This is a genomic window from Dactylosporangium sp. NPDC005572, assembly GCF_040605515.1.
In the GTDB taxonomy this organism is placed as follows: Bacteria; Actinomycetota; Actinomycetes; order Mycobacteriales; family Micromonosporaceae; genus Dactylosporangium.
This window is the reverse complement of record NZ_JBEXCY010000009.1, coordinates 1-57208: the sequence shown is the minus strand read 5'-3', so window position 1 is coordinate 57208 and position 57208 is coordinate 1. Positions and strand designations below refer to the sequence as shown.

Sequence of the window (57208 nt, the reverse complement as noted above, 5' to 3'; positions counted from 1 at the left end):
CCGGATCGTCGAGGCCATCCAGCCCGACCAGCTCGCCACGCTGATCTACACGTCCGGCACCACCGGCCGGCCCAAGGGCGTCGAGCTGCTGCACGCCGGCTGGGTCTGGCAGGGGCGCACGCAGAACGACATCGGCCTGCTCAACCCGGAGGACCTGCAGTACCTCTGGCTCCCGCTCTCCCACTCGTTCGGCAAGACCCTGCTCTGCGGGATCGTGTACGTCGGCCTGCCCACGTACGTCGACGGCCGCGTCGACAAGCTGATCGACAACCTCGGCAAGATCCGCCCGACGCTGATGTGCTCGGCCCCGCGGGTCTTCGAGAAGGTCTACAACCGGGTCGTCACCGGCGCGCAGGCCGACGGCGGCGCGAAGTGGAAGATCTTCACCTGGGCGGTCGGCGTCGGCAAGAAGGCCTCGGCCGAGCGGCTGGCCGGCCGGCAGCCCGGCGGCCTGCTCAAGCTCCAGGCCGGCATCGCCGACAAGCTCGTGTTCAGCAAGCTGCGGGCCCGCCTCGGCGGCCGGATGCGCGCGATGGTCTCCGGCTCCGCCCCGCTGTCGAAGGAGATCGGCGAGTTCTTCTTCGCCGCCGGCCTGCCGATCCTGGAGGGCTACGGCCTGACCGAGACCTCGGCCGGCTCCTTCGTCAACCGCGAGGAGGCCCCGCGGATCGGCACGGTCGGCCAGGCGCTGGGCGACCTGCAGGCCAAGCTCGACACCGACGGCGAGGTCCTGCTCAAGGGCACGCCGATCATGCGGGGGTACCACAACCTGCCCGACGAGACGGCCGCCGCGTTCACCGACGACGGCTGGTTCCGGACCGGGGACATCGGCGAGTTCGACGACCAGGGGTACCTGCGCATCACCGACCGCAAGAAGGACCTCATCAAGACGTCGGGCGGCAAGTACGTCGCGCCGAGCTACATCGAGGGCCTGTTCAAGTCGGTCTGCCCCTACACCTCGCAGGCGGTCGTCGTCGGCCAGGCCCGCAACTACGTGACGATGCTGATCACCCTCGACCCCGACGCGATCAAGGGCTGGGCCGAGGGCACCCCGCTGGCCGGCAAGCCGTACGAGGAGATCGCCGCCTCCAAGGAGGCGCACGACCTCGTCGAGGGCTACGTCACCGAGCTCAACACCAAGCTCAACCGCTGGGAGACGGTGAAGAGGTTCAGCATCCTGGCCCGGGACCTGTCGATCGAGGACGGCGAGCTGACGCCGTCGCTCAAGGTCAAGCGCCGGGCCGTGGAGAAGTCGTTCGCCCAGGACATCGAGCGCATGTACGCCGGGTCACTCGCGGAGCTCTAATCACACCCCACAGTGTCGTGGCCCCCGGAAGCCGCCACTCCCGGGGGCCACGACGCTGAAACCCTGCTGGAATCAGGCCACCACGGCCGGCGCCGACCACGAGTGCCGGCGCGGCCGGTCCAGGTCGGCCCGCGCCGAGGCCAGCCGCCGCACCGCCTCGACCAGGGTGTCCTCGGGCAGCGCGTACGGCATCCGCAGGAACCGCTCCATCGTCCCGTCGGCCCCGAACCGCGGCCCCGGCGCGACCCGCACGCCGAGCTCCTCCGCCGCCCGGGCGAGCGCGCTGGACACCGGCGCGTCGAGCTCCACCCACAGCACGAGCCCGCCGCGCGGCAGCACGAACCGCCACTCGGGCAGCTCCGCGCGCATCGCCGCGGCGAGCGTGTCGCGCTGCACCAGCAGCTGCTTGCGGCGCGCGCTGACGATCGCGTCGCGGCGCTGCAGCAGCCGCGTCGCGACCAGCTGGTCGAGCACCGGCGAGGCCATGTCGACGCCGACCCGGGCCGCGGCGAGCCGGGCGATGAGCGGCGCCGCGCCCCGGACCCAGCCGATCCGCAGGCCACCCCAGTAGGCCTTGCTCATGCCGCCGATCGTGAGCACCCGCGCGGAGCGGTCGAATGCGGCGACCGACGGCGGCATCTCCACGTCGTCGAGGGCAAGGTCGTGGAACGACTCGTCGATGATCAGGTCGGTGCCGGCGGCGTGCGCGGCCGACGGGAGCCGCTCGCGCAGCGACGTCTCCATGAGGTGGCCGGTCGGGTTGTGGAAGTCGGGGATGAGGTACGCGACCCGCGCCTGCGCCGCCCGTACCGTCGACAGCACCAGATCCTCGTCCCACCCGTCGGGACCGATGGCGTAGGCGCTCACCCGGGCGCGACTGGCGGTGAAGGCGCTCAATGCGTTGGGATAGGTCGGCGTCTCCACCAGCGCGCGCTGGCCCGGCGCCACGAGCAGCCGCAGCAGCAGGTCGAGCGCCTGCTGCACGCCGCCGGTGACCATCACCTGGTCGGGCTCGGTGGGCAGGCCGCGCTCGGTGTAGCAGCGGGCGATCGCCTCCCGCAGCACGAGCAGCCCCATCGGCTGGTAGCCGGCGCCGCACGCGTAGGGCGCGAGGTCGGCGACCGCCTCGGTGGCCGCCTCGGTGAGCTCGACCGGCGCGGGCAGCGCGGCGCAGCCGAGGTCGATGAGGTCGGCGTCGTCGCTCGGCGTCCACAGCCCCGACGTGCCGACGCGGTGCCCGGCCGGCAGCGAGGTCCAGCTGCCGGCGCCGCGGCGGCTGCTGATGTGGCCGCTGTCGCGCAGCTCACGGTAGGCGGCGGTGACCGTGGTCCGGCTGATGCCGAGCGCGGCGGCCAGCTCCCGCTCGGCCGGCAGCCGCACCCCGAGGGCGAGCCGGCCGTCGATGAGCAGGCCACGCACGGCGGTGGCGAGCACCACGTACTCGGGCCGGCGGCCGGCTGGGCCGCGCACCCCGACCGCCACCTGCCAGGCGTTGAGCATGCGGGCAAGTTGGGCGCCACGGACGATCGCAGACAAGGCCAGTCCCCCTTAATTGGCTCTTTGTGGTCGGTCGATTGGCCTTAGGGTGGCATGCATGCGCGAGTCAGGCAAGACCAATCGCTTCGGCCGACGGTTCGTCCAGCTCCAGGTGGGCCTCGTCCTGTACGGGCTGAGCATGGCGCTGCTGATCCGCGCGCACCTCGGGCTGGACCCCTGGGACGTCTTCCACCAGGGCGTGTCCGAGCGCACGGGGCTGAGCTTCGGCACCGTCGTCATCATCACCGGCGCCGTCGTGCTCCTGCTGTGGATCCCGCTGCGCCAGCGGCCCGGCCTCGGCACCGTGAGCAACGTCATCGTCATCGGCCTGGCCGCCGACCTGGCGCTGCGGCTGGTGCCCGACGCCGACGCGTGGTGGCTGCGCGGCGCGCTGGTCGCGACCGGCATCCTGCTCAACGGCTTCGCCACGGCGCTGTACATCGGGGCCAGGATGGGCCCGGGGCCGCGCGACGGGCTGATGACCGGCCTGGCCCGGCGGTTCCCGCGGCTGTCGATCCGGCTGGCCCGCACCGCCGTCGAGGTGGCGGTGCTGGCCCTCGGCTGGCTGCTCGGCGGATCGGTCGGCGTCGCCACCGTGCTGTACGCGCTCGGCATCGGCCCGCTCACGCAGCTGTTCCTGCCGCGACTGACGGTGCCGGAGCCGGCTGTGCCGGAGCCGGCGGTCGCGTAGCGCCCAGCAGGACACCGCCCAGGATGGCCGCTCCGCCGAGGATGTCGTACCAGTGCAGCTCCTCCGACAGGAACAGCGCCGACGACAGGATGGCGAACACCGGCGCGAGGGCGGCGAACGGCGCCACGGTGCCGGCGCCGTAGCGGGCGATCAGCCGGCCCCAGACGCCGAAGCCGAACAGCGTGCTCAGGTAGGCGATGTACGCGATCGCGCCGAGCGCCACGAGGTCCAGCCCGCGCAGCGCGCCCCAGACGTAGGCCGGCCCGTCGACCGCGAGGGTCAGCAGCACGAGCGGCGGGGTGGCCACGGCGCTGACCCAGACCATGAAGTTCAGCATGTCGGTGGCGGCGGCCTTGCGGATCGCGACATTGGCCAGGCCCCACGCCGCGCCGGCCGCGACGACCAGCACGAACGCGCCGAGCGGGCGGTCGAGGCCGAGCTGGGTCGCGATGAGGACGATGCCGGCGCCGGAGAGCACCACGCCGCCGACGCGCCGCCGTCCCGGCCGGTCCTTCAGCAGTACCGTGGCGAAGACCAGCGTGAAGATGACCTGACTCTGCAGGACCAGGGCCGACAACCCGGCCGGCAGGCCCGCCGCCATACCGGCGAACAGCAGCGAGAACTTCACGACGCCGAGCGCCACGCCGGTCGCGATCACCCACCGCCACGGCGCCTTCGGCCGGCCGACGAGGAACACCGCGGGCAGGGCCGCGACGGCGAACCGCAGCGCGCAGAAGAGCAGCGGCGACATGCTGTCCAGGCCGACGTGGATCACCACGAAGTTCACGCCCCAGACGGCGGCGATCAGCGTGGCCAGGGCGAGGTCGCGAGGTCTCATGCGTCCGATGGTTGTGCCGCGGTACCGTGAAGCACCATCTCACGTTTCTGCATCGTTGCTTTAGTATCGCTTCATGCTTGACCTGACCCGGCTCCAGGCGCTGCGCGCGGTGGCCACGTTCGGCACGGTCACGGCCGCGGCCGGCGCCCTGCACTGCACGCCGTCGGCGATCTCCCAGCACCTGGCGAAGCTGGAGCGGGAGACCAAGGCCACACTCGTCGAGAAGGACGGCCGGACGCTGCGGCTCACCGAGGCCGGCCGGGTGCTGGTCGAGCACGCCGGCCGGGTGCTCGCCGCGGTCGAGGAGGCGGAGGCGGCGCTCGCCGCGCACCGCGAGACCGTGTCGGGCCGGCTGAGCATCGCGTCGTTCCCGACCGCGTGCCGGGGCCTGCTCCCCCACGCGCTGCGGGTGCTCGGCCGCGACCACCCCCGGCTGGAGCCGACCGTGCAGGAGGCGGACCGCGCGGCCTGCTTCGACGGGCTGCTGCGCGGGACGGTCGACGTGGCGCTCATCGACGAGTGGCTGGAGATCCCCGTGACGTACCCCGTGGGAGTGGCCAACGTCGAACTGGGCCTGGACGTCGGCGACCTCATCCTGCCGGCCGACCACCGGCTCGCCGCCGGCGACGGACCGGTGTCGCTCGAGGACGCCCGCGACGAGCGGTGGATCGGCTCCAAGCCCGGCACCGTCTGCCACGAGTGGCTGGAGCGGATGATGCCCGGGGTGCGGGCGACGATCCTCGTCAACGAGTTCGAGACGCAGTTGACGTTCGTCGCCGAGGGGCTGGGCGTCGCGTTCGTGCCGCGGCTGGCCCGCACCGCGCTGCCGGCCGGCGTGGTCGCCCGCCCGATCGCGCCGGAGGCGGCCCGGCGGGTGTCGGTCGCCTGGCGCGCGTCGGCCGGCGGGCGCCCGGCGATCGGCGCCACCGTGGCCGCGCTGCGCGACGCCTGGCAGCACCGGGCGATCTTCCCGGCCCCATTTGCGTGGAACGCCGGTCAGGACATCATTCACGTGGTATAGCCGCAGTTCAGGGCCGGTTACCAGCGGGTTTTCACTCAGCACATTCACTTGAGCGGACTTTCGCGCCGCCCCTTACATTCATTGACATGGCCCTCTTCGGACGCTCCCGGACAGCGGTAGGTGCTGGCGTCCTGGCGACGCTGCTCCTGGTGCTCATCTTCGGCAACCAGATCTTCACCGAGTGGGTGGACCGCCACTCGCGCGGTGACACGGTCTGGGGCTGGTTCCTGCGCGAACTGGTCTGGCCCCGCTGGTGGCTGACCCCACGTGACGGCTCGGGAGCGGCGGCCCGCGAACTGCTGGCCGACGATCTCAAAGCCATCCTGGTGATCCTGTTCACGGCCCTGATCCTGTCGGTCGCGGTGAAGTCCGTGACCGGTGGCGGCGGGGCGTTCATCCTCGGCTGGGCGTCCCTGATCTTCGGCGCCGCCCTGGCCGCGTTCGCGACCGAGTTCCTGACCTCCGAACCGACCCTGCTGCACGCCCTGCAGGCGACGTCGGCCGGCACCAGCTACGGCCTGTGGGTCGGCTGGATCGTCGGCATCGCCACCGCCTCCGGCAAGCGCGGCGGCTGACCCCCGTCCGAAGAGCAGCGAGGCCGCGTCACGGGGGACCGGCCTCGCTCCGACCCGGGGCCGCGGGTCAGCGGACCGGGTGGCCGGACTCGCGCAGCGCGGACTTGACGTCGCCGATCGCGAAGTCGCCGAAGTGGAAGACGCTCGCCGCGAGCACCGCGTCGGCGCCCGCCGCCACCGCCGGGGCGAAGTGCTCGACCCGGCCGGCGCCGCCGCTCGCGATCACCGGGACCGTGACCACCGCCCGGACGGCGCGGATGAGCTCCAGGTCGAAGCCGTCCCTGGTGCCGTCGGCGTCCATCGAGTTCAGCAGGATCTCCCCCGCCCCCAGGGTCGCGACCTGCTCGGCCCACTCGACGGCGTCGAGCTCGGCGCCGCGGCGGCCGCCGTGGGTGGTCACCTCGAAGCCGCTCGGCTGGGCGGGGTTGCGGCGCACGTCCAGGGACAGGGTCAGGACCTGGTTGCCGAAGCGCTCGGCGATCTCGGCGATCAACGCGGGGCGGGCGATCGCCGCCGTGTTCACGCCCACCTTGTCGGCGCCCGCGCGCAGCAGCGTGTCGACGTCGGCGACGGTGCGCACGCCGCCGCCGACCGTCAGCGGGATGAAGACGGTCTCGGCGGTACGGCGGACGACGTCGAGCATCGTCGCGCGCCCGTCGGAGGAGGCCGTGACGTCGAGGAACACCAGCTCGTCCGCGCCCGCGGCGTCGTAGGCGGCGCCCAGCTCGACCGGGTCGCCGGCGTCGCGGAGATTGACGAAGTTGACGCCCTTGACCACCCGGCCGGCGTCGACGTCGAGGCAGGGGATGACGCGGACAGCGACCGTCATGCCGACTCTTCCAGCACCTGGAGCGCCTCGGCGACGTCGAAGGCCCCGGTGTACAGCGCCTTGCCGACGATCACGCCCTCCACCCCGGCCGGCTCGAGCGCGGCGAGCTGGCGCAGGTCGTCGAGCTTCGACACACCGCCGCTGGCGATGACCGGCTTCTTGGTGCGGCCGGTGACCTCCAGCAGCAGGGTCAGGTTGGGGCCGGTGAGCGTGCCGTCGCGCATGACGTCGGTGACCACGTACCGCGCGCAGCCCGCCCGCTCCAGGCGGTCGAGCACCTCGAAGAGGTCGCCGCCCTCCTTGGTCCAGCCGCGGGCCGCCAGCTGGTGGCCGCGGACGTCGAGCCCGACCGCGACCTGCTCGCCGTACGTCGCGCAGACGTGGTCGCACCAGTCCGGGTTCTCCAGCGCGGCGGTGCCCAGGTTGACCCGGGTCGCGCCGGTCGACAGGGCGGCCCGCAGCGACGCGTCGTCGCGGATGCCCCCGGACAGCTCGACCTGCACGTCGAGCCGGCGGACCACGCCGGCCAGCAGCTCGGCGTTGGAGCCGCGGCCGAAGGCGGCGTCGAGGTCGACGAGGTGGATCCACTCGGCGCCCTGCCGCTGCCAGGCCAGGGCGGCCTCCAGCGGGTCGCCGTAGGTCGTTTCGCTGCCGGCGGCGCCCTGGACGAGACGGACCGCCTGGCCGTCGGCGACGTCGACGGCGGGCAGAAGCTGCAGTGCCATGGGTTCGGTTCCTTCGGTCAGAGCCGGCGGTCAAGGACGAGCACGGTGAGGGCCGGAGTGGCGACGATGATGAACGCGCTGAGACCGATCCTCGCCGCCACCGAGTCGATCAGCAGCCAGACGAGGGCCAGCGCCACCAGCACGAACATGGCGATGGCCGAGCGTTGGGCGCGCGACCGGCGCGCGAAGAGCTTACCGGTCCGGCCGACCCGGACCTTCGGCACCAGCCGCCGCACCGCGGCCCGGCGCTGCCGTTTGCGCTCGGCCCGGCGCATGCGCTCGGCCCGCTCCGCCTCCAGCACCGCCCGCCGCCGCGCCCGCTCCTTGCTCATGAGGACCTCACGACGGGCTCACCGGCGGGGCCCACCGGCGAGGTCACTTCACGACCCGGCGGGCCAGGCTGCGGGCGGCCCGGCCCGCCAGCCAGCGCTTGCCCGGCAGCAGCATCAGCAGGCGCAGGTGCCAGGGCAGGCGCCTGCGCAGCGACCGGCCGAGGCTCACAGGGTACCCAGCCAGTTGGCGAGCAGGGTCGCGCCCGCATCGCCGGACTTCTCCGGGTGGAACTGGGTTGCCCGCAGTACACCTGACTCGAAAGCGGCGACGAAGGGCTCACCGTGCGTCGTGGTCGCCACCCGCACCCCCGCGGCCGCCTGGGCCTCGTTCGGGGTCGCGGCATAGGAGTGCACGAAGAAGAACCGCGTGCCCGGCGGGATGCCGGCGCCCAGGACCGAGTCCGCCGGCCAGTCCACGGTGTTCCAGCCCATGTGCGGCACCACCGGCGCGTGGAGCACGGTCACCGCGCCCGGGGTCAGGCCGAGGCCCTTGGTGACCACGCCGTGCTCCTCGCCGGCCTCGAAGAGGATCTGCATGCCGACGCAGATGCCGAGCACCGGGGCGCCGGCCCGGACCCGCTCGGCGATCACCGGGCCGGCGCCGAGCTCGTCGATGCCGGCCATGCAGGCCGCGTACGCGCCGACGCCCGGCACGACCAGGCCGTCGGCCCGCGCCGCCTTGCCGAGGTCGGACGTGACCTCCACGTCGGCCCCCACGCGGGCGACCGCACGCTCGGCCGAGCGCAGGTTGCCCGAGCCGTAGTCGAGGATGACCACCGATTTGGCCATGAGCGCGTGTCAGTCCTTCCCGTACAGCCACAGAAGGCCGCCCACGGCGGCCAGCACGGCGAGGGCCAGCGTGATGCCGAAGCCCGTCTTGCTGCCCTGCTGCCGCAGGGAGAGGGCGCCGCCGAGCAGGAGCCCGGCCAGGGCCAGCAGCGCGATGCTCACAGGGCGCCCTTCGTGCTCGGCACGGCACCGGCGTTGCGCGGGTCGATCGCGCACGCCTGGCGCAGCGCCCGCGCGACCGCCTTGAACTGCGCCTCGACGATGTGGTGGGCGTCGGGCTGGGCGCCGTGCCGGCCGGCCCGCAGGATGCTCACGTGCAGCGTGACCCGCGCGCTGTGCCCGAAGGACTCCCAGATGTGCCGGGTCAGGCTGGTCGGGTAGTTCCCGCCGATGTGCGGGGCGATGTTCGCCGGCTCCTCGTGCACGACGTAGGGGCGGCCGGACAGGTCGACCACGGCCGAGGCGAGGACCTCGTCGAGCGGGACCTGGGCGTGCCCGTACCGCGTGACCCCCGCCTTGTCGCCCAGCGCCTCGGCGAACGCCGCGCCCAGCGCGAGCGCGGTGTCCTCGACGGTGTGGTGGGCGTCGATCTCCAGGTCGCCGACCGTGTGCACGCGCAGGTCGAACCCGCCGTGCTTGGCGATCTGGTTGAGCATGTGGTCGTAGAAGCCCACGCCGGTGGAGATCTCCCCCACCCCGGTGCCGTCGAGGTCGAGCTCGACGGAGACCTTGGTCTCCTTGGTGACGCGCTCGATCCGCGCGGTACGGCTCACAGCAGCTCCTCAAGTGCGGTCAGGAAGGCGGTCGTCTCCTCGGTCGTGCCGGCGGTCACCCGCAGCCAGCCCGGGACACCGACGTCGCGGATGAGCACGCCCCGGTCGAGCAGGGCCTGCCAGATCCCCTTCGCGTCGCCGCGCGGCGCGCCGAACAGCACGAAGTTGGCGTCGCTGTCGGCGACCGGGAGGCCCCAGCCGCGCAGCGTGCCCACGATCCGGTCGCGCTCGGCCTTGACGGCGTCCACCGTGGACAGCAGGGCCGCCGTGTGCGCGAGCGCGGCCCGGGCGGCGGCCTGGGTGAGGGCGCTCAGGTGGTACGGCAGCCGCACGAGCTGCACCGCGTCCACCACGGCGGGGTTCGCGGCCAGGTAGCCGACCCGGCCACCGGCGAGCGCGAACGCCTTGCTCATCGTGCGGGTGACCACCAACCGCGGGTGCTGCTCGATGAGGCTCAGCGCGAAGATCGTGCCCGGCCGGGCGAACTCCGCGTAGGCCTCGTCGACGATGACCATGCCGTCGGTGGCCTCGACGACCGCCTCGACGACGTCGAGGGGCAGCGCGGTGCCGGTCGGGTTGTTCGGCGAGCAGAGGAACACGACGTCGGGCCGGTGCTCGCGCACCTTCGCCACGGCGTGCTCGGCGGTCAGGCCGAAGTCCTCGCCGCGGCGCCCGTCGACCCAGGCGGTGCCGGTGCCGGCGGCGAGCAGCGGGTGCATCGAGTAGGACGGGGTGAAGCCGAGCGCGGTGCGCCCCGGGCCGGCGAACGTCTGGAGCAGCTGCTGCTGGATCTCGTTCGAACCGTTGGCCGCCCAGACGTGCTTCCAGGTCAGGCGGTGCCGCAGGTAGGCGGCGAGGTCGGTGCGCAGCGCCACCGCGTCCCGGTCGGGGTAGCGGTTGAGGTCGCGCAGCACCGCCGAGAGCGCCTTCTCCATCTCGGCGACGGCGGCCTCGGGCAGCGGGTGGGAGTTCTCGTTGGTGTTGAGCCGCACCGGTACCTCGAGCTGCGGCGCACCGTACGGCGACATCCCCCGCAGCTCGTCCCGCAGCGGCAGGTCGTCGAGCGACGTCACGAGCTGAACCTCACCTTCACCGCGGCGCCGTGCGCCGGCAGGTCCTCGGCGTCGGACAGGGCGACGACGTGGTCCGCGACCTCGCGGAGCGCGTCGTGCGAATACTCGATGAGCTGGACCCCGCGCAGGAACGTCTGGGTCGACAGGCCCGACGAGTGGCGGGCACAGCCGCCGGTCGGCAGCACGTGGTTGGAGCCGGCGCAGTAGTCGCCGAGGGAGACCGGCGACCAGGCGCCGACGAAGACCGCCCCGGCGTTGCGGACCCGCTCGGCGACGGCCCGCGGGTCGCGGGTCTGGATCTCCAGGTGCTCGGCGGCGTAGGCGTCGACCACCCGCAGGCCCTGCTCCAGGTCGTCGACGAGCACGATCGCCGACTGCACGCCGGTCAGCGCGTCGGTGACCCGCTGCAGGTGCTTGGTCGCGGCGACCTGCCGGACGATCTCGGCCTCGACCGCCTCGACCAGCCCGGTCGACGGCGTGACCAGCACGCTCGCCGCGAGCGGGTCGTGCTCGGCCTGGCTGATGAGGTCGGCGGCGACGTGCCGCGGGTCGGCGCTGTCGTCGGCCAGGATCGCGATCTCGGTCGGGCCGGCCTCGGCGTCGATGCCGACCGTGCCGCGCAGCAGCCGCTTGGCCGCGGTCACCCACACGTTGCCCGGCCCGGTGATCATGTCGACCGGCGCGCAGGCCGGCTCCTCGTCCGTGTAGCCGTAGCCGAACATGGCGATCGCCTGGGACCCGCCCACCGCGTAGACCTCGTCGACGCCGAGCAGCGCGCACGCGGCCAGGATGTTGACGTTGGGCAGGCCGGTGTCCTTCTGCGGCGGGCTGGTGACCGCGATCGACGCGACCCCCGCGGCCTGCGCCGGGACGACGTTCATCACCACGCTCGACGGGTACACCGCGAGGCCGCCCGGCACGTAGAGCCCGACCCGGCCGACGGGCAGCCAGCGCTGGGTGACCGTGCCACCCGCACCGAGGACGGTGGTCACGTCTTCGCGCTGCTGTTCCAGGTGTACCTTCCGGGCGCGCGCGATCGACTCCAGCAGCGCGGCCCGCACCGCCGGCTCGAGCCCCGCCTCGGCGGCGGCGATGGCCTCGGCGGGCACCCGCAGCTGCTTGAGGTCGACCCCGTCGAAGCGATGGGTGGCCTCCCGGATCGCGGCCGCGCCGTGCTCGTGCACCGCTTCGACGGTCGGACGCACCTGCTCGGTGGCGACGGAGACGTCGAGGGCGGCACGGGGCAGCAGACGGCGCGGGTCCTCGGTGGAGCCGCGCAGGTCGATCCGGTTCAACACCTGAGTGATTCTATTCGGTCCGGCCAGCGCGTTTCCCGGTCCGTCCCGCCTGTCGGTCTGTCGGGAGTCAGCGTGATTCTCGAGGTGTTTCCGAGGGTGATCTGCGCCACCGGTAGTTGAACTCCCCGGGCACCGGTGCGGGCCCGGGGAGCGCGCCGGCGTCGGTGCGGTCCATGCCGTCGAGGGTGAGTCCGAGGTACCGCCGGCGCAGCTGCGCCGTGCGGTCCCGGTCCGGCAGCCGGATGGCGGCGCAGGCCTCCAGCACCAGCCCGACGTCGGCCACGGTGAAGTCGCGCCGCAGCCGGCCGCTGCCGTGCGCCCGCTTCACCAGTCCCTCGACGAGGCCGTTGGAGGCGACGGCGTCGGCGTGCATCTCCTCGGTCGGGGAGAAGGTGCCGGCGAGGTGGACGGTCAGCGAGTGGACGTCGGCGTCCACGACGCCTTCGAGGAACGCGCGCAGCGCCACCCACCCGTCCTCGTGGGCGCGGCCGGCGTCCTCGGCCTCCTGGATGAACCGCTTGAGCCCGTCGTGGCACAGCGTCCGCAGCAGGTCCTCCTTCCCGGCGTACCGCCGGTAGAGCGCGCTGATGCCGACGCCCGCCCGGTCGGCGACCGCGGCGATGGGTGCCTTCGGGTCGTCGAGGAACACCTCGCGGGCCGCCTCGAGGATCACCGTGTCGTTGCGCCGGGCCTGGCCCTTGCGCCCCTGTTCTGCCATGGCCGCACTTTACCACTGGAACGGATCGTTCCGCTCTGCTAGGCTCAGCTTGTTGATGGAACGAAGCGTTCCGTTCTACTGGAGGTCGTCATGATCCGTCCGTTCAGCGTCGAGGTCCCGCAGGCCGAGCTCGACGAGCTGCGCCGCCGGCTGGAGCGCGCCCTGTGGCCCGCCGAGCTGCCCGGCGCCGGCGACGCCTACGGTGTGCCGGCGGCGCGGGTCCGGGAGCTCACGCGGTACTGGCTGGAGAACTTCGACTGGCGCGCGGTCGAGGCGCGGCTCAACGCCCACCCGCAGTTCCTCACCGAGATCGACGGCGCGACCGTGCACTTCATCCACGTGCGCTCGGCGAACCCGGACGCGACGCCGCTGATCCTGACCCACGGCTGGCCCGGCTCGGTGGTGGAGTACCTCGATGTCATCGAGCCGCTGTCGCGGGACTACCACCTGGTCATCCCGTCGCTGCCGGGCTACGGCTTCTCCGGCCCGACCCGCGCGCCGGGCTGGAACCGCTACCGCATCGCGCGGGCCTGGAACGAGCTGATGGCCCAGCTCGGGTACGAGCGGTTCGGCGCGGTCGGCAACGACGCCGGCTCGATGGTCGCCCCGGAACAGGGCCGGTACGCGCCGGAGCGGGTGATCGGCGTGCACGTCACCCAGCTGTTCTCGTTCCCGAGCGGCGACCCGGCCGAGTTCGCGAACCTCACCGAGACCGACCACCGGGCCCTCGCGAAGCTGCAGTGGTTCGCCGACAACCTCATGTCGTTCAACACGCTGCACAGCCAGCAGCCGCAGACGCTCGCCTACGCGCTGGCCGACTCCCCCACCGGCCTGCTCGCCTGGAACGCGCAGCTGCTCGGCGAGAGCCTCGACCCCGACTTCATCCTGGCCAACGTCGCCATCTACTGGTTCACGAACACGGCCGCGTCGGCGGTCCGCCTCTACTGGGAGGACGCGCACGCCTCCGAGCAGCCGTCGGGCCCGACGACAGTGCCGACCGCCCTGGCCATGTTCGCGGGCGACTTCGAGTCGATCCGCCCGTTCGCCTCGCGCGACCACGCCAACATCGTGAGCTGGCACGCTTACGGGGCCTACGCGGAGTCGCCGCTCGAGGGCCGCGACGCGGGCGGGCACTACGCCGCCCATGAGGCCACGGACGTGCTCGTCAACGACATCCGCGAATTCTTCGCCGGCCTGAAGTGAACGCGTCGTGCCGCGCTCCCGCTCCGCTCGGCTCCGCTCGGCTACGCTTCGCCCGTGGAGGCAGCGAACGAACCGGAGCGGGACGCGCGCACGCTCCTGCCGCTCTTTCCGCTCGGCACCGTCCTCTTCCCGGGCCTGGTGCTGCCCCTGCACGTGTTCGAGCCGCGGTACCGCACCCTCGTCCAGCACCTGACCGACCTGCCGGCGAGCCTGCCGCGGGAGTTCGGCGTGGTGGCGATCCGCCGCGGCTGGGAGGTCGGCCGGCAGAGCGAGGCGGCCGACGCCTCCATTACCGCCGGCGAGTCGCTGTCGCTCTACGAGGTCGGCTGCGCCGCCGAGGTCCGGCAGATCACCGAGCTTCCCGACGGCCGCTTCGACCTGATGACCGTGGGCCGCCGCCGCTTCCGGCTGCTGGGCCTGGCCCGCAATGACGCTCCGTACCTCACCGGCGAGATCGAGTGGCTGCCGGAGCCGAAGGGCGAGCCGGACCGGGAGGGCGAGCTCGCGGCCGGGGTGCTGGCGGCGTTCCAGCAGTACCTCCGCGCGGTCCGCCGCGGCGAGGGCGACGACGACGGCGAGCAGCTGCCCGACGACCCGACGGTGCTGTCCCACCTGGTCGCGGCGACGGCGTCGCTCACGCTGGAGGACCGCCAGTCGCTGCTCGCCGAGCCGGACACCACGAGCCGCCTGAAGGCCGAGCGCTCGCTGCTGCGCCGCGAGGCGGCGTTGCTGGGCCGGGTGCGGGCGGTGCCGGTGTCACTGGCCGACCTGGCCGTCCCCTCCAGCCCCAACTGACGGACTCCCGCTCTGCACGGGCCCCTGGACCGGGCTCTGCACCGGGCCCTGGACCGGCCCTTGGATCGGGCCTTGGCTTTGGGTCGGCCCCTGATGCGCCTGGCCGTCCGGGTGCGCGGCGACCGCCTGGTCCGAGGACTCCGGCTGGTCGAAGTACTCGGGCGGCATGTTGTCGTACCGGAGCGTGGGCGACACGTGGAACCCGGCAAGCCCGGTGTACACGGCCGCGGCGGCCAGGGCCTGGACGAGCATCGTGCCGCGCACCCAGGGGATGAACCCGAGCGCGAGACTGGACGTCCCGGTCCGCAGCTTGACGGGCCGGAAGATGTGCGTGTCCTTGGGAGCGTGCTCGACGAGGTCGAGGTAGTGCGCGTACCCGATCTTGTTCCCGAGCCAGGCCGCGAGCACGGAGGCCCCGGCCGACCCGACGACGAGCCCGGCGAGCATGATCGGCCCCCGCTGCCGCCGGAAGACCAGCCACGCCCCCACGGCCACGAGCGCCCCGACGACAACGGCGATCATGATGAACCAGCCATCGTCCGCCCAGTACCCCTCGGGCTCCGGCTCGATCGGATAGGGCCCGAAGTCGGTCTGGATAAGCTCGACCTCAGGCGCGAGCCAGGCCCAGAGCACCCCGACGGGCGCCCCGAGCACCGCCACCACGGCCGCAGCGACCAGCGCGAACACGATTTCGAGCCCGATCCCGGCCCGCGGACGCGCCGGGACCTCGTCAACGGGCGGCGGCCCGAAGGGCTCAATAGGGGCGATACTCACGAACCCATCCTGCCAGGAGCCACGCCCCCCGACGAACCACGCCCCACCCGCCCCGCCAAGCCCCAAGCAACACCCACCACACCCGCCACCTCACCCAACCGACCGTCGATACGTCCGGATAAATCCGAAAAATCGGCCACATAGCCGAACCAAATACGGAGCGCGGCAGCCAAGCCCATGATCATGGGAAGAATCTGGTCGCCATGACAGCCAGATCCTTCCCATGATCATGGAGGGGAGGGCCGGTCGGCCCGGTCGGACGCGAATCCGGCCCCCTGGACGGCCTCGACAAGGAGGGCTGGCCAGGCCAGGAGGGACAGATCCGCGGGAGGGCGGGGCTCTCGACGAACGACACCGCGGCAGGCAACGCGCCCTGGGGCCGCGGCCGGGTTTCGGTCGGACGACCGACCAGCCCGGGGCGGCACCCACGAGACTCGGTCAGTCGACCGACCAACCCCGAGGCCACAACCGGGACATTCGGTCAGTCGACCGACCAACCCCGAGGCCACAACCAGGACATTCGGTCAGTCGACCGACCAACCCCGAGGCCACAACCAGGAGATTCGGTCAGGCAACCGACCGACCCGAGGGTCGCCTCCGACAGTTTCGGTCAGGCGACCGACCAGCCTGAGACCGCAGCCCGGAGATTCGGTCAGGCAACCGACCGAGCCTGAGACCGCAGCCCGGAGATTCGGTCAGGCAACCGACCAACCCCGAGGCCACAACCAGGAGATTCGGTCAGGCGACCGACCGAGCCTGAGACCGCAGCCCGGAGATTCGGTCGGGCGACCGACCGAGTACAGCCGACGGGACGGACGCGGCCGGGCACGGCAGCGCCACCCGCGGCATAGCAGGCGCGCTACGGCGTCGGCGGCGAGGCCGACGGCGGGGCCAGCGGGGCGGGGGCGGCCGGCGGGGCGGACAGCGCGGCGGTCAGTGCCGGTAGGTCCGGGGCGCGCAGGTCCATCGCCATCAGGCGCGGGGACTCCTCGCGCCGGTCCACGCGGCCCTTCACCGCGACGATGGCGTCCTCGGCGACGTACTGGCCGATCTCCTCGTACGTGTTCGGGAAGAACATCACCTCGATCGAGCCGTCCAGGTCCTCCAGCGTCGCCGACGCCCACGGGCGGCCCTGGCGGGTCACCTTCCGCTGGACGCCCGACAGGATGCCTGCCAGGGCCACCACGGCGCCGTCGGGGACGGTGCCCTCCTCGGCGATCGACGCGATCGAGCGGTCCGCCGCGCGGCGCAGGGCCGGCTCCAGGCCGCGGAGAGGGTGGTCGGAGACGTACAGGCCGAGCATCTCGCGCTCGAACGCCAGGCGCTCCGGGCGGTCCCAGTCGCCGGGTGGGATCGGGGCCGCGGGGGCCTGGACGTCCTCCAGGGCGCCGAAGAGGTCGAACTGGCCGATCGCCTCGTTGCGCTTGGTGCCGAGGACGGCGTCGATGGCGTCGGCGTGGATCATGATCAGGCCGCGGCGGGGGTGGCCGAGGGAGTCGAAGGCGCCGGCCTTGATCAGGGACTCGATCGTCTTGCGGTTGCAGACCGACTGGTCGACCTTGCGCAGGAAGTCGTGGAAGTCGGCATACGGGCCCTGGGCGCGGCGGGCCTGGACGATCGACTCGACGACGTGGGCGCCGACGTTGCGGACCGCGCCCAGGCCGAAGCGGATGTCGGCGCCGACCGCGGCGAAGCGGCCCTGGGAGGAGTTGACGTCAGGCGGCAGGACGCGGATGCCCATGTGGCGGCACTCGGCGAGGTAAACGGCCATCCGGTCCTTGTCGCCGGCGACCGAGGTGAGCAGGGCGCTCATGTACTCCGCCGGGAAGTTGGCCTTGAGATAGGCCGTCCAGTAGGCGACCAGCCCGTAGGCCACGCTGTGCGCCTTGTTGAACGCGTAGTCGGAGAACGGGACCAGGATGTCCCACAGCGTGCGGACGGCGCCGGCGGAGTAGCCGCGGGCGCGCATGCCGGCCGAGAACGGCTCGAACTCGCGGTCGAGGATCTCCTTCTTCTTCTTGCCCATCGCGCGGCGCAGCAGGTCGGCGGCGCCGAGGGAGAAGCCGGCGACCCGCTGGGCGATCGCCATGACCTGCTCCTGGTAGACGATCAGGCCGTAGGTGTCGTCGAGGATGTCGGCGAGCGGCTCGGCGAGCTCCGGGTGGATCGGCACGACCGGGCGGCGGCCGTTCTTGCGGTCGGCATACTCGTTGTGGGCGTTGGCGCCCATCGGGCCCGGCCGGTAGAGCGCGCCGACGGCCGAGACGTCGGCGAAGCTGTCGGGCGCCATCGAGCGCAGCAGCGCCCGGACCGGCCCGCCGTCGAACTGGAAGACGCCGAGCGTGTCACCGCGGGACAGCAGCTCGTAGGTGGCCTTGTCGTCGAGCGACACGTCCTCGATGACCACCTCCACGCCCCGGTTGTGCCGGATGGCGTCGAGCGCGTCGTCGAGGATGGTCAGGTTGCGCAGGCCGAGGAAGTCCATCTTCAGCAGGCCGAGCGCCTCGCAGGCGCCCATGTCCCACTGGGTGATGATCGCTCCGTCCTGCTCGCGCTTCTGGATCGGCAGGACGTCGAGCAGCGGCTCCCGGGACAGGATCACCCCGGCGGCGTGCACGCCCCACTGCCGCTTGAGCCCCTCCAGGCCGCGCGCGGTGTCGACGACCTCGCGGACGTCGGGCTCGCTCTGGTAGAGCCGGCGCAGCTCGGCCGCCTCCGCGTGGCGCGGGTGGGCCGGGTCGAAGACGCCCGCGAGGGGCATGTCGCGGCCGAGGACGGGCGGCGGCATGACCTTGGTGATCCGGTCGCCGAGCGAGAACGGGTGGCCGAGCACGCGGGCCGCGTCCTTGATCGCCGCCTTCGCCTTGATCGTGCCGTAGGTGATGATCTGCGAGACGCGGTCCGCGCCGTACTTGTCGGTGGCGTAGCGGATCACCTCGCCGCGCCGGCGCTCGTCGAAGTCCATGTCGATGTCCGGCATCGAGATGCGCTCCGGGTTGAGGAACCGCTCGAACAGCAGCCCGTGCGCGAGCGGGTCGAGCTCGGTGATGCCGAGCGCCCAGGCGATGACGGCGCCGGCGGCCGACCCGCGCCCGGGCCCGACCCGGATGCCCTCCCGGCGGGCGTGGGCGACCAGGTCGGCCACCACCAGGAAGTACCCCGGGAAGCCCATCTGCCCGACCACGGACAGCTCGTAGTCGGCCTGCCGGGAGTGCCCGGCCGGCACCCCGCCCGGGAAGCGGCGGGCCAGGCCGCGGCCCACCTCGGCCCGCAGCCAGGAGTCCTCGGTCTCGCCGTCGGGCACCGGGAAGCGCGGCATGAGGTTGCGCGGGGCGAACACTGCCCCGTAGTCGCCGATCCGCTCGGCGATGCGCAGCGTCGCGTCGCAGGCGCCCGGGACCTCAGCGTCCCAGAGCCGGCGCATCTCCTCGGCCGGCTTGAGGTAGAAGTCCTTGGCGTCGAGCTTGAACCGCTTCGGGTCGGCCAGGGTGGTCGCCGACTGCACGCAGAGCAGCACCTCGTGCGCGTCGGCGTCGGCGTGGAACGTGTAGTGCAGGTCGTTGGTGGCGACCGGGGTCAGCCCGAGCCGCTTGCCGAGGCGCAGGAGGTCGTGCCGGACGCGGGCCTCGATCTCCAGGCCGTGGTCCATCAGCTCCAGGTAGAAGTTGTCCGGGCCGAAGAGGTCGCGCAGCTCGGCGGCGGCCGTGCAGGCCCGCTCGAAGTCGCCGATCCGCAGCCAGGTCTGCACCTCGCCGGAGGGGCACCCGGTCGTGGCGATCACTCCCCGGCCGTACTCCTGGAGCAGCTCGCGATCGGCCCGCGGCTTGTAGAAGAAGCCCTCCGTGCTGGCCCGCGACGCCAGCCGGAACAGGTTGCGCAGCCCGGTGGCGTCGGCCGCGAGCATGGTCAGGTGGGTGTAGGCCCCGCCGCCGGACACGTCGTTCTCCCCGCCGGACGCCCAGCGCACCCGCGTGCGGTCGCCCCGGTGCGTGCCGGGTGTCAGATAGGCCTCCAGGCCGAGGATCGGCTTCACGCCGGCGTCGAGAGCGCGGTGGTAGAAGTCGTAGGCCCCATACATGGTCCCGTGATCGGTCATGGCCAGCGCCGGCTGGCCGAGCCGCGCCGCCTCCGCGAACAGCGGCCCCAGCCGCGCCGCACCGTCCAGCATCGAATACTCAGTGTGTGCGTGCAGATGTACGAACGACTCCCCCACGACCGTGAACCTATCCCCGGGGTACGACAGTTTGCGACACTCCACGGATGATCGACCGTGACCGCCTGGCCCGCCTGCTGGACCGCGAGCGGACCGCCTTCGCCGAGAACAACCCGCGATCGCAAGCCGAGTACGGCAAGGCGGGGCACCTGTTCGGCCGCGTGCCGATGACCTGGATGAACAAGAAGGCGGCGGGCTTCCCGCTCTACCTGGCGACGGCCCGCGGCGCCACGGTCACTGACCTCGACGGGCACGAGTACGCCGACTTCTGCCTCGGCGACACCGCGGCGATGGCCGGCCACGCGCCCCCGCCGACGGCACGGGCGGTCCAGGAGCGGTTCGCCGACGGCGCCTGCGCGATGCTCCCGACGCCGGACGCGGCCTGGGTCGGCGCCGAGCTGACCCGCCGCTTCGGGGTCACCGAGTGGAGCTTCGCGCTCACCGCGACCGACGCCAACCGCTGGGTGATCCGGCTGCTGCGGGCGATCACCGGCCGCCCGAAGATCCTGTTCAACAGCTACTGCTACCACGGCTCGGTCGACGAGTCGCTCATCGTCCTGGACGCCGCGGGCAACAGCAGGAGCCGCGAGGGCAACGTCGGCGCGCCCGTCGACGTGACCGTGACCAGCCGGGTCGCCGAGTACAACGACCTGGAGGGCCTGGAGCGCGAGCTCGCCCACGGCGACGTCGCGGCGGTGGTCATGGAGCCGGCGCTGACGAACATCGGGATCGTGCTGCCCGAGCCGGGCTATCTCGAAGGCGTCCGCGAGCTGACCCGCCGGTACGACACCTATCTCGTCAACGACGAGACCCACACGTTCTCGGCCGGCCCCGGCGGCGCGACCAAGGCCTGGTCGCTCGAGCCGGACGTGGTGACCATCGGCAAGGCGATCGGGGGCGGCATTCCGGCGGCCGCGTATGGGCTCTCGACAACAATCTCCGACAGGATCAACGCGATGCAGGACCTGGATCTGGTCGACATGGGCGGCGTGGGCGGCACCCTGGCCGGCAACGCGTTGTCGATCGCCGCGACCCGGGCCACGCTGGAGCATGTCCTCACCGACGCGGCGTTCGAACGCATGACGGCCCTGGCCGAGCGCTTCGCCGCCGGCGTCCGAACGGTGATCACCACGCATGACCTGCCCTGGTCGGTGAGCCGGCTCGGCGCACGGGTGGAGTACCGCTTCGCCAGCCCGGCGCCCAGGAACGGCGGCGAGTCGAACCGGGCCGCGGACCCGGACCTGGAGGACTACCTGCACGTCTACCTGGCGAACCGGGGCATCCTGCTCACGCCGTTCCACAACATGGCGCTCATGTCCCCGGCCACGACCGAGGCACAGGTCGACCACCACGGGACGGTGTTCGCCGAGGCGGTCGCCGCAATAGCGACTACCTAGCGTAGGGGTCCATCATCACGGCCGCCGCCCGCAGCCAGGCGCGCTTGGTCGCGGGCCCCAGCATGGGGTACTCGATGTTGGAGCCGCTCTCCAGCGCCGGGTCGTAGGGGACGACGACCACGGCCCGGGTGCGGCTGCGGAAGTGCCCGGCCAGGTCGTCGATGAGCGGCGTCGGGTTGGGCGTCGGGCAGGACAGCAGGGTCACCGCGTTGGCGACCAGCTCCTCCATGCCCGCCTCGTCGAGCAGGTCGAGCATCCAGTCGGCGGTGAACGCGGCGTCCTCGCGCGGCACGCTGGTGACGACCAGCTGGTCGGCGGTCTGCAGCACGGTCTGCCAGTTGGGGCTCTCGACGTTGTTGCCGGTGTCGACGCAGATCACGTCGTGGGTGCGGCGCAGCAGCTCCAGGACCCGGCGCACGGTGTGCGGGTCGAGGCGCTGCGCGAAGCGCGGGTTCTCCTCGCCGGCCAGCACGTCGTAGGAGCCGTCGGAGGCGTGCCGCAGGTAGTCGTCGAGCATGTCGTAGAGGTCGTACCCCGCCGCGTTCTCGACCCGCACCAGGTCGGCGATCAGGTGCCGGATGGTGCGGGCGTGCCGGGCACTGCCGGCGCGCAGGCCCAGCGTGCCCCGCAGCTCGTTGTCGTCCCAGGCGATCACGCCCTTGCCCCGGACGGCGCCGATCGTGGCCGCGGTGAGCACCGTCGCGGTCGTCTTGTGCACCCCACCCTTGGGGTTCGCGAACGCGAGCACCTTCGGTGTCGGGATCTCCTGGCGGAGCACGTTCACCATCTGCTCGGTCGGGTCGGCGGGCCGCTGCTGGTACTCCAGTCGCGGGCCGGGCGCGTCGGGACGGCGCTGCGGGCCGGCGGACCGGGGCGGCGCTTCGAAGGGTCGCGTGCCGTTGGGATGCATTGGCTCGTCATCGTAGGGCCGCGACGGCGGGTACGGCGCTGTGGGGCGCTCGAACCTTCCGTCGTAATCCAGATCACTCGGCTGCGCCCGCCCGGACAGGGCCCGGTCGAGGAGCGACCGCCACCGGGGTGCCGGCTCGGCCGGCCCGTCCCACCTGGCATCGGCGCGCTCTGCCACCCCTGGCCCTCCTTACCGGCGTCCCTCACCCGTACCCCAGGCTACGGACCGAACACTCTTCGGACCACTGTTGCGCGCCCATCCCCTGCATCAACTGCACGACAGGCCGGAGGAACACCCGGTTACGACGGCCGTGGGGACGCGGCCGCACTTGCGGGGACTTCGATCATCGGCCCGGCGAGCGTAGTCTGCTCCGGCAACGGGGGCAGAAACACTGTGCGATCGAGTCGTTGCAGCTCGGTGATCGGATCGACAGCTCTGGTCTCCGGTCGTTCCTCGATCATCCGCAGTACCCCTGGCGCCGCGGAGACGACCGCCGCGTACACGCAGGAGCAGTGCTCCGCGTACGCCGTCGCCTCGTTGTCCGCCACGATCGCCCCGGTCGCGTAAATTTCGCGCAGCTCGTCGGGCTTGTCGTTCGCGGCGAGCAGGTCGCGGTAGTGCTGCGCCTCCTCGCGCTTGCGCACCGCGGTGGCGTCCATGGCCGCGACCACGTCGTCGGGCAGCCGGTACGCGCCGAGCCGGACCAGCTCGGTCTGCGTGTGCGGCAGCGGTACCCGGGCGAAGACGCTCGACAGGGAGGCGTCCGCGAGCACCGGGGCCAGCCGGTCCGGCGCGAGGTACGCGTTGAACGACACGAGCGCGTAGACGGCGGTGTCGCCGGCGAGCCCGGCGAGCTCGGCCCGGCTGCTGTCGAGGTACCCCGGGATCGACGCCCCCTCCGGCACGCCGACCCGCAGCACGTCACCGAGCGACGGGTCGCTGCCGCGGCTGCGGTTCGCGTCGTGCACGACGAGCAGCGTGGCCGTCACCGCGACCACCCCGACGACGGCGGTGAACACGCGCAGCCGCACCGCACCCCGCAACAGCCGGGCCAGGACGTTGCCGACCGGCGCGACGATGCGCCGGGCGAGCCGCGGTGCCAAGGTCGCGCGGCGTGCCGGATCCATGACGCTAGGCCCCGGCGAGGACGGCCAGAGCCTCGGCGAGATCGGGCGGGTACTCGCTCACGAACGACACGTACTCGCCGGTCCTCGGGTGCAGGAAGCCCAGCTCACGGGCGTGCAGCCACTGCCGCGACAGGTGCAGGCGGGCGGACAGGGTGGGGTCGGCACCGTACGTGAGGTCGCCCACGCACGGGTGACGCAGGGCCGAGAAGTGCACCCGGATCTGGTGCGTCCGCCCGGTCTCCAGCTTCACGTCGAGCAGGGTGGCCGCGGGGAACGCCTCGATCGTGTCGTAGTGCGTGATGCTCGGCCGGCCGCCGGACACGACCGCGAACTTGTAGTCGTGGCTCGGGTGCCGGTCGATCGGCGCGTCGATCGTGCCGCGCAGCGGGTCCGGGTGGCCCTGGACGACGGCGTGGTACCGCTTCTCGACCTCACGCGCCTTGAACGCCCGCTTCAGCGTGCTGTAGGCGGACTCGCTCTTGGCGACGACCATGAGCCCGGTCGTGCCCACGTCGAGGCGGTGCACGACGCCCTGCCGCTCGGCGGCGCCGCTGGTCGCCACCGTGTGCCCCATCGCGGCCAGCCCGCCGATCACGGTCGGGCCGGTCCAGCCGGGGCTCGGGTGCGCGGCGACGCCGACCGGCTTGTCGACCACGACGATGTCGTCGTCGCTGTACACGACGGCGAGGCCGGCCACCGGCACGGCCTCGACCGACGGCGCGCTCGGCGGGGCCGGGAGCGTGACCTCCAGCCAGGCGCCGGCGGTGACCTTGTCGGACTTCGGCCGCACCTCGCCGTCGACGGCGACGTCGCCCGCCTCGACGAGCGCGGCCGCGACCGTGCGGCTGAACCCGAAGAGCCGGGTCAGCGCCTGGTCGAGCCGCGTGCCGTCGAGCCCGTCGGGGACGGGGAGCGAGCGGACCTCACGCATGCTCGTCCTGCTCGTCCTTCTTGGCGCGGGTGCCGTCGCGCCGCCGGCCCGTGAACTCCAGCAGGACGGCGAGCGCCACGCCCACCGTCAGCGCCGAGTCCGCCACGTTGAACACCGGGAAGTGCCCGCCGTGGTCGTCGAGGAAGCTGAACATGTCGACGACGTGGCCGTGCAGCGGCTTGGGCGCCCGGAAGATCCGGTCGACCAGGTTGCCCAGCGCCCCGCCGAGGATCAGCCCGAGGGCGACCGTCCACGCCATCGACGCCGTGCTGCGCACCATCCAGATCAGCGCGGCGACCACGACCGTCGCGATGATCGGGAAGATCCACGTGTAGTCGCTCAGCATGCTGAACGCGGCGCCGCTGTTCCGCGTGTAGATCACGTAGATCAGGCCGCCGAGCAGTTTCACCGGCTCGCCGCCCGCGATCGTGGACGTCGTCCACTGCTTCACGGCGATGTCGATCGCAATCACCACGACCGCGACCAGGCCGAACAGGCTCCAGACGCGGGCGGTCCCGCCGCGGGGGGTGGTCGTGGTGAGGTCGTCCTGGGTGGTCAGCGCCGCTCCTCCAACTGCTTGCAGGTGACGCAGAGCGTAGCGGACGGGAACGCGGCGAGCCGCTCGACGGGGATGGCGTTGCCGCACTTCTCACACCAGCCGTAGCCGCCCTCGTCGAGCCGCTCCAGGGCCCGCTCGACCTGGTTGATCCGCTCCAGGATGTTGTTGGCGAGGGTGATCTCCTGCTCGCGCTCGAACGTCTTGGTGCCGGTGTCGGCCTGGTCGTCGCCGGCCGAGTCGGTCAGCCGGTGCTGCTGGAGCTCGGCGATGTCGACCAGGGTCTGGTCGTGCTCGGCCTTGAGCTCGTCGCGGCGCTCGATGAGCGCGACCCGGATCTTCTCGGTCTCGGCTGCGGTGCGCGTGCCACGGGAGGCCTTCGCCCCAGCGGTCTTGGCCGCGGTGGTCTTCGGTTCTGCGGTCTTGGCCATTGTGGCTCCCTCGGCCGCAGCTGCGGCGATCGGCGTGGTGTGCTGAGTGGTGCCGGCGGTGCCGCGCCCCGCGGCGGCCGCCTTCGACGCCCGCGCTGTCCGGCCGGCCGGCGCCGCCTTCCGCACCGGAGCGGACTCCGGCGCCGTCTTGTCAGTGATGGTGCGACCCGCGCCGCCGCCGCGCGGGGCGGTCCTGGTGGCGGCCTTGGTCGCGGTCTTCGCGGTCTTCGCGGTCTTCGCGGTCGGCTTGCTCGCCGCCGTCCGCTTCGCCGGTGCGGCGTTCGCCGCTTTTGTCGCCTTTGTCGCCTTAGTCGAACTTGCCGCTGCGCGCGAGTTCGCCTGCTTCGCCGCGGCCGCCTCCGTCGCGCTGCCCGCGGCTTGCCGACCAGCCGCTTGCTGTGCTCTTGTCACAGTGTTCACTCGCGTCACACCGGTGGCCGCGCCTCGCCCGGCACCGCTTGCTGCCCGGCCTGTCGGCACGGCATCAGCCCGCTCGGCCATGGCTCCCCCAGATGCAAAATGGGCGCGCGACGCGCCGTCGCGCACTCCAGTGGCTGGCAAGGATACGGAATGTACACGCGTCCGACAAACATGCCACACGCATTCCGACCAATTGGATCAGTTATTGGCGCCGATCCTCGCCGTGTTCGGCAAACCAACGGGCGAGTCTTCCGCGCCTGCTCACGGCCCGCAGCCGTCGCTCCGCCACGTCGCGCACCTGCTCGGTCGTCACGATCAGGAGGCTGTCACGGGTCTTCAGGCGGGTCTCGGGCACCGGGACGAACGCGCCGCCGTCGCGCAGCACGAGCGTCACGACCGCACCGACAGGCAATCGTAACTCGTCCACGTGCACGCCGTTGAGCTTCGAGCCCGGCGGGACCTCGACCTGGAGCAGGTCGGCGCCCATCCGCTCCAGCGGCGCGGCCTCGACCTGGAGGTCCGTCGGCTCGGCCGGCGCGGTCACGCCCAGCCGTTTCGCCACGGGCGGCAGCGTGACGCCCTGCGCCGCCGTGTAGACGACCACCAGGACGAAGACCACGTTGAAGATCTCCTGGGCGTGCGGCACGCCGGCCGACAGCGGGATGGTCGCCAGGACGACGGGGACCGCCCCGCGCAGCCCCGCCCAGGCGAGGAACGCCTGGTCGCGCCACCCGAACCCGTTGGACCCCAGGTTGAACGGCAGGACGCTCAGGTGTACCGACAGGGGCCTTGCCAGCAGGATCAGCACGAGGCCGACGACGAGCGCCGGCAGCACCGCGCTGCCCAGCTCGGCGGGCGAGGCCAGCAGACCGAGCAGCACGAACAGGCCGATCTGGGCGAGCCAGGCCAGCCCGTCGGCGAAGCCGAGCATGGCCCGCCGGTGGGGCAGGTGGGCGTTGCCGAGCACGACGCCGGTGACGTACACGGCGAGGAAGCCGGAGGCGTGCACGACCGAGCCCGCGGCGAAGGCGAGCACGGTCAGGCCGATCGCGGCGAGCGGGTAGAGACCGGCCGACGGCAGCGCGGCCCGGCGCAGCGCCCAGGCGCCGCCGAAGCCGGCGAGCAGGCCGATGGCGCCGCCGGCGACCAGCTCGAAGGCGACCAGGCCGAGCTGCTCGTACCACGGGCCGTGGCTGCCCGCGGGCATCGACAGCAGCACGACCAGGATCACGACCGGGGCGTCGTTGATGCCGGACTCGGCCTCCAGCAGCGCGGCCAGGCGCGGGCGGACCGGCACCCGGCGCAGCGTCGAGAAGACCGCAGCGGCGTCGGTCGACGACAGCACCGCGCCGTAGAGCAGCGCCTCCTGCCAGGGGACACCGAGCGCGTAGTGGACGACCGCCCCGATGACGGCGACGCTCACCCCGACGCCGAACGTGGACAGCACGACGGCCGGGCCGAGCACCGGGCGCAGCGTCGACCAGCGGGCGGTCAGGCCGCCCTCGGCGATGATCACGACCAGGGCGCAGATGCCGAGCGTGCGGGTCAGCTCGGCGTTCTCGAACTGGATGCCGAAGCCGGCCTCGCCGATGACCACCCCGAGCAGCAGGTACACCAGGAGGCTGGGCAGGCCGAGGCGGACCGAGAGGCGCACCGCGCCGACACACACCAGCAGCACGGCCGCACCGATGAGCAGTGCGACGTTGAAGTCGTGGGTCAACGGCCGGACCCCAGCAGCGCGGCGACCCGTTCGTCGAGGCCGGCGGGCGGATCGTCGAGCTCGACGAGCTTGTCGCGGCTGGCCGCGCCGGCCTTCAGCCGCAGCGCGGAGGGCCGGACCCGGATCGCGTCGGCCAGCGCCCGCAGCGCGGCCTCGGTGGCCTGCCCGTCAACCGGGCGCGCGCCCACCGCGACGATCAGCGCCGGGCCGTAGGGGCCCGGGTAGCTGCCGCCGACCGCGGTGCGGGACGCACCGGGCCGGACGCGGATCGCGATGGTGACCACACTTCATTGTGAGGCTTCACCCGATCGAGGGCGATCGTCCACCCGGCCACCTCACTCCGGGCGGAGCATCAGCGGCGGCCCAGGAGGACGTCGTTGGGGGCGCAGACGCTGCACGGCGTGAAGCCCAGCTCGACCGCCTCGTGCGCCGGCAGCGGCTCGTGCTCGCGGCCGAGCAGGTGCGAGCAACCCTGGACGTGGTACCGCGGCCGCCCGTCGATGACGAACACGTCGGCCTCCAGCGTGGCGACCCGGGCGACGTCCGCCGCCGACGACGCCTGCACCGGCGGCTCGTCGTCCGGGTCCTCGTCGTCGTAGTCGTCCTCATCGTCGGAGCCGGCGGCGTCGTGGCCCGCGGCGTCGTACCCGCCGCGGTCGGTGTCGCCGTACTGCGGGATGTCCGCCGGCACGTCCGGCTCGTCGCGGACCGGCGCCGTCATGGCCGCCTCGTCGATGCGCGAGTGCGGGTGCAGGTCGGCGGGCGGCTGCAGGGGAGCGCCGCTGTACGTGCCGCCCACCCGCGCCCCGGCGCCCACCGGCTGGCGTTCCTCGCCGCGGGCTCGGCGCCGGCCGGCGAAGTCGAGGTCGTCGGACGGGTCCGGGGCGATCCGCGACTCCATCGGGTCGTACCGCTCCGACGGCAGCCGGCCGGTCCGCACGGTGCGCGCCGACCGGGCGGCGGCGGCCTGGCGGCCTCCGACGATGAGCGCCACCGCGGCGAGCAGGCTCGCCCCGATGGATGCGACCAGCATGGCGTCGGAGCCCTGCAGCAGCCCCAGCACGAGCAGGCCGACGGCCACCACGATCAGCAGCACACTTCCGACGATCACGGCCCTGTCCCTCCGCATGACGATCCCGGCGCGAGTTTCCCGGGCGAGTGTCTCAGCCGGTACAACGACCGAGCCCCCCGGGAAGCGACCGGCGCCCCAGCCGAAATCGACTGGGGCGCCGTGTGTCGCATTGACCGGCGTGTCAGGCCGATGCTCTGTGCTGGGCGTGCTGGTGGTGCCGCCTGAGGTCGGGCGCGGTGCTACTCGGGAACACGGGGATCCTGCCGGTCGCCCTCACGAGCGCTCGGCGATCACCGCCCCGGCTCAGCGACCGGCGCCCTCGTAGCCACCACCCGCGAGGCCGGCCGTCGCGAGGCCGCCGCCCGCGCCCGCGGCCCGCGGAGCGTCGCCGGCGCGCTGCGTCATCTCGGCCTCGAGGCTCTGCTCGCGGCCGGTGAGGTCGCGCAGCTGGCTCTCCAGGTACGCCTTGAGGCGCGTGCGGTACTCCCGCTCGAACTGCTTGAGCTCCTCGATGTGCTTCTGCAGCGCGGTGCGCTTCGCGTCGAGGCCGCCCATGGCCTCCTGGTGACGCTGACGGGCGTCGCGCTCGAGGGCGTCGGCCTTCGCGCGGGCGTCGCGGGTGACCTCCTCGGCCTTGGTGCGGGCCTCGGAGAGCAGCTTGTCGGCCTCGCGGCGCGCGTCGGACACGTGGTCGTCGGCGGTGCGCTGGGCCATCATGAGCACCCGCAGTGCCTGCTGCTCGCCGTCACCGGACGCACCGGCGGCGCCGCCGCCACCCTGCGTGCGGATCTGGTCGAGCTCCTGCTGCATGCTGCGGGCGGCCTGCTCGGCCGACGCCTTCTCCCGCTGGACGCGCTCGAACTGCGTCTTGAGGTCGGCGAGCTCGCCGGCGAGGCGCGGGTCGCCACCGGGACCGGCGGGCGCGCGGCCACCGCCGCCGCCACCGCCGCGCTCCAGCTGGGCGCGCAGCTCGTTGTTCTCTTCGATCAGCCGGGCGAGCTCGCGCTCCACCTCGTCGAGGAAGGCGTCGACCTCTTCCTCGTCGTAGCCCCGTTTGCCGATCGGGGGCTTCTTGAAGGCGACGTTGTGGACGTCGGCCGGGGTCAGCGGCATCGAAACTCCTCAGGTCAGTTGCGGCCGCGTGGCCGCCGAGCGGCGCTGGTCACGAGAACACCTCGATCAGGCGGCTTACCACGACGTTCATCAGCACGAACAGGATAACCAGCAGCACAAGCGAAGACAGGTCCACGGCCACGGTACCAATACGCAGCGGACGTATCACCCGCCTCAACGCTTTGAGCGGCGGATCGGTGACGCTCCACACCACTTCAAGCGTCGCCGCGGCTCCCCGGCCCGGTTGCCAGCGCCGGCCGAACTGCATCACGTAGCCCATCACGAAGCGTGCGAGGAGCGCTACCAGGAACAGGTAGAGCAGCAGATGCACGATCTGCAAGGTGATGGACACCACGGCCGTTGAGTCCTCGCATCAGCTCTGGTTGAAGAACCCGCCCTCGGCGATCTTAGCTTTGTCCTCTGCGGTGACCTGGACATTTGCCGGAGAGAGCAGGAAGACCCGGTTGGTCACCCGCTCGAAGTTACCACGCAGGCCGAATACGAGTCCGGCGGCGAAGTCGACCAAACGTTTGGCGTCCGCCTCGTCCATTTCGGTGAGGTTCATGATCACCGGCACACCGTCGCGGAAGTGCTCACCGATCGTGCGCGCCTCGTTGTACGTCGTCGGGTGCAGGGTCGTGATCGCGTAACGGCGGTCGTCACTCTCTTCTTCGACCGGCTGACGCTCACGGACGGTGGTCTGGGGGGCGAGTGCGAGATTGTCGCGTGTCGGGTAGCTGACGGTCGAGGTGGGTCGCGTGATCGAGCGCACGGTGCTGGTCCGGCTGGCGGTGCTCGCCTCCAGCCGCTCGGCCGCCGTCAGCCGCTCCGAGACCGTGCGCACCCGCGGCGCCGGCACCTCGTCGACCTCGTCCTCGTCGTCGGCGAAGTCGTCGCCGTAGCTCCGGTAGTGACGATCGTCGTAGCCGCGCTCGTCCTCATCCTCGACGAGGCCGAGCCAGACGCCCGCCCTGCGCAGAGCACCCATTCGCGCTCCTCCGTCCACCGCCATGCGGCACTTCCCCCCGTTGTCGGTGCCACCGATCACGTTGTGCGACACCGACCCGCCGGCGCAGAACCACACCCGTGTAGTTTTTCCGTTCCCGCGGCCAGGCTACCCCAGCGGGGTTCGATTTCCGAGCAATGCGCTACCGACACGGACATGTGTCGAGCCGTGCAGAATCGCGGATTCCAGGTCGTTGCTCATACCGGCGGAAATCCAGCCCGCGCCGGGAAAGCGCTGCCGAATCCGGCCGGCGATCGCGGCGAGCCGCGCGAATGCGTCATCGGCTTCCCAGCCGAGCGGCGCGACGGCCATCACGCCGCGCAGCCGCAGCGCCGGGCTCGCCGCGATCGCCGCCGCGACCTGTTCCACCATTCCGGTGACGGCGCCGCCGCGCTGCTCGTCGTCGTCGAGGCTCACCTGGACGAGGGCGTCGAGCGGCTCGGGCCGCTCGGCCTTCACGGCCGCGTCGACCAGCGCGTCGACCAGCCGCAGGCTGTCCACCGAGTGCACCGCCGAGGCGTACCGCACCACCGAGCGGGCCTTGTTGCGCTGGAGCTGGCCGACGAAGTGCCAGCGCAGGGCCGGGTCGGCGACCGCCTCGGCCTTCGGCGCGGCCTCCTGGTCGCGGTTCTCCCCCACGTCGTGGACGCCGAGGGCGACCAGCCGGGTGACGTCCTGCGCCGGGTACGTCTTCGTCACCGCGACGAGGGTCACCTCGTCGGGTGAACGTCCGGCGGCCGCGCAGGCTGCGGCGATGCGCTCCCGGACCTGGGCGAGGTTCCGGCCGATCTCCGCCGACCGAGCGTCCACACTGCCTCCATTTCCTTCAGGCGACGTCCCACACGGCCACCGCGCCGGGTCGCCCAGCGAAATGATCTCGGGTGGGCCAACATGATGTTGACCCACCCGAAGTGAAGCAGAAACCTCTCAGGCGCCGTTCTTCAGGAAGTCCGGCACGTCGACGTCGTCGAACAGCACCCGCCGGGGCGGCGGCGGGGCCTGGCGCTCGGTGGACACCTGCTCCTTCGGCGGCGGGTTGTGCGGCACGGCCCGCCGCGGCGCCTCGACCGGCCGGTACGCCGGGGAGCCGCCGTCGAAGCCGGCCGCGATCACCGTGACGCGCACCTCGTCGCCGAGCGCGTCGTCGATCACGGCGCCGAAGATGATGTTCGCGTCCGGGTGGGCGGCGTCGGTGACCAGCTGGGCCGCGTCGTTGATCTCGAACAGGCCCAGGTCGGAGCCGCCCGCGATGGAGAGCAGGACGCCGCGGGCGCCGTCCATGCTCTGCTCCAGCAGCGGGCTGGAGATCGCCGACTCGGCGGCCTCGACCGCGCGGTTGTCGCCGCGGGCGCTGCCGATGCCCATGAGGGCGCTCCCGGCGCCGCTCATGACGCTCTTGACGTCGGCGAAGTCGAGGTTGATGAGACCGGGCGTGGTGATCAGGTCGGTGATGCCCTGCACGCCGGAGAGCAGCACCTGGTCGGCCTGGCGGAACGCGTCCATCATGCTGATGCCCCGGTCGCCGAGCGCGAGGAGGCGGTCGTTCGGGATCACGATGAGCGTGTCGCACTGGTTGCGCAGCTCCTCGATGCCCGCCTCGGCCTGCACCTGGCGGCGCTTGCCCTCGAACGAGAACGGCCGGGTGACCACGCCGATGGTCAGCGCGCCGAGCTTCCGCGCGATGTTCGCCACCACGGGCGCGCCCCCGGTGCCGGTGCCGCCACCCTCGCCGCAGGTGACGAAGACCATGTCGGCGCCCTTGAGCACCTCTTCGATCTCGTCCCGGTGGTCTTCGGCCGCGTTCTTGCCGACGTCCGGATTCGCACCCGCACCGAGCCCGCGCGTCAGTTCGCGGCCGACGTCGAGCTTGACGTCGGCGTCGCTCATCAGCAGGGCCTGTGCATCGGTGTTGATCGCGATGAACTCGACGCCCTTGAGGCCAACCTCGATCATGCGATTCACGGCGTTGACGCCGCCGCCGCCGATGCCGACGACCTTGATGACCGCGAGATAGTTGTGCGGATGAGTCATCGGACCACCTTTCCTTTCGAGGTTGGCGAGCGCCGATCCTTCCCGGAGCCGTCGAACCGGTGAAACCAAGCCCGAGTGCCCGACCCCGCGACGGGCGGCGTCCGCCAAATGCGAACGCACCGGATGGGGGTCCCGCAAACCCTCACCCTTTACTAGAGGCTTATAGTTATGTCAACTAATGCCTTATCGCAAGGTAAAGGCCCGACTGTCGTGATCCAAGGACCGCCACCCGGCGTGTCGGCTATTCGCCCACGACGCCGTCGGCCAATTCCCTGACGGCGTCCAGGTGCCCGTTGTGACGGGCGGTCTCCTCGATCATGTGCAGCAGCACCCAGCGGACCGACACGGGGTTGCCGCGGCGCCGCCCGGCGCACATCGCGTCGGGGTCGAGACCGGCGGCGATCCGCCGGGAGACGTCGCACTGGGCGCGGTACCGGGCCAGCACGTCGCCGAGCGAGTCCCCCGGCCGGCGGCGCCATTCGAGGTCCGGGTCCTCGTCGGTCCAGTGCAGCGGCACGTCCAGCCCCGCCACCACCCGCTCGAACCAGTACGACTCGACCGACGTGAGATGGGACACGAGCCCCGCCGCGCTGGTCAGCGGCGACGCCGGCAGCGGTGCCCGCCAGGCCTCCTCCTCGCCGAGCCCGGCGCACTTCACGTGCACGGTCTCGCGGTGCCAGTCCAGCCAGGCCGACACCAGGGTCCGCTCGTCGCCGACGAACGGCAGCTCCGGGCGGCTCACCGCTCCACCACCACGCCGGGCGCGCTCACGTCGAGCGTGCGGCCCGGCGCGACCTGCGTGAACTCCAGCACGCGCACCTTCGCCTCGTTCTCTGTCGCGTCGCCCCACACGACGGTGCGACGGTCGGTCAGCTCCAGCCGGATCCGGGTCGGCGACTCGGCGACCAGCGCGGTCATCACCGCCCGCAGGAACGGCGGCAGCGCGGCCAGCACGGTCAGCGCCGCCGTCGTGGTGTCGTCACCCGGCTCGGGGTCGGCCAGCCGCAGCACCGGCAGGCCGACCGGGGCCGCCTCGACCGGCAGGTAGCCGACACCCTCGGCGTCGAGCAGCACGAAACCGCCGACCTTGACCACCGCGGCCACCGCCGAGCGCTCCTCGATCCGCAGCCGGAGCGTGCGCGGGAAGTCCGCCGACGCGGCGACCGTGCGGACCGGCTTGAGCTGGCGCACCCGGCGCTCGACGGCCCGCAGGTCCACCCGGGCCAGCGGCGTGCCGTGGGGCACCCCCGCCGCCTGCCGGACCGCGTCGGCGCTCAATGTCGCCACCCCGGCGACCTCGATCCGCTCGACGCCCAGCACCGGCGTGGCGAGGACGACCACGGCCGCCACCCCGAGCAGGGCGGCGACCGCCAGCGCGACCAGCCAGGGCAGTGCCGCGCGGAGGCGGCGCTGCCGGGCCCGCTTCGCGAACCGCCGCACGGACTGCGGCGCGCCGCGAGGGGCCAGCACCAGCCGCCAGCCGCGCGTCTGGGTCAATGGTCAGTCGCCTTCGCCTCGGGAGTGGTGGCGGCCGACGTAGTCGGTGCCGCCGGCCGTCTTGAGCGCCGCGAGCAGTTCGTCGCCCATGAGCGAGATCGGCGGGGCGCCCATCGTGACGACCACGTCGCCGTCGTGGACCCGGCGGACGACCTCGCCCGGCACGTCCTCCCAGGACGGCACGAACACCTTGCGCTCGTCGGGCAGGCCGACGGCGGCGGTGAGCGCCACCCCGCCCTCCCCCGGCTCGCGCAGCTCGCCCGGGCCGAAGACCTCCATCACGATCGCCTCGTCGGCGAGCGCGAGCGCCTCGGCGATCTCGGTCTGGAAGTCGCGGGTGCGGTACATCCGGTACGGCTGGAAGACCACCACGAGCCGGCCGCCCGCGGCCACCTCGCGCAGCGTGTGCATGGCCGCCGCCATCGGGACCGGGTGGTACGCGTACTCGTCGTAGACCTTGACGCCGGCCTCGGCGCCCTTGAGCTCGAACCGGCGGCGCACGCCCGGGAACGCGGCGAGCGCCTCGATCGCGGTCTCCGCCGGGATGCCCAGCCGCAGCGCGACGAGCAGAGCGCCGGCCGAGTTCAGCCCGAGGTGCGCGCCGGGCACCGGCAGGAACACCTCGCCCAGCGGGACGCCGTCGTGGTGGGCCACGTACCGCACGCCGCCCGCCGACGACCGCACCTCGCTGATGCGCAGGTCGGCGTCGGGCGCGGTGCCGTACGTGATCACGTCGGAGCCGTTGGCCCGGGCCCGCACCGCCATCCGCATCGCCCCGGCGTCGTCCGCGCAGGTCACCACGAACCCGCCCGGTTCCACCCGGCCGCAGAACTCGACGAACGCGTCCTCCAGGCCCTGGAGGTCGCCGTAGGTGTTGAGGTGGTCGGCGTCGATGTTCGTGACGACCGCGACGTGCGGCTCGTACAGCAGGAAGGAGCGGTCGCTCTCGTCCGCCTCGGCGACGAACAGGTCGCCGCTGCCGTGGTGGGCGCTGGAGCCGGCCGCCGAGATCTCCCCGCCGATGACGAACGACGGGTCGGCTCCGCCGTGCTGGAGGATCAGCGTGATCATCGACGTGGTCGTGGTCTTGCCGTGCGTGCCGGCCACGGCGATGCCCCGCCGGCCCACCATCGTCGCGGCCAGGGCCTCCGAGCGGTGCAGCAGCCGCAGCCCGCGCTCGCGGGCCGTCGCCAGCTCGATGTGGTCCTTCGGGATGGCCGTGGAGTAGATCACGGTGTCGACGCCGTCGAGGTTCGAGGCCTCGTGGGTGCGGTAGATGGTGCCGCCGAGCGCCTTGAGCGCGGCGAGCTGCGGCCACTCCTTCAGCTCGCTGCCCGACAGCGGGATGCCCCGCGTGAGCAGCAGCCGGGCCAGGCCGCTCATCCCGACCCCGCCGACGCCGACGAGGTGCACCTTGCCGAGATCCTCGGCGGTGAGCTTCTCGGTCATGCGTCCTCCGCTTCGCTCCGGCCGCATGCCTTCATGCTGAGCCACTGATGACCGGCCCCTCCGCTGCGCACCGGACCGGTCATGCGTCCTCCGCTTCGCTCCGGCCGCATGCCTTCATGCTGCGCCCCCGATGACCGGCCCCTCCGCTGCGCACCGGACCGGTCATGCCGCGACCACCTTCATGAGGTACTGCCGCAACGCCTCGTCGCCGTCGCGGCGGCCGTATCCGGCGGCGGCGCGGCTCATCGCGGCGAGCCGGGCGCCGTCGCGCACCAGCGGTACAACTGTCCGGGTGACCCACTCGGGCGACAGGTCGCCGTCCTCGACGATGAGGCCCCCACCGGCCTCGACCACCGGCAGCGCGTTGCGGCGCTGCTCGCCGTTGCCCCAGGGCAGCGGGACGTAGATCGCGGGCATCCCGACGGCCGCGGTCTCGGCGCAGGTCATCGCGCCGCCCCGGCAGAGCGCCAGGTCGCCGGCGGCGTAGCCCAGCTCCATCTCGGAGAGGAACTTGATCTTCACGTAGGGCGCCGGCAGGCCGGTCGGCACCTCGACGTCGTCGTTGCGCGCCCCGATGATGTGCAGCACCTGCACGCCGGACCCGGTGATCTGCCGCGCCGCCCCGGACACCGCCAGGTTGATCGAGCGGGCGCCGGCCGACGCCCCGAACACGAACAGCGTCGGCAGGTTCGGGTCCAGCCCGAAGCGGGCGCGGGCCTCGGCCCGCAGCGCCGCGCGGTCGAGCCGGGCAATGCTCTGCCGCAGCGGTACCCCCACGACCTCCTTGTCGGCGACCGCGGGCATCTGCTGGGCCTGGTGCGGGAAGCCGAGCACGAGGTGGTCGGTGAACCGCATGCCCATCTTGTTGGCCACCCCGACCGGCACGTTGACCTCGTGGATGATCAGCGGCGTCTTGCGCCGCCAGGCGGCCAGGTAGGCCGGGACCGAGACGTAGCCGCCGAAGCCCACGACCGCGTCGGCGTCGACCTCGTCGAGGATCGCGCGGGTCGCCTTGGCGGCCTTGTACATCCGGTCCGGGGTGCGGACCAGGTTCATGTTCACCGAGCGGGGCAGTTGGTAGGCCGGTACGTGGCGCAGGTCGTACCCGCGCTGGGGGATGATCTCCGCCTCCATGCCCCGGGGCGATCCGATGCAGGTGATGCGCAGACCGGGGTCGTGCCTGCGCAGGCAGTCGGCGAAGGCGAGCAGCGGGTAGATGTGCCCGCCGGTGCCTCCGCCGGCCAGCACCACCGAACGCAGCGCTGCCATCAGGTGCTCCTTCCGCGGGACGGCCCCGACAGCGTCGCGGGCCGGCCCGTCGCGCGTGTCGAGGGGGCCTCGCCGTCGCTGTCCTCGCGGGTGCGCGGCAGCGGCGGCAACGGCGCCCAGAGTAGTCGCACCCATTTCCGCGGCGGACGGGCGTGCATGGCTCGGGCGCAGTCCGGCTCGGCCCGGGCGGACGACGTGAGGATCCCGGCCGCGCCGAGCGCCACGACGAGCGCGCTCCCGCCGTCGGAGATGAACGGCAGGGGCAGCCCGGTGATCGGCATGAGCCCCACGACCCCGCCGATGTTGATCAGCGCCTGCCCGACGAACCAGATCGTGATCGCCGCCGCCACCAGCCGGCGGAACGGGTCCTCGACCCGCCGCGCGATGCGCAGCCCGGTGTAGGTCAGCATGCCGAACAGCAGCAGCACCACCATGCACCCGACGACGCCGAGCTCCTCCGCGACGATCGCGAAGATGAAGTCGTTGTGGGCGTTCGGCAGCCGCCCCCACTTGAGGTGGCCCTCGCCGAGTCCCACCCCGAACCACCCGCCGTTGGCGACCGCCCAGAGCCCGCGGAGGTACTGGTAGCGCCCGTTCTCCGCGTCGGGGTCGATGCCCGGATCGAAGAACACCTTGATCCGGTCCAGGCGGTAGTCCTTGCCCGCGGGGAACAGGATGAGCGCCACGATGCCGGCCAGCGCGAGCCCGCCCAGCCAGGCGAACACCGGCAGCCGCGCCCCGGCCGCCCACAGCAGGCCGGTGAACAGCACCAGCATGCAGATCATGGACCCGAGGTCGTTGTACCCCACGAGGATCAGCAGCCCCACGGTCACCGGGAACAACGGCGTGAGCAGCTGCCGCCAGCTCAGGATGCTGCGCCCCTTGCGCACGAGCAGGTCGGCGCCCCAGATCACGAGCGCGAACTTGGCCAGCTCGGCGGGCTGCAGCTGGAGCCCGCCCACGTGCAACCAGAGGTCGTCGACCCAGATCGGCCCGAGGTGGATGGCCTTCACGTCCCCGCCCACGGGCGTGCGGCGCGCGGCCAGCCAGCCCATGAGGTCGACGAACCCCATCAGGACGAAGGCACTGATCATCAGTGGTACCGCCACCGCGCGGAACGTCCGCACCGGCAGCCGCTGGCAGACCCAGAAGGCGATGAGCCCGACGACGGCGGAGAGCACCTGCTTGGCGATGGAGGTGAAGGGGCTGCCCGTGGTCGCGTAGTTGTCGATGCTGGTGACGGAGAAGACCATGACCAGCCCGATGAAGACGAGCAGGCCGACGCTGGACAGCAGCAGGTAGTACGACGCCAGGGGGCGGTCGAGCAGCCCCCGCAGCGTGTCGAGCCACGCGGTGGGCCAGGAGCTCCCGCCGGCCGCCGCCTCCTGCTGCTCCCCCTCACCGCGCATGGGCACCATCATCGCCCGCGCCCCGGGCTCGACCCCCGACCCGGCCCGGCCCCGGCGTGTCGCCGCCGGCGCTCACACCCACCGATACCCGACATACCAGAAAAGTCGCCCAGGAAGCCGGCGCGGCCGCGCCGCTCATGATCCATGGAGGGTTCTGGTCGTCATGACAGCCAGAACGCTCCATGGATCATGGGAGCGGCAGGAGCGTCAGCCGGAGCCGCTCATCACGCGCAGGAAGTCGGCCGCGAACAGGCCCAGCGAGGCGGCCATGCCGAGACCCGCGATGATCCAGAAGCGGACCACGATGTTGACCTCGCTCCAGCCCGCCAGCTCGAAGTGGTGCTGGAGGGGGACCATGCGGAAGATGCGCTTGCCGGTCGTGCGGTACGAGCCGATCTGCATGATCCAGGTGATCACGATGATGAAGAACAGCAGGCCCATGAGCGGCAGCAGCAGGATCGTCTTCGTGGCCACCGCCAGGCCGGCGATGAGCGAGCCCAGCGCCATCGAGCCGGTGTCGCCCATGAAGATGCGGGCGGGCGACGTGTTCCACCACAGGAAGCCGACCAGGGCGCCCACCGCGGCGCCGGCGATGAGGGCCATCTCCAGCGGGTCGCGCACGTCGTAGCAGTAGTTGGCGGTGTACGAGGTGTCGGCGCACCAGTGGCGGTACTGCCAGAAGGCGATCGCCATGTAGCTGCCGATCACCAGGATCGAGGTGCCCGTCGCCAGGCCGTCGAGGCCGTCGGTCAGGTTGACCGCGTTCGACATCGACATGACCACGAAGACGAAGAAGACGACGGCGCCGATCTTCGTGATGTTCAGCCAGTCGACGTCGTGGACCCAGGACAGCTTGGGGCTGGCGACCGTCGTCACGACGGCCCGGCCGGTCTCGTTCGCCGGCACGTAGAGGGCGATCGCGCCGAAGATCGCGCCGATGAGCGCCTGGCCGATGAGCTTGCCGCGCTTGTTGAGGCCGTCGCTGTTGCGCTTGGCGACCTTCAGGTAGTCGTCGAGGAAGCCCAGCAGGCCGGTGAACACGAACAGGCCCAGCAGCACGACGGCGGTGGCGGTCGGGCCGCTCGGGCGCAGCTGCTTGTCCGGCAGGGTGGTCAGGGCGATGTGCCCGCCGGTGTAGGCGACGAGCGTGGCGAAGATGAACACCACGCCGCCCATCGTGGGCGTGCCCTTCTTGCCCAGGTGGGTCTGCGGACCCTCGGAGCGGATGGGCTGGTCCGCCTTGAGGCGGGTGAAGTACCTGATGGCGATCGGCGTGCCGAACAGCGAGATCAGGAACGCCACGAAGGCCGCGACGAAGACGGCCCTCACTTGTCGGACGCCTCAGCACGCAGGGCGTCAGCGACGTCCCAGGTCCGGTACCGCGATCCCTTGACGAGGACCACGTCGCGCGGAAGCAGCGACCCGCGCAGCAGCGCGGCGGCGGCCTCCTGATCGGTCACGAGCACCGAGTCTCCTCCCCAACTCGCCACGGCGGCCGCGCCGTCCAGGATCGGCGCGGCTTGCTCGCTGACGGCCACCAGACGGTCGACGCCGAGTTCCGCGGCGAGGCGACCGACCTCCTCGTGGCCGGCTCGCTCGTACTCGCCGAGCTCCGCCATGAAGCCGAGCACCGCGATCTTGCGCCGATCCCCGGCCACGACGACGAGCGCCCGGAGGGCCGCCGCCATGGACGCCGGATTGGCGTTGTACGAGTCGTCGATGACCGTGACATCGTCGGCACGGTCGAAGACATCCATCCTTCGGGTCGACAAGCCCGCTGGATCTCCGAGGGCGGCGGCGATCTCGCCGGGCGCCACCCCCGCGTGCGTCGCCACGGCGGCGGCGAGGAGCGCGTTGCCGACCTGGTGCCGCCCCGCGGCGGCGAGCCGCACCGGCACCGGCGAGGCGCCGGGAACGTGCAGCGTGAACCCGAACCGCCCGCGGTCGAGCGCCACCACGTCGCTGCCCGAGATGTCCGAACCAGGCGACTCCCCGGCCAGCAGAACGGGCGCCGACGTCCGCGCGGCCATCGCCCGCACCCGGTCGTCGTCGGAGTTCAGCACGGCGAGTCCGGAAGGCGACAGTGCCTCCACGAGCTCCCCCTTGGCGAGCGCGATCCCGTCGACCGACCCGAACTCCGCGATGTGCGCGACACCCACGTTGACGACGACGCTGACGTCGGGGGGCGCGATCTCGCAGAGGTACCGGAGATGTCCGACGCCGCGGGAACCCATCTCCAGGACCAGGAAACGGGTCTCGGCCGACACCTTGAGGGCCGTGTAGGGCGTGCCGAGCTCGTTGTTCTCCGAGCCGGTCGTCGCCACCGTCGGCCCGCGCACGTCGAGCAGCTTCGCGATGAGGTCCTTCGTGCTGGTCTTGCCGGACGAGCCGGTGACCGCCACGACGGTCAGCGACGGCAGCCGCCGCAGCACCTCGCGCGCCAGCAGCCCCAGCGCGTGACGCGAGTCCTCGACCACGATCGTGGGCACGCCGGGGACGGGCCGGCTGCCGAGCACGCCCACCGCGCCGTCCGCGACGGCCTTGGCCGCGAAGTCGTGCGCGTCGACCTTGTCCCCGACGAAGGCGACGAAGAGCCCGCCCGGCTGGATCTTGCGGCTGTCGTACTCCACGGGGCCGTCGACGACGGGCTCCGAGGCACCGTGCAGCGCGCCGCCGACGACGGCGGCGATCTCGCCGAGCGGCATCGGGATCACGCGCCGGCCGCCTTTCGCAGGGCCGCGGCGAGCTCGACCCGGTCGTCGAACGGCAGCACCTCGCCGTTGACCTCCTGGCCCCGCTCGTGCCCCTTGCCGAGCAGCGCCACCACGTCGCCGGGCTTGGCCTCCTCGACCGCGCGGGCGATCGCGGCCCGCCGGCCGTCGACCTCGACCACGTCGGCTTCGCCGTCGGCGGTGCCGGCGAGCACCTCGGCGCGGATGCGCGCCGGGTCCTCGGTGCGCGGGTTGTCGTCGGTGACGATGACGAGGTCGGCGCCGTGCGCGGCGGCGCGGCCCATGAGCGGGCGCTTGGCCCGGTCGCGGTCGCCGCCGGCGCCGACGACGCAGATGACCCGCCCGCCGCGGGCGGCGGCGAGGGTGCGCAGCGCGGTGAGCACCTCGACCATCGCGTCCGGCTTGTGCGCGTAGTCGACCACGCCAAGCACGTCGCCCGGCGCGTCGACCTGCTCCATGCGGCCCGGCGAGCCGGGCGCGGCCGCGACGGCCGCCGCAGCGACGCCCAGGTCGACCCCGACGGCGACGAGCGAGGCGATGGCGAGCAGCGCGTTGGCGACGTTGTGCCGGCCGGGCAGGCGGACGCCGGAGGCCGCCGAGCGGTCGCCGTGGCGGACCGTGAACGTCTGGCCGTAGCCGTCGACGGCGATGTCCTCGGCGCGGAAGTCGGCGGCCGGGTCGCCCGCCGCCGAGTACGTCCACGAGGCCGGCTTGCGCAGCCGCATGACGTTGGCGTCGTCGATGTTGAGGATCTCGGTCGCGGCGCGGCCGTCGAACAGCCGGGCCTTCGCCGCGAAGTAGGCGTCGACGTCGGGGTGGAAGTCCAGATGGTCGAGGCCGAAGTTGGTGTAGCCGGCGGTCGCGAACCGCACCCCGCCGACCCGGCCGAGCTCCAGCGCGTGGCTGGAGACCTCCATGACGACCGACTGCACGCCGTGCTCCAGCGCGGCGGCGAACAGCGCGTGCAGGTCGGTCGCCTCCGGCGTGGTGCGGGCGCTCTCGACGACGAGGTCACCGAGCCGGGTCTCGACCGTGCCGATGAGCCCGGTGACGTGACCGGCGGCGCGCAGGCCGGCCTCGATGAGGTAGGCGGTCGAGGTCTTGCCCGCGGTGCCGGTGATGCCGAGGACGGTCAGCCGGCGGCTGGGTTCGCCGTACACCTTCGCGGCGATCTCGCCGAGCGCCGCCCGCGGGTCGTCGGCCACGATGACCGGGAGGTCGCCGGCGTGCTCCGCTCCGGCGCGGTCGGTGAGCACCGCGACCGCGCCGCGGGCCGCCGCGTCCGCGATGAACTGGGCGCCGTGCACCCGCGCGCCGGGCAGGGCCGCGTAAAGGTCACCCGGGTGAACTGCCGAGCTACTATGCGTCACCCCGGTGACGGCAACGTCGCCCGCGCCCCCCAGCTCGGCGATGAGCACGGGGCGGACACTCCTCGGACGGGGATAGCCGGGCACGGGGTCAGACCCTACCCGCCCCACTGCGGGGCGCCAGACCCGGTGTCACGGGTAGATCGTCAGCGTCGGGGCCGTCGTGCCGGTGGGCACGACACCGAAGTTGCTGAGCGTGAGCGCCATCATCTCCTTGAACGCGGGCGCGGCCACGGAGCCGCCGGCGCCCTTCGGCACGTGGGCCGTGACGGCCACGACGTACCGCGGCGCCTCGGCCGGGGCCATGCCGATGAACGTCACCACGTCGCCCGGCGCGTAGCCGCCCTTGTCGGGGACCTGCGAGGTGCCGGTCTTGCCGGCGATGCGGTACCCCGGGATCGACGCCTGCCGGCCGGTGGCCTCGTCGAGCGTCGTCACGCCCTCCAGCATGGTCCGCAGCTCCTGGGCGTGCTGCGGGTCGAGCACCCGGCGGGTCTGCTGGGCCGCGGGCCTCGTCGCCTTGCCGTCGGGCGCGATGATCTTGCGGACGAGCGTCGGCTGCACCCACAGCCCGTCGTTGGCGATCGTGGCGTAGACCGCGGCCATCTGCATCGCGGTGGTGGCGACGCCGTTGCCGATCGGGATCGAGCCCGGGCTGGAGCCGGTCCACTTGTCCGGCGGCAGCAGCTGGCCGGCCGACTCGTTCGGCAGGCCGACGCCGGTGCGCGCGCCGAGACCGAACTTCTGCTGGTACTCGTACAGCTTGTCCTTGCCGAGCTGGTCGGCGACGGCGATCGTGCCGACGTTCGACGACAGCGCCAGGATGCCCGGGATGGTCATCCGGGTGCCGTCCTTCTGCGGCGGGTGGTCCTTGTAGACCGTGTCGCCCTTCTTCACGCTCGAGTTGACGGTGACCGTCGACGTGGGCGTGATGATGCCCTCCTGCAGCGCCGCCGCCATGACGATCGCCTTGTGCACCGAGCCCGGGTCGAACACGGTCGCCGTGCACTGGTCCTTGAGCTGCTCCGGCGGCGACTTGCCGGGGTCGCCCGCGGCGAACGACGGATAGCTGGCCATCGCCATGACCTCGCTCGTGCGCGCGTCGAGCACGATGGCGCTGGCGAAGTACGCGCCCAGCGGCTCCATCCGCTCGAACAGCGTGTTCTGCACGGAGTACTGGAGGTCGGCCTCCAGGGTCAGCTCGACCGAGCTGCCGGGCCGGGCCGGGCGCAGCTCGTCGTAGCCCTGCGGCAGCGGCTTGTCGAGGTCGCCCTCGCCGTGCTCGTAGATGTGCAGTCCGTCGACGCCGCGCAGCTGCGCGTCGTACGCCTGTTCGATGCCCAGCTGCCCGGACAGGTCGCTCTTGCGCGTGAAGCCGATGACGTTGGACGCCAGGTCGTAGCCCGGGATCTGGCGCCGCTCGTCGCGGGCGACCCGCAGCGCGCCGATGTTCATGGCGGCGATCCGGTCACCGTCGGCGACGTCGATCTGGTGCGCGAGGTACTCGAAGCGCGCGTTGGTCTTGCCGTCCTCCCGCTTGTGCGGCGTCAGCTTGCGGACCAGCTCGGAGCGGGTCACGCCGTACTTGTCGAGCACGGCGAAGAGCTTGTCGGCGAGGCCCTCCGGGTCCTTGACCACCATCGGGTCGACCGTCACGAAGCGGGTCTCGACGGAGTGCACGAGGATCTTGCCGTTGCGGTCGAGGATCGCGCCGCGCGAGGCGGGCAGGATCTCCTTGATGAGGCGGTCCTCGAGCCCCGCGGCGGCGTATGCGCGCGCGTCGGTGAGCTGGAGCTGGACCAGGCGGACGCCGATCGCGGCGAACATCAGCAGCGCGAGCACGGTGGCCAGGCGCAGCCGGCGGCGCGGCTCGGCGAGCCTGGGCTGCTTCGGGCGCCGGGGCGGCCGCGGGACCTTGACCCGGCTCAGCTTCCGTACCGGCCGCGTGCCGCGGGTGCCGCCGCGCGCCTGGGCCGCCTTGGCCGTCCGGCGCGGAGTCGGCTTCGCCGGCGTCGCGCCGCGCGCGCCGGTGGATCGCCCGGCGGTCCGCCCGGACCGGGCCGCGCCGTTGACCGCGGTGTCGCGCTCGGCGCTCTTGCGCTGGGCGTCACGGGCGGGCGCCTTCTGCGGTGCCGCCGCCGTGCGTTCGGGGGCGGCCTTGGGCTCGGTCGCCCGGGCCGCGGCCGCCCGGCGCTGCGGGTCGGTGCGGCGGGGCTGCTCCCGCGGCTGGTCGGCCCGGCCGCCCTGGAGCACCTCCAGGGCCGGCCGGAACGGGTCGCCGCGGTGCTGGCTGCCGGCCTCGACGGAGGCGTCACGGACGGACCGCCCCCGCGGCGTGTACCGGCGTGCCTCGGACATCGTGCCGCGCGACGGCTCGGCCCCGTCGGCAGTGCCGGCGCGGGGACGGGCGGCCCCGCCGGCACCCCCCGTGCCGGCGCGGCCGCCCGTCCGTTGCCGGCCGGCGTCACTCCCGCGGCCGGTGGCGTCGCGTCGGTCGGCGCCCCCGCGCCGCTCGGTCCCGCCCCGCCGTTCAGGAGTGTCGCCAGCCATCGTCCTGACTTTCCTCGGTGTTCGTCACGGCCCTTACTTGCCGGGACCCGGCATTTCGAGCTTCGTGCCGTCCGGCAGCAGCAGGAAGGCCGGGGTGCGCGACGGCACCAGGCCCAGCTGCTTCGCCCGCGACGCCAGGGTCACCGGCGACTCCTTGTCCGCCAGGTCGCTGCGCAGTCGCTGCTCGTCGCGGTCGAGACCGCTCTGCTTGGTCTTCAGCGCGTCGAGCTTGAAGGCGTTCTCGGCGATCCTCGTGTTGAGGACCAGGATCCCGATGACGCCGGCGAGCACCAGCACCAGCACGAGCGCCACGAACGGCGCCCGCGGCGCGCTGACCGGTGCCGGCGGCGCCACGCGAAGCCGGGGCGGCCCCTGCTGCTTGCCGGGCGTGCTGCCCGGCGTCGTGGTCTCGCGCTGTGGCTGGAGTGCCGTCGCGCCGTCGATCAGGTGGTCCGGCTCGTCGTGCTCAGCACCCGCTTTTACGTCGCGGCCTGCCGGCTCTGGACCCGATCCAGCTCGCTCCGTGGTCCGGCCCCCCGACCGCGGTGCGGCCTGCTGGTTGCCGCGCTGCCGGTTGGCCGGCAGTGTCGTCACGTTCATCACACCTCCCCCAATGTGCCTGTCCTCTTGGGACGGTCCTTGCGTTCCACGGCGCGGAGTCGAACGGACGCCGCCCGCGGGTTGGCCGCGACTTCGGCCGCGTCGGGGAGCTCGGCCCCCCGGGTGAGCGCCCGCAGCGTCGGTTCGCTGCCGGGCGGCTCGAACGGCAGCTCGACCGGCGCGGTCGAGCGGGTCCGCTCGGCGATCGCCTGTTTGACCAGGCGGTCCTCGAGCGAGTGGTACGACAGCACCACCAGGCGCCCGCCCGGCCGCAGCGCGTCGAGCGCCGCCGGGATCGCCCGCTCGAGGACGGCCAGCTCGCCGTTGACCTCGATGCGGAGCGCCTGGAACGTGCGCTTGGCCGGGTGGCCGCCGGTCCGCCGCGCGGGTGCGGGGATGGCCTCGCGGACCAGTTCGGCAAGGCGGGCCGAACCGGTGAGCGGGGCCTTGGCCCGTTCCCGGACAATGAACTGAGCGATACGGGAGGCGAACTTCTCCTCGCCGTACACCCGGAGCACCCGAGCGAGGTCACCGTGGCTGTAGGTGTTGAGCACCTCCGCCGCGGTGATGCCGCGGGTCTGGTCCATGCGCATGTCGAGCGGTGCGTCCTGGGCGTAGGCGAACCCGCGGGCGGCGTCGTCGAGCTGGAGCGACGAGACGCCCAGGTCGAACAGGCCACCGTCGATCTGCTCGCCGGCCAGGACCTCGGGCAGCTCGTCGTAGACGGCGTGCACGAGACGGATCCGGTCGGCGAACGGCGCCAGCCGCTGTCCCGCAAGGCCCAGTGCCTGCGGGTCACGGTCCAGGCCGAGCAGCCGCACCCCCGGATACGCCCGCAGCACGGCCTCGGCGTGACCACCGAGTCCGAGCGTGGCGTCGAGGTACAGCGCGCCCGGCCGGGCCAGCGCTGGGGCCAGCAGCTCGAGACAGCGCTCGAGCAGCACGGGAACATGGATGTCCCGCTCCCCCATCGTCGACCCCCTACCGCGGCGGGTTCGCGGCCCGCCGTCGTGCTGATCTTGCTTCCCCAACCCGCCGGTTTCTCAATCACCCGGTCGTTGGGTGCGGTAGTGCACGAGCGCCGTACCGCCAGCTCTCCATCCGCCCACCCCGCCCTGGCGCCGGGGAAGTGGCGTCAGGACCATGGAGCGGCTGGAGAGCTCGCGGTACGGCGGGCTCGTCTGGGTGTCTGCAGATGGACCTCACAGCCCGCCCGGCAGCACCCCCTCCTCGATGCCGGCGAAGTCCTCTTCGCTGTCGGCGAGGTAGGTGTCCCATGCCTGTTTGTCCCAGATCTCCACCCGGGTGCTCGCACCGATCACGACAAGCTCGCGGTCCAGCCCGGCATACTCGCGGAGATGCTGCGGGATGGTGACCCGACCCTGCCGGTCGGGAACCTCGTCGTGCGCGCTGGCGAAGAACACCCGGCTGTAGGCCCGGGCCGCTTTGTTGGTCATCGGCGTGGCACGAAGCTGTTCGGCGATCCGGGCGAACTCGGTGCCGGGGAACACGTAGAGGCAGCGCTCCTGTCCCTTGGTGATCACGACACCTCCCGCCAGCTCGTCCCGAAACTTGGCCGGCAGGATCAACCGGCCCTTTTCGTCCAGGCGAGGAGTGTGGGTGCCGAGAAACATGCGGCATCCACCCCTTCCCACCGCGAACGGTCCCCCCGGGGCCGGCCGAGCCCCCCGGCTCCGCCATCGCGCTCCACTGTACTCCACTTCCCTCCACCGTCAACGGAAAACCACGGGAGGTGACATCGGTGTGCGTGAAGAATCCCCACGTCAAACGGGGTGGCGCCGGGTGGAGGACGCCGAGGGTGACCGATCGGCCGACGGGTGAATTCGCAGGTGTAGCCGGATTCCAAACCCCCACAAACCGCCCAGGAGGGCGCTTCGCAGGCCCGATCACCGCACCGCCCCAGCCCAGGGTGGAGCAAAGTGGAGGACTCCACGGAGCAAGAAGGCGCGTAGCGCAACGGCACATGGAGGTGCCAAGACCACAGGCGAAGCCAGCACCAGTGCGCCGCGCAGCGGCGCATGGGGGGCGTGGGGTGGGAACCCCCCACGAACCCGCGGGCGAAGCCCGTGGAGCTGGTAACAGTCCGTCACGCAACGGCGCCTGGGGGTGCCGAGACCCCGGGCGAAGCCAAAAGCAGTGCGTCGCGCAGCGGCGCATGGGGGGTGTGGGGTGGGAACCCCCCACGAAACCGCGGGCGAAGCCCGGGGAGCTGGTAACAGTGCGTCGCGCAGCGGCGCATGGGGGGCGTGGGGTGGGAACCCCCCACGAACCCGCGGGCGAAGCCCGGGGAGCTAGGAACAGCCGGAAGCCCGTGGAGCCAGTAACAGCCCCGTCCGGGTAGGGTCAGCGCATCCCGAACACCGTGAGAGCGAGATGACGGACAACAAGCTGCCGATGCGGGCCAAGCTCGCCAGTTCACTATCGCGCGGCGCGGCCGCGCTGTCCCGCGCCACCGGCCGGGGGGACGGTTCGGTCATCGGCGGCCGGATCGGCCTGATGATCGATCCCAACCTGCTCGCCGAGCTCGCGGCGGGGCGCCAGATCGCGCTCATCTCCGGCACCAACGGCAAGACCACCACCACCCGGCTGACCGCGGCCGCGATGGGCGTGCTCGGCGACGTGGCGACCAACAGCCTCGGCGCCAACATGCCGACCGGCCACACGTCGGCGCTGGCCAAGGCCGGCGCCACCCCGTTCGCGGTGCTGGAGGTCGACGAGCACTACCTCAAGCAGGTGCTCGACCAGACCAGGCCGCGGGTCGTCGCGCTGCTCAACCTGAGCCGCGACCAGCTCGACCGGGCCAAGGAGGTCGCCATGATGGCGGCCCTGTGGCGCGACGCGCTGCCCGGCCGCGGCCTGCACATCGTGGCCAACGCCGACGACCCGATGGTCGTGTGGGCGGCCGGCAAGGCCGTCGCCCAGGGCACCCCGGTGACCTGGGTCGCCGCCGGCCAGCGGTTCCACGACGACTCGTGGGTGTGCCCGGAGTGCGGCGCGTCGATCGAGCGCAGCGGCGAGCAGTGGGCGTGCGTCCAGGGCAACCTCACCCGCCCGATCCCCCACTGGGCGATCAGCGGGGACGGCGTCGTCGACAACACCGGGCAGTACCACCACATCGAGCTCCAGCTGCCCGGCCGGGTCAACAAGGCCAACGCGGCGACCGCGCTGGCCGTGGCCGCCCAGTTCGGCGTGCCGACGGCGAAGGCGGTGCCGGAGCTGGCCAAGGTCGCCTCGATCGCCGGGCGCTACGCGACCGTCGAGCGCGACGGGCGCACGATCCGGCTGCTGCTGTCGAAGAACCCGGCCGGCTGGCTGGAGGCCTTCGACATGGCCGAGGACGTGCCGACCCTGCTGTCGATCAACGCGCGGGACCCCGACGGCCTGGACACCTCCTGGCTCTACGACGTGGACTTCTCCCCGCTGCGCGGCCGGCGCGTGCTGGTCACCGGCGACCGGGCGATGGACCTCGCCGTGCGCCTGGAGGTCAACGAGGTGCCGTTCGAGCACGTGAAGTCGTTCGGCCAGGCGCTCTCCCTGGTGCCGCCGGGGCGTCTGGAGGTCATCGCCAACTACACCGCATTCCAGGACATCCGAGCGGAGCTGGACCGTGTCAACTGAGTCCCACCTGCGCCTCATCTGGCTGTACCCGGACCTGCTGTCGACCTACGGCGACCGGGGCAACCTGCTCATCCTGGCCCGCCGCGCCGACCTGCGCGGCCTGCCGGTCGAGTGCGCCGAGGTCCGGGCCGACCAGCCGGTGCCGGCCGACGGCGACGTGTACCTCATCGGCGGCGGCGAGGACGGCCCGCAGGCGCTGGCCGCGCAGCGGCTCCTCACCGACGGCGGCCTGCACCGGGCCGTCGAGCGCGGCGCGACCGTCTTCTCGGTCTGCGCCGGCTACCAGCTGATGGGCCACTCGTTCTTCGCGAAGGGCACGAAGTGCCCCGGCCTGGGCCTGCTCGACATCAACTCCGACCGCGGCGAGACCCGCGCGGTCGGCGAGCTGGCCGGCGAGGTCGACCCGATGCTGGGTGTGCCGACGCTGACCGGCTTCGAGAACCACGGCGGCCGCACCCACCTGGGCCCGGGCGTGCGCCCGCTGGCCCGGGTGACGACCGGCATCGGCAACGACGGCACGTCCGAGGGCGCCTGGAAGGGCCGGATCCTGGGCACGTACTCCCACGGCCCCGCGCTGGCCCGCAACCCCGCGATCGCCGACCTGCTCATCCGCTGGGCCACGGGCCTCCAGCTGGAGCCGATCGACGACCGCTGGCCGACCAAGCTCCGCGAGGAGCGCCTGTCGGCGGTCCGCTGACGCCTCCCCCGCGGACATAGCGCGAAAAAGGGCGGACCCCAAGCGGGGCCCGCCCTTTCGCGTGAGCGTCAGACCACGACCGAGACCATGCGGCCGGCGACGACGATGACCTTCCGGGGCTCCTTGCCCGCCAGGTGCGACTCGACGGCAGCCAGCGCCGCCGCCCGTACCACATCCTCCGCCGCGTCCGCCGCGATCTCGACCTTGCCGCGGACCTTGCCGTTGACCTGGACCGGGTAGGTCACCGACTCGGCGACCAGGAACGCCGGGTCGGCCACCGGGAAGTCGGCGTAGGCGACCGAGGACTCGTTGCCCAGCCGCTGCCACAGCTCCTCGGCCAGGTGCGGGGCGAACGGCGCGATCATCCGCACCAGCGGGTCGGCCACCTCGCGGGAGGTGCCCGCGGCCGAGACCTGGGTGACCCGGTTGGTCAGCTCGATCAGCTTGGCGATCGCCGTGTTGAAGCGCATCTCCTCGATGTCGACCCGCACGCCGTCGGTCACGCGGTGCAGCAGCCGGCGGGTCTCGTCGTCGATCGGGCCGTCGACCACGCGCAGGGCGTCGGTCTGCTCGTCGACGAACAGCCGCCAGACGCGCTGCAGGAAGCGGTGCGCGCCGACGACCGCCCGGGTCTCCCACGGGCGGGAGACGTCCAGCGGGCCCATCGACATCTCGTAGACGCGGAACGTGTCGGCGCCGTACCGCTCGCACATCTCGTCGGGCGTGACGACGTTCTTCAGCGACTTGCCCATCTTGCCGTACTCGCGCACGACCTCGTCGTTGCCGTAGTAGAACTTCCCGGCCTGGCGCTCCTCGACCTTCTCCGCCTCGACGTAGACGCCGCGGGCGTCCTTGTAGGCGTAGGCCTGGATGTACCCCTGGTTGAACAGCCGCCGGAACGGCTCCTCCGAGGACACGTGGCCCAGGTCGAACAGCACCTTGTGCCAGAACCGCGCGTACAGCAGGTGCAGCACCGCGTGCTCGACCCCGCCGACGTACAGGTCGACGCCGCCGACGTCGCCGTCGCGCTGCGGGCCCATCCAGTAGCGCTCGTTGGCCGGGTCGACCAGCTTCGCGCCGTTGCTCGGGTCCAGGTAGCGCAGCTCGTACCACGACGAGCCGGCCCACTGCGGCATCACGTTCGTCTCGCGGGTGTACGTCTTCGGCCCGTCGCCCAGGTCCAGCGTGACCTCGACCCACTCCTTGGCCCGCGACAGCGGCGTCTCCGGCATCGAGCCGGCGTCGTCGACCTCGAACGTGCGCGGCGAGAAGTCCTCGACGTCCGGCAGGGTCACCGGCAGCAGCGCCTCGGGCACCGCGACCGGCAGGCCGGTCTCGTCGTAGACGATCGGGAACGGCTCGCCCCAGTACCGCTGGCGGCTGAACAGCCAGTCGCGCAGCCGGTAGGTGATCGCGCCCTGCCCGTGGCCGTTGGCCTCCAGCCAGTCGATGATCTTCGACTTGGCGTCGGCGATCCCCAGCCCGTCCAGGAAGCCCGAGTTGACCGCGGGCCCCTCGCCGGTGAACGCCTTCCCGTCGAACCCGTCGGAGGGCTGCACGGTACGGATGATCGGCAGGTCGTAGACCTCAGCGAACTCCCAGTCGCGCTCGTCCTGGCCGGGCACCGCCATGATCGCGCCGGTGCCGTAGCCGGCCAGCACGTAGTCGGCGATGAAGATCGGGATCTTGGTGCCGTTGACCGGGTTGGTCGCATACGCGCCGGTGAAGACGCCGGTCTTCTCCTTCGCGTCGGCCTGCCGCTCGACGTCGGTCTTGCCCGCCGCGAAGGCGCGGTAGGCGGCGACCGCCTCGGCGGGCGTGGCCTTGCCGCCGGTCCAGTGGGCGTTGGCGGTGCCGTCGGGCCACGCCGCCGGCACGATGGCGTCCACCAGCTCGTGCTCCGGCGCCAGCACCATGTACGTCGCGCCGAACAGCGTGTCGGGGCGGGTGGTGAAGACCCGGATCGGCTCGCCCACCCCGGTCGGGAAGTCGATGTGCGCGCCGCGCGACCGGCCGATCCAGTTGCGCTGCATGGTCTTGACCTTCTCCGGCCAGTCCAGCCGGTCCAGGTCGTCCAGCAGCCGGTCGCTGTAGGCGGTGATCCGCATCATCCACTGGCGCAGATTGCGCTTGAAGACCGGGAAGTTGCCCCGCTCGCTGCGCCCGTCCGGGGTGACCTCCTCGTTGGCCAGCACGGTGCCCAGGCCGGGGCACCAGTTGACCGGCGCCTCGGAGATGTAGGCCAGGCGGTGGTCGTCAATGGCCTGCCGGCGCTCGACCGGGCTCAGCTCGGCCCACGCACGGCCGTCCGGCGTCGCCCGCGTGCCGCTCGTGAACTCCTCGACCAGCTCGGCGATCGGCCGCGCCCGGCCCTGCCCGGCGTCGAACCACGAGTTGAAGATCTGCAGGAAGATCCACTGGGTCCAGTGGTAGAACTCGGTGTCGGTGGTCGCGACGCTGCGCCGGTCGTCGTAGGCCAGGCCCAGGCGGCGCAGCTGGCCGCGGTACCGCTCGATGTTGGCCTCGGTCGTGGTGCGCGGGTGCGTGCCGGTCTGCACCGCGTACTGCTCGGCCGGCAGGCCGAACGCGTCGAAGCCCATCGGGTGCAGCACGTTGTAGCCGGCCATCCGGAAGTACCGCGTGTAGCAGTCGGTGCCGATGTACCCCAGCGGGTGGCCCACGTGCAGGCCGGACCCCGACGGATAGGGGAACATGTCCATCACATACATCTTCGGTGCGCCGGCACGCGGGTGGCTCGGGTCGCTGAGCGGGCCGGTCGGGTTCGGCGCGTGGAACGTGCCCTGCTCGGACCAGTAGTCCTGCCAGCACGCCTCGATGTCGCCCGCCGTCGCCGCGGTATAGCGGTACGGCGGGATGTCGACCGCTCCGTCGGTCACTGCCTCGCTCATGACTGTCGCCACCTCAGGTCTCGGGATTCCCCACAGCATTCTCCGGGCATGAAAAAACCCCTCACGCAGGAGGGGTCGCCGTGCTGTCGCAGCTGGTGCGTCAGCACGGCTCGCTAAGAAGCCGGACCGCCGGGGTCATAGCAGCGAGTGTACCCCAGGGTGGCCGTGCGTTCCTTCCGGTAATGCTCAGCCGACGATGGCCGGCGCGCCCGACCGGCACGCCACGGTCACCCCGAGACGCACCCCGGCCACGTTCAGCTCGACCCGGGCCTGCTGGCGGGGGCCGCGGTCGACGCTGAGCAGGGTCGAGCCGAGCACCGGCAGGACGTCGAGGATCCGCACGGTACTGCCGACACAGCTGGCGACGACCACACCACCGAGCGTGCCGAGCCGGGCGGTGACCTCCGGCGCCTCGCTCGGCTGCACGATCGGCGCCTGGGTGGCCGGCGGCGCGGTGGTCGCCGGCGGGTTGGCCGGCGGGTTGGTGGTCGGGTCGGCGCCCGGGTTGCCGGGGTTGCCCCCGGTGGGGTCGTCGCCGACGATCGCGTTGCCCGGGCGGTTGTCGCCGCCGGCGCCGGCCTGGCTGATCGGCTCGCCGCCGCCGTCCGCCTCGTCCGACGGGCCCGGTTCGGCGCCCGGCTCGGGACCGGTGGACGGATCGGCGGACGGATCGGCGGACGGATCGGCCGGGACGACCGCGGTCGGCAGGTCGGCGGTCGGGCCCGCCTCGACGAACGGCGTGCCGGCGTCGCGGCTGAGCACGAACGAGGCGACGAGCACGGCCGCGGCGACCGACAGGACCAGGGCCAGCCGCATGCGGCGGCGGTCGTGGAACTCCTCGGCGGCGCCGTCCGGCCCGGGGTCGGCCCAGATGCCGATCGCGCGGGTCGGGGCGTTCCAGTCGGGGTCGGCCACGGCCGCCATCCCGACGGCCGGCTCGGCCGCCAGCCCGCTCAGCAGGGCGGCGGCGTCGGCGGCGAGCGGCCGGTCGCCGGGGTGCTTGGCCAGGCAGGCCGCGACCAGGTCGCGCACCTCGTCGGGCACCCCCGGGAGGTCCGGCAGCGGCTCGGGCTCCCGCTCGACGTGCGCCTCCACCAGCTCCTCGATGGTCGCCGCCGGCCACGGCAGGCGGCCGGTGAGGGCGCGGTGGAGCAGGACGCCGAACGAGTACACGTCGCTGGCCGTCGTCACGTCGTCGTGGAGCAGCCGCTCGGGGGCCAGATAGGCGGGCGTGCCGAGAACCGGCGCGGCGGGGTCGGGATCGCCGGGTTCGCCGGTGAAGCCGGCAATTCCGAAATCGACCAGTTTTACCGATTCCGAGGTAATGACCACATTGGCGGGCTTGACATCCCGATGTACCAGACCCGCGGCATGCGCGGCGGCCAGTCCGGCCGCGATCCGGGCGCCGATCCGCAGGGCCGGCCCGGCCGGCAACGGCCCGCCGGCGAGCCGCTCGGCCAGGGTCGGGCCGTCGAGGAGCTCCATCACGACGAACGGTTCACCGTCCGGCGTCTCTCCGTAGTCATGGACGTTGGTGACATTCGGGTGCGAAAGGCGCGCGGACGCGCGGGCCTCACGCAGAATCCGGCGCCGGCGGTCGTCATCGTCGGCGTACCGCGCGGCGAGGACCTTCACCGCGACCGGTCGCCCGAGAATCTCGTCGAGTGCCCGCCAGACCTCGGCCGATCCGCCCTCGGCGAGCCGGGTAAGAAGGCGGTAGCGGCCGTTCAGAAGCTGCCCGTCATCCACGGCGATCAGTTTGCCGCAATCGACGCTTGCCTACATCTCGAACGCGCCGTTTGTCGGACATTCGCAGGGGTAGTCGGTCGCCGTTGAAAATTGGTCGGACGGCTGGGGGCGGGATGTCCGCAATGACGGAATCCCGTCCGGCGGTCTGTCAATTCCCCCGCTAGCCTGAGGGGATACCAACGGCGTCGGTTGCCCGTGAACGCCGAAATCTCCGGGCAACCGAGCGGTTCACCTATGGGTCTTACACCTGACGGTGGCCACGGCACGACCATGAGGAGGCCAGTTGACCAGGCACCGCACGTTCGAGGAGCTCGGGGCGCCGCTCCCCGCCCCCGAGTTCCGCGCCGCGACCGAGGGGATCGTCGCCAACATCGAGCAGGTCATCGAGGGCAAGACCGCCACCGTGCGGCTGGCGCTCGCCGTCATGCTCGCTGAGGGCCACCTCCTCATCGAGGACGTTCCCGGCGTGGGCAAGACGAAACTCGCGAAGGCGCTGGCCCGCTCGATCGACTGCTCGGTGCGCCGCATCCAGTTCACGCCCGACCTGCTGCCCAGCGACGTCACCGGCGTGAGCGTCTACAACCAGGAGACGCGCGACTTCGAGTTCAAGCCGGGCGCGGTGTTCGCCAACATCGTCGTCGGCGACGAGATCAACCGCGCCTCGCCGAAGACGCAGTCCGCGCTGCTGGAGAGCATGGAGGAGCGCCAGGTCACGGTCGACGGCGCCACCTACCCGCTCCAGGTGCCGTTCATGGTCATCGCCACGCAGAACCCGATCGAGATGGAGGGCACCTACCCGCTGCCCGAGGCGCAGCGCGACCGGTTCACCGCCCGGATCGCGATGGGCTACCCGGACATGGGTGCCGAGCTCGCCATGCTCGACGTGCACGGCCGCCACGACGCCCTCGACGACCTCTCGCCGGTCTCCGACGCGACCATGATCCGCCGGATGATCGCCACCGTCCGTGACGTGCACGTCGCCGACGCGGTAAAGCAATATGCGGTCAACATCGTCACCGCCACCCGCGAGTCGGGCGAGCTGCGCCTCGGCGCCTCCCCGCGCGCGACGCTGCAGCTGCTGCGCACCGCCCGGGCCGTCGCCGCGATCGAGGGCCGCGAGTTCGTGCTGCCCGACGACCTGCAGGCGCTCGCCGTGCCGGTGCTCGCCCACCGCGTCATCCCGACGGCCGAGGCCCAGCTGTCCCGCCGCACGACCGACGCGATCATCGCCGAGCTGGTGCACCGCCTGCCGCTGCCGTCGGACCGGCAGCCGAGGTCGCCCTATGACACGCGGCCGCGCGATGACACGCGGCCGCGCGGCCCGCAGTACGGAGGTCGTTGAGCATGCGGGAAGCGCTGCGGGGGCTCACCACACGGGGCCGTAGCTTCCTGGCCGCCGCCGCAGCGGCCCTCATCGCCTCGTTCATCCTGGGCGAGCGCGATCTCCTGCGCGTCGCGGTGCTGCTCGCGGCGCTGCCGCTGCTGTCGGCGGCGTATGTCGGCCGCACGCGGTACCGGCTGTCCTGCAGCCGCACGCTCGACCCGCACCGCGTCCAGGTCGGCGCGAGTGCCCGGGTGATCCTGCGGCTGCAGAACCTCTCGCGCCTCCCGACCGGCACGATGCTGCTGGAGGACCGCCTGCCCTATGCACTGGGCAGCCGGCCCCGGCTGGTGCTGGAGAAGCTCGGCGCGCACCAGGCCAGCTCGGTCGCCTACACGGTCCGGGCCGACGTCCGCGGCCGCTACGAGGTGGGCCCGCTGGTCGTGCGCCTCACCGACCCGTTCGGGCTGTGCGAGCTGACCCGGGCCTTCCCGTCGGTCGACCGGCTCACCGTCATCCCGCAGGTCGTGCCGCTGCCCTCGGTCCGGCTGGCCGGCGAGTTCGCCGGCTCCGGCGAGAGCCGCGCCCGGTCGGTGGCCGTGCACGGCGAGGACGACGCCGCCACTCGGGAGTACCGCTACGGCGACGACCTGCGCCGCGTCCACTGGCGCTCGACGGCGCGCACCGGCGAGCTCATGGTCCGCCGCGAGGAGCAGCCCTGGGAGAGCCGGGCGACGGTCGTGCTCGACACCCGCTCGACCGCGCACCGCGGCGAGGGGCCGACCGCCAGCTTCGAGTGGGCGGTGTCGGCCGCCGCGAGCATCGCGGTCCACCTGCGCCACGCGGGGTACAAGATGCGCCTGGTGACCGACGCCGGCGTCGACGTCGACGCGACCGAGATCGACGGCGACGGCCCGCTGCTCGACCAGCTCGCCGACGTGCGGCTGGCCCAGCGCGGCGACATCGGCACCCTGATCGAGCGGGTCCGCCGGCGCAGCGACGGCGGCCTGATCATCGGCATCTTCGGCCTGCTGTCGTCGGCCGAGGCCGAGCTGCTGGCCGGGTTCCGGTCGAACAACGCGACCTGCATCGCGCTGTCCATCGACTCCTCCACCTGGCTCAACCTGCCCACCGCCGCCCGCGAGGAGGCCGACCGGGCCCACGGCGTGGCGTCGCTGGCCCTGCTGCGCAGCGGCTGGCGGGTCGTGGAGGTGCCGCACGGGGCGAAGCTGCCCGCGCTGTGGCCACAGACGGGGCGGGGGTCGCAGGGCTTCGCCTGGCGGGCCGCGTCCGCCGAGAGCGTCGCGGGAGGCGTCCGGTGAACCAGCGCAAGCACCTCACGCTCATCGCGGCCGGGTCGGCGTTCCTGTCCGCGCTGCCGCTCATCAACGTCTTCGAGCACCAGACCTGGGCGATCCGCTCGTTCCTCGTCGTCGCCGCGATGTGCGGCGTGGGGCTGCTGGTGCGCAGCCTGCGCGCGCCGGCCTGGGCGCCGACCGCCTCGATGGCGCTGACCGGGCTCTTCGCGCTGACCTGGCTGTTCCGCAGTCACCAGGAGTTCCTCGGCATCATCCCGTCGCCGGGGAGCATCGCGCACTTCGGCGAGCTCCTGAGCACGGCGACCACCGAGATGAGCGAGTTCGCGACACCGGTCGGCGACCGCGAGGGCTTCCTCTTCCTCGCCACGCTGGGCGTCGCCGTGGTCGCGCTGATGGTCGACCTGTTCGCGGTCGTCCTGCGCCGGCCCGCGCTGGCCGGGCTCCCGATGCTCGCGATCTACTCGGTGCCGGTCACGGTCACCACCGAGAGCACCAGCT

General features: G+C 72.5%; 52 protein-coding genes and 1 pseudogene (1 of these 53 cut by a window edge). 12 read left to right on the top strand and 41 right to left on the bottom strand.

Annotated elements, in window-relative coordinates; translation table 11 throughout:
* Nucleotides 1-1306: the 3' portion of a long-chain fatty acid--CoA ligase gene (locus ABZS66_RS07115; protein WP_354755967.1), read on the top strand. Its footprint begins 539 nt before the window's first position; only the last 1306 of its 1845 coding nucleotides appear in the window; its start codon lies beyond the left edge, outside the window; the stop codon is at nt 1304-1306.
* 72 nt (nt 1307-1378) lie between these two features.
* Here the strand turns inward: ABZS66_RS07115 and ABZS66_RS07110 are convergent, their stop codons facing one another.
* The gene (locus ABZS66_RS07110; RefSeq protein WP_354755965.1) at nt 1379-2842 is read right to left on the bottom strand and encodes a PLP-dependent aminotransferase family protein; all 1464 of its coding nucleotides are present in this window, start codon (nt 2840-2842) and stop codon (nt 1379-1381) included.
* A gap of 58 nt (nt 2843-2900) precedes the next feature.
* On the opposite strand from ABZS66_RS07110, the gene ABZS66_RS07105 reads away from it, so the two are divergent.
* Nucleotides 2901-3533, top strand: a complete 633-nt coding sequence (locus ABZS66_RS07105) for a hypothetical protein (RefSeq protein WP_354755963.1) — start codon at nt 2901-2903, stop codon at nt 3531-3533.
* Here ABZS66_RS07105 and ABZS66_RS07100 read toward each other — a convergent pair.
* Nucleotides 3466-4371, bottom strand: a complete 906-nt coding sequence (locus ABZS66_RS07100) for an EamA family transporter (protein WP_354755961.1) — start codon at nt 4369-4371, stop codon at nt 3466-3468. The genes ABZS66_RS07105 and ABZS66_RS07100 overlap by 68 nt on opposite strands.
* Nucleotides 4372-4444: 73 nt before the next feature.
* Between ABZS66_RS07100 and ABZS66_RS07095 the strand changes: the two genes are divergently transcribed.
* Together ABZS66_RS07095 and ABZS66_RS07090 are read left to right on the top strand one after the other, a co-directional pair.
* Nucleotides 4445-5392: a LysR family transcriptional regulator gene (locus tag ABZS66_RS07095; protein ID WP_354755959.1), complete on the top strand. Its 948-nt coding sequence runs from the start codon at nt 4445-4447 to the stop codon at nt 5390-5392.
* A gap of 86 nt (nt 5393-5478) precedes the next feature.
* A complete protein-coding gene (locus ABZS66_RS07090; protein ID WP_354755957.1) occupies nt 5479-5967 on the top strand; it encodes a hypothetical protein in 489 nt (162 codons plus the stop codon).
* A gap of 67 nt (nt 5968-6034) precedes the next feature.
* Here ABZS66_RS07090 and hisF read toward each other — a convergent pair whose 3' ends face one another.
* The 10 genes from hisF to ABZS66_RS07040 all read right to left on the bottom strand — a co-directional run bounded on the left by hisF (nt 6035) and on the right by ABZS66_RS07040 (nt 12504).
* Nucleotides 6035-6796 carry an imidazole glycerol phosphate synthase subunit HisF gene (gene hisF / locus ABZS66_RS07085; protein ID WP_354755955.1) on the bottom strand — a complete coding sequence of 254 codons (762 nt, stop codon included), beginning with the start codon at nt 6794-6796 and terminating at the stop codon, nt 6035-6037.
* The gene (gene priA / locus ABZS66_RS07080; RefSeq protein ID WP_190252470.1) at nt 6793-7521 is read right to left on the bottom strand and encodes a bifunctional 1-(5-phosphoribosyl)-5-((5-phosphoribosylamino)methylideneamino)imidazole-4-carboxamide isomerase/phosphoribosylanthranilate isomerase PriA; all 729 of its coding nucleotides are present in this window, start codon (nt 7519-7521) and stop codon (nt 6793-6795) included. The genes hisF and priA overlap by 4 nt, the downstream gene beginning before the upstream one ends.
* A gap of 17 nt (nt 7522-7538) precedes the next feature.
* The gene (locus ABZS66_RS07075) at nt 7539-7853 is read right to left on the bottom strand and encodes a hypothetical protein (protein ID WP_354755953.1); all 315 of its coding nucleotides are present in this window, start codon (nt 7851-7853) and stop codon (nt 7539-7541) included.
* Between the two features lie 43 nt (nt 7854-7896).
* Entirely contained in the window at nt 7897-8022 is a 126-nt protein-coding gene (locus tag ABZS66_RS07070) for a hypothetical protein (RefSeq protein WP_354755952.1), read from the bottom strand.
* Nucleotides 8019-8642, bottom strand: coding sequence for an imidazole glycerol phosphate synthase subunit HisH (gene hisH / locus ABZS66_RS07065; RefSeq protein WP_354755950.1), 624 nt, complete (start codon nt 8640-8642; stop codon nt 8019-8021). The genes ABZS66_RS07070 and hisH overlap by 4 nt, the downstream gene beginning before the upstream one ends.
* 9 nt (nt 8643-8651) lie before the next feature.
* Nucleotides 8652-8804, bottom strand: coding sequence for a hypothetical protein (locus ABZS66_RS07060; protein ID WP_354755948.1), 153 nt, complete (start codon nt 8802-8804; stop codon nt 8652-8654).
* Nucleotides 8801-9415 (bottom strand): imidazoleglycerol-phosphate dehydratase HisB, encoded by a 615-nt coding sequence (gene hisB, locus ABZS66_RS07055; RefSeq protein ID WP_354755946.1) that lies wholly within the window; start codon nt 9413-9415, stop codon nt 8801-8803. Before hisB ends, ABZS66_RS07060 begins: the two co-directional genes overlap by 4 nt.
* Entirely contained in the window at nt 9412-10488 is a 1077-nt protein-coding gene (locus tag ABZS66_RS07050) for a histidinol-phosphate transaminase (RefSeq protein ID WP_354755944.1), read from the bottom strand. The genes hisB and ABZS66_RS07050 overlap by 4 nt, the downstream gene beginning before the upstream one ends.
* Nucleotides 10485-11786: a histidinol dehydrogenase gene (gene hisD / locus ABZS66_RS07045; protein ID WP_354755942.1), complete on the bottom strand. Its 1302-nt coding sequence runs from the start codon at nt 11784-11786 to the stop codon at nt 10485-10487. The genes ABZS66_RS07050 and hisD overlap by 4 nt, the downstream gene beginning before the upstream one ends.
* Nucleotides 11787-11853: 67 nt before the next feature.
* Complete coding sequence (locus ABZS66_RS07040; RefSeq protein ID WP_354755940.1) at nt 11854-12504, bottom strand: helix-turn-helix domain-containing protein; 651 nt, start codon at nt 12502-12504, stop codon at nt 11854-11856.
* Between the two features lie 90 nt (nt 12505-12594).
* On the opposite strand from ABZS66_RS07040, the gene ABZS66_RS07035 reads away from it, so the two are divergent.
* On the top strand, nt 12595-13707 hold the full coding sequence (locus tag ABZS66_RS07035) for an epoxide hydrolase (RefSeq protein WP_354755938.1): 1113 nt from the start codon (nt 12595-12597) through the stop codon (nt 13705-13707).
* Nucleotides 13708-13761: 54 nt separating this feature from the next.
* Nucleotides 13762-14502, top strand: coding sequence for an LON peptidase substrate-binding domain-containing protein (locus tag ABZS66_RS07030; RefSeq protein WP_354755936.1), 741 nt, complete (start codon nt 13762-13764; stop codon nt 14500-14502).
* Here the strand turns inward: ABZS66_RS07030 and ABZS66_RS07025 are convergent.
* Together ABZS66_RS07025 and dnaE are read right to left on the bottom strand one after the other, a co-directional pair.
* Entirely contained in the window at nt 14464-15276 is an 813-nt protein-coding gene (locus ABZS66_RS07025; RefSeq protein ID WP_354755935.1) for a DUF2567 domain-containing protein, read from the bottom strand. The two genes, ABZS66_RS07030 and ABZS66_RS07025, sit on opposite strands and share 39 nt — an antisense overlap.
* Before the next feature lie 928 nt (nt 15277-16204).
* Nucleotides 16205-19489 (bottom strand): annotated as a pseudogene (gene dnaE / locus ABZS66_RS07020) (DNA polymerase III subunit alpha); the annotation flags it as partial.
* A 47-nt stretch (nt 19490-19536) separates the two neighbouring features.
* Here dnaE and ABZS66_RS07015 point away from each other — a divergent pair.
* Nucleotides 19537-20886, top strand: a complete 1350-nt coding sequence (locus ABZS66_RS07015; protein ID WP_354755933.1) for a transaminase — start codon at nt 19537-19539, stop codon at nt 20884-20886.
* On the opposite strand, the gene ABZS66_RS07010 is transcribed toward ABZS66_RS07015, so the two are convergent.
* The 25 genes from ABZS66_RS07010 to mraZ all read right to left on the bottom strand — a co-directional run bounded on the left by ABZS66_RS07010 (nt 20879) and on the right by mraZ (nt 46710).
* A complete protein-coding gene (locus tag ABZS66_RS07010; RefSeq protein WP_354755931.1) occupies nt 20879-21796 on the bottom strand; it encodes an AAA family ATPase in 918 nt (305 codons plus the stop codon). The genes ABZS66_RS07015 and ABZS66_RS07010 overlap by 8 nt on opposite strands.
* Nucleotides 21797-22095: 299 nt before the next feature.
* The gene (locus tag ABZS66_RS07005; protein ID WP_354755930.1) at nt 22096-22923 is read right to left on the bottom strand and encodes a hypothetical protein; all 828 of its coding nucleotides are present in this window, start codon (nt 22921-22923) and stop codon (nt 22096-22098) included.
* 4 nt (nt 22924-22927) lie between these two features.
* A complete protein-coding gene (locus tag ABZS66_RS07000) occupies nt 22928-23854 on the bottom strand; it encodes an RluA family pseudouridine synthase (protein WP_354755929.1) in 927 nt (308 codons plus the stop codon).
* The gene (gene lspA / locus ABZS66_RS06995) at nt 23847-24341 is read right to left on the bottom strand and encodes a signal peptidase II (RefSeq protein ID WP_354756110.1); all 495 of its coding nucleotides are present in this window, start codon (nt 24339-24341) and stop codon (nt 23847-23849) included. Before lspA ends, ABZS66_RS07000 begins: the two co-directional genes overlap by 8 nt.
* A gap of 68 nt (nt 24342-24409) precedes the next feature.
* Nucleotides 24410-24841, bottom strand: coding sequence for a TraR/DksA family transcriptional regulator (locus tag ABZS66_RS06990; RefSeq protein WP_354755927.1), 432 nt, complete (start codon nt 24839-24841; stop codon nt 24410-24412).
* A gap of 622 nt (nt 24842-25463) precedes the next feature.
* Nucleotides 25464-26981 (bottom strand): potassium/proton antiporter, encoded by a 1518-nt coding sequence (locus ABZS66_RS06985; RefSeq protein WP_354755925.1) that lies wholly within the window; start codon nt 26979-26981, stop codon nt 25464-25466.
* Nucleotides 26978-27265: a DUF167 domain-containing protein gene (locus ABZS66_RS06980; protein WP_354755923.1), complete on the bottom strand. Its 288-nt coding sequence runs from the start codon at nt 27263-27265 to the stop codon at nt 26978-26980. Before ABZS66_RS06980 ends, ABZS66_RS06985 begins: the two co-directional genes overlap by 4 nt.
* Nucleotides 27266-27333: 68 nt before the next feature.
* Nucleotides 27334-28092 (bottom strand): hypothetical protein, encoded by a 759-nt coding sequence (locus tag ABZS66_RS06975; protein WP_354755921.1) that lies wholly within the window; start codon nt 28090-28092, stop codon nt 27334-27336.
* A gap of 264 nt (nt 28093-28356) precedes the next feature.
* The gene (locus ABZS66_RS06970) at nt 28357-29166 is read right to left on the bottom strand and encodes a DivIVA domain-containing protein (RefSeq protein WP_354755920.1); all 810 of its coding nucleotides are present in this window, start codon (nt 29164-29166) and stop codon (nt 28357-28359) included.
* Between the two features lie 49 nt (nt 29167-29215).
* Nucleotides 29216-29521, bottom strand: coding sequence for a YggT family protein (locus ABZS66_RS06965; protein WP_238007728.1), 306 nt, complete (start codon nt 29519-29521; stop codon nt 29216-29218).
* An 18-nt stretch (nt 29522-29539) separates the two neighbouring features.
* Nucleotides 29540-30154 (bottom strand): cell division protein SepF, encoded by a 615-nt coding sequence (gene sepF / locus ABZS66_RS06960; RefSeq protein WP_354756108.1) that lies wholly within the window; start codon nt 30152-30154, stop codon nt 29540-29542.
* Between the two features lie 126 nt (nt 30155-30280).
* On the bottom strand, nt 30281-30982 hold the full coding sequence (locus ABZS66_RS06955; protein ID WP_354755917.1) for a YggS family pyridoxal phosphate-dependent enzyme: 702 nt from the start codon (nt 30980-30982) through the stop codon (nt 30281-30283).
* A gap of 117 nt (nt 30983-31099) precedes the next feature.
* Complete coding sequence (gene ftsZ / locus ABZS66_RS06950; protein ID WP_354755915.1) at nt 31100-32203, bottom strand: cell division protein FtsZ; 1104 nt, start codon at nt 32201-32203, stop codon at nt 31100-31102.
* Between the two features lie 241 nt (nt 32204-32444).
* On the bottom strand, nt 32445-32945 hold the full coding sequence (locus ABZS66_RS06945) for a DinB family protein (protein ID WP_354755914.1): 501 nt from the start codon (nt 32943-32945) through the stop codon (nt 32445-32447).
* Nucleotides 32942-33700: an FtsQ-type POTRA domain-containing protein gene (locus ABZS66_RS06940; RefSeq protein WP_354755912.1), complete on the bottom strand. Its 759-nt coding sequence runs from the start codon at nt 33698-33700 to the stop codon at nt 32942-32944. Before ABZS66_RS06940 ends, ABZS66_RS06945 begins: the two co-directional genes overlap by 4 nt.
* A gap of 3 nt (nt 33701-33703) precedes the next feature.
* Nucleotides 33704-35149: a UDP-N-acetylmuramate--L-alanine ligase gene (gene murC / locus ABZS66_RS06935; protein WP_354755911.1), complete on the bottom strand. Its 1446-nt coding sequence runs from the start codon at nt 35147-35149 to the stop codon at nt 33704-33706.
* 162 nt (nt 35150-35311) lie between these two features.
* A complete protein-coding gene (locus tag ABZS66_RS06930; protein ID WP_354755909.1) occupies nt 35312-36418 on the bottom strand; it encodes a UDP-N-acetylglucosamine--N-acetylmuramyl-(pentapeptide) pyrophosphoryl-undecaprenol N-acetylglucosamine transferase in 1107 nt (368 codons plus the stop codon).
* Nucleotides 36418-37827 carry a putative peptidoglycan glycosyltransferase FtsW gene (locus ABZS66_RS06925; protein WP_354755908.1) on the bottom strand — a complete coding sequence of 470 codons (1410 nt, stop codon included), beginning with the start codon at nt 37825-37827 and terminating at the stop codon, nt 36418-36420. Before ABZS66_RS06925 ends, ABZS66_RS06930 begins: the two co-directional genes overlap by 1 nt.
* 207 nt (nt 37828-38034) lie before the next feature.
* On the bottom strand, nt 38035-39156 hold the full coding sequence (gene mraY, locus ABZS66_RS06920; protein ID WP_354755906.1) for a phospho-N-acetylmuramoyl-pentapeptide-transferase: 1122 nt from the start codon (nt 39154-39156) through the stop codon (nt 38035-38037).
* On the bottom strand, nt 39153-40541 hold the full coding sequence (gene murF / locus ABZS66_RS06915; protein ID WP_354755904.1) for a UDP-N-acetylmuramoyl-tripeptide--D-alanyl-D-alanine ligase: 1389 nt from the start codon (nt 40539-40541) through the stop codon (nt 39153-39155). The genes mraY and murF overlap by 4 nt, the downstream gene beginning before the upstream one ends.
* Nucleotides 40538-42013 carry a UDP-N-acetylmuramoyl-L-alanyl-D-glutamate--2,6-diaminopimelate ligase gene (locus tag ABZS66_RS06910; protein WP_354755902.1) on the bottom strand — a complete coding sequence of 492 codons (1476 nt, stop codon included), beginning with the start codon at nt 42011-42013 and terminating at the stop codon, nt 40538-40540. The genes murF and ABZS66_RS06910 overlap by 4 nt, the downstream gene beginning before the upstream one ends.
* Before the next feature lie 45 nt (nt 42014-42058).
* Nucleotides 42059-44284 (bottom strand): penicillin-binding transpeptidase domain-containing protein, encoded by a 2226-nt coding sequence (locus tag ABZS66_RS06905; RefSeq protein WP_354755900.1) that lies wholly within the window; start codon nt 44282-44284, stop codon nt 42059-42061.
* Nucleotides 44285-44509: 225 nt separating this feature from the next.
* The gene (locus ABZS66_RS06900; RefSeq protein ID WP_354755898.1) at nt 44510-45076 is read right to left on the bottom strand and encodes a hypothetical protein; all 567 of its coding nucleotides are present in this window, start codon (nt 45074-45076) and stop codon (nt 44510-44512) included.
* Complete coding sequence (gene rsmH / locus ABZS66_RS06895) at nt 45076-46047, bottom strand: 16S rRNA (cytosine(1402)-N(4))-methyltransferase RsmH (RefSeq protein WP_354755896.1); 972 nt, start codon at nt 46045-46047, stop codon at nt 45076-45078. Before rsmH ends, ABZS66_RS06900 begins: the two co-directional genes overlap by 1 nt.
* 231 nt (nt 46048-46278) lie before the next feature.
* Nucleotides 46279-46710, bottom strand: a complete 432-nt coding sequence (mraZ, locus tag ABZS66_RS06890) for a division/cell wall cluster transcriptional repressor MraZ (RefSeq protein ID WP_354755894.1) — start codon at nt 46708-46710, stop codon at nt 46279-46281.
* 760 nt (nt 46711-47470) lie between these two features.
* On the opposite strand from mraZ, the gene ABZS66_RS06885 reads away from it, so the two are divergent.
* On the top strand, nt 47471-48715 hold the full coding sequence (locus ABZS66_RS06885) for a MurT ligase domain-containing protein (protein WP_354755892.1): 1245 nt from the start codon (nt 47471-47473) through the stop codon (nt 48713-48715).
* Entirely contained in the window at nt 48705-49412 is a 708-nt protein-coding gene (locus tag ABZS66_RS06880) for a glutamine amidotransferase (protein ID WP_354755890.1), read from the top strand. The genes ABZS66_RS06885 and ABZS66_RS06880 overlap by 11 nt, the downstream gene beginning before the upstream one ends.
* A 68-nt stretch (nt 49413-49480) precedes the next feature.
* Here ABZS66_RS06880 and leuS read toward each other — a convergent pair whose 3' ends face one another.
* Together leuS and ABZS66_RS06870 are read right to left on the bottom strand one after the other, a co-directional pair.
* Nucleotides 49481-52321, bottom strand: a complete 2841-nt coding sequence (gene leuS / locus ABZS66_RS06875; RefSeq protein WP_354755888.1) for a leucine--tRNA ligase — start codon at nt 52319-52321, stop codon at nt 49481-49483.
* Between the two features lie 186 nt (nt 52322-52507).
* Entirely contained in the window at nt 52508-54070 is a 1563-nt protein-coding gene (locus tag ABZS66_RS06870) for a serine/threonine-protein kinase (RefSeq protein ID WP_354755886.1), read from the bottom strand.
* Between the two features lie 283 nt (nt 54071-54353).
* On the opposite strand from ABZS66_RS06870, the gene ABZS66_RS06865 reads away from it, so the two are divergent.
* The 3 genes from ABZS66_RS06865 to ABZS66_RS06855 all read left to right on the top strand — a co-directional run.
* Nucleotides 54354-55412, top strand: a complete 1059-nt coding sequence (locus ABZS66_RS06865; RefSeq protein ID WP_354755885.1) for a MoxR family ATPase — start codon at nt 54354-54356, stop codon at nt 55410-55412.
* 2 nt (nt 55413-55414) lie between these two features.
* Nucleotides 55415-56713, top strand: coding sequence for a DUF58 domain-containing protein (locus ABZS66_RS06860; protein ID WP_354755883.1), 1299 nt, complete (start codon nt 55415-55417; stop codon nt 56711-56713).
* A partial coding sequence (locus ABZS66_RS06855; RefSeq protein WP_354755881.1) for a transglutaminaseTgpA domain-containing protein occupies nt 56710-57208 on the top strand: 499 nt, incomplete at its 3' end. The genes ABZS66_RS06860 and ABZS66_RS06855, both read left to right, overlap by 4 nt.

Coding starts and splice junctions, on each gene's coding strand:
- ABZS66_RS07105 (WP_354755963.1), top strand. CDS start 2,901: ATGCGCGAGTCAGGCAAGACCAATCGCTTCGGCCGACGGTTCGTCCAG.
- ABZS66_RS07100 (WP_354755961.1), bottom strand. CDS start 4,371: ATGAGACCTCGCGACCTCGCCCTGGCCACGCTGATCGCCGCCGTCTGG.
- ABZS66_RS07095 (WP_354755959.1), top strand. CDS start 4,445: ATGCTTGACCTGACCCGGCTCCAGGCGCTGCGCGCGGTGGCCACGTTC.
- ABZS66_RS07090 (WP_354755957.1), top strand. CDS start 5,479: ATGGCCCTCTTCGGACGCTCCCGGACAGCGGTAGGTGCTGGCGTCCTG.
- hisF (WP_354755955.1), bottom strand. CDS start 6,796: ATGACGGTCGCTGTCCGCGTCATCCCCTGCCTCGACGTCGACGCCGGC.
- priA (WP_190252470.1), bottom strand. CDS start 7,521: ATGGCACTGCAGCTTCTGCCCGCCGTCGACGTCGCCGACGGCCAGGCG.
- ABZS66_RS07075 (WP_354755953.1), bottom strand. CDS start 7,853: ATGAGCAAGGAGCGGGCGCGGCGGCGGGCGGTGCTGGAGGCGGAGCGG.
- hisH (WP_354755950.1), bottom strand. CDS start 8,642: ATGGCCAAATCGGTGGTCATCCTCGACTACGGCTCGGGCAACCTGCGC.
- ABZS66_RS07040 (WP_354755940.1), bottom strand. CDS start 12,504: ATGGCAGAACAGGGGCGCAAGGGCCAGGCCCGGCGCAACGACACGGTG.
- ABZS66_RS07035 (WP_354755938.1), top strand. CDS start 12,595: ATGATCCGTCCGTTCAGCGTCGAGGTCCCGCAGGCCGAGCTCGACGAG.
- ABZS66_RS07015 (WP_354755933.1), top strand. CDS start 19,537: ATGATCGACCGTGACCGCCTGGCCCGCCTGCTGGACCGCGAGCGGACC.
- ABZS66_RS07010 (WP_354755931.1), bottom strand. CDS start 21,796: ATGCATCCCAACGGCACGCGACCCTTCGAAGCGCCGCCCCGGTCCGCC.
- ABZS66_RS07005 (WP_354755930.1), bottom strand. CDS start 22,923: ATGGATCCGGCACGCCGCGCGACCTTGGCACCGCGGCTCGCCCGGCGC.
- ABZS66_RS07000 (WP_354755929.1), bottom strand. CDS start 23,854: ATGCGTGAGGTCCGCTCGCTCCCCGTCCCCGACGGGCTCGACGGCACG.
- ABZS66_RS06990 (WP_354755927.1), bottom strand. CDS start 24,841: ATGGCCAAGACCGCAGAACCGAAGACCACCGCGGCCAAGACCGCTGGG.
- ABZS66_RS06970 (WP_354755920.1), bottom strand. CDS start 29,166: ATGCCGCTGACCCCGGCCGACGTCCACAACGTCGCCTTCAAGAAGCCC.
- sepF (WP_354756108.1), bottom strand. CDS start 30,154: ATGGGTGCTCTGCGCAGGGCGGGCGTCTGGCTCGGCCTCGTCGAGGAT.
- ftsZ (WP_354755915.1), bottom strand. CDS start 32,203: ATGACTCATCCGCACAACTATCTCGCGGTCATCAAGGTCGTCGGCATC.
- murC (WP_354755911.1), bottom strand. CDS start 35,149: ATGACCGAGAAGCTCACCGCCGAGGATCTCGGCAAGGTGCACCTCGTC.
- ABZS66_RS06930 (WP_354755909.1), bottom strand. CDS start 36,418: ATGGCAGCGCTGCGTTCGGTGGTGCTGGCCGGCGGAGGCACCGGCGGG.
- ABZS66_RS06925 (WP_354755908.1), bottom strand. CDS start 37,827: ATGCGCGGTGAGGGGGAGCAGCAGGAGGCGGCGGCCGGCGGGAGCTCC.
- ABZS66_RS06905 (WP_354755900.1), bottom strand. CDS start 44,284: ATGTCCGAGGCACGCCGGTACACGCCGCGGGGGCGGTCCGTCCGTGAC.
- ABZS66_RS06900 (WP_354755898.1), bottom strand. CDS start 45,076: ATGAACGTGACGACACTGCCGGCCAACCGGCAGCGCGGCAACCAGCAG.
- rsmH (WP_354755896.1), bottom strand. CDS start 46,047: ATGGGGGAGCGGGACATCCATGTTCCCGTGCTGCTCGAGCGCTGTCTC.
- mraZ (WP_354755894.1), bottom strand. CDS start 46,710: ATGTTTCTCGGCACCCACACTCCTCGCCTGGACGAAAAGGGCCGGTTG.
- ABZS66_RS06885 (WP_354755892.1), top strand. CDS start 47,471: ATGACGGACAACAAGCTGCCGATGCGGGCCAAGCTCGCCAGTTCACTA.
- leuS (WP_354755888.1), bottom strand. CDS start 52,321: ATGAGCGAGGCAGTGACCGACGGAGCGGTCGACATCCCGCCGTACCGC.
- ABZS66_RS06860 (WP_354755883.1), top strand. CDS start 55,415: ATGCGGGAAGCGCTGCGGGGGCTCACCACACGGGGCCGTAGCTTCCTG.